Origin of the sequence: uncultured Pontibacter sp. (assembly GCF_947502515.1) — a bacterium.
GTDB lineage: Bacteria > Bacteroidota > Bacteroidia > Cytophagales > Hymenobacteraceae > Pontibacter.
Genome location: NZ_CANNAI010000004.1, coordinates 57,672 through 115,342, shown reverse-complemented (window position 1 = coordinate 115,342; position 57,671 = coordinate 57,672). Strand labels below are relative to the sequence as shown.

Genomic DNA, 57,671 nt, shown 5'->3' with positions numbered 1-57,671 from the left:
AGGGTATCGGTCTGGGCGCTTGCATAGGCCGTGATGAGTGTGGCAATGGCTAAAAGGAAAATCCTCTTCATAGTTGGTTGGAATTAAGTTATACGATATAGAAGAGAGACCCCAAAACGGCCCAGAGGGCTGCAAGGAAAGTTAAATTCCACAAAAAAAGAGGCTGACCATATTAGTGGCCAGCCTCTTAATCAGGTTGCTAACTTATAAATTATAAGTGAATTACTTCGTCGTAAGCAGCTGCGGCAGCTTCCATCACGGCTTCGCTCATGGTTGGGTGCGGGTGTACCGACTTGATGATCTCATGGCCGGTTGTTTCCAGTTTACGGGCTACCACTACCTCAGCGATCATCTCGGTTACGTTGGCGCCGATCATATGGGCACCCAGGAACTCACCGTATTTCGCATCAAAGATCACTTTCACGAAACCATCTTTTGCACCGGCAGCGCTTGCTTTGCCAGAGGCTGAGAACGGGAACTTGCCTACTTTGATGTCCAGGCCCTGCTCACGGGCAGCTTTCTCCGTCAGACCAACTGAAGCGATCTCAGGAGAGCAGTATGTACAGCCCGGGATGTTACCGTAGTTCAATGGCTCCGGGTCGTGACCTGTGATGGCCTCCACGCAGATAATACCTTCGGCAGACGCCACGTGCGCCAGCGCAGGGCCCGGCACGATGTCACCGATCGCATAGATACCGTCCACATTGGTTTTGTAGTACTCGTCCACGATCACGCGGCCTTTGTCTACTTTTATACCCAGCTCCTCGATGCCGATGTTCTCCAGGTTGGTCTGTATACCTACTGCCGAAAGCACAACCTCCGCTTCCAGTGTCTGCTCGCCTTTGGCCGTTTTCACTTTTACTTTGCACAGGTCGCCGCTTGTATCCACTGACTCCACAGAAGAATCGGTCATGATGTCGATGCCCGACTTGCGGAAAGACTTGGAAAGCTGACGCGATACTTCTTCGTCCTCAACAGGTACGATGTTCGGCAGATACTCTACAATGGTTACTTTCGTACCCATCGCATTGTAGAAGTAAGCGAACTCCACGCCAATAGCGCCGGAACCTACTACTACCATGCTCTCCGGCTTCTTGTCAAGGGCCATCGCCTGACGGTAGCCGATGATCTTCTTGCCGTCGATTGGCAGGTTAGGCAGTTCGCGTGAACGGGCACCTGTTGCCAGAATGATGTGGTCGGCCTCTACGGTGTCTTTTTTGCCGTCAGCGTCGGTTACCTCGATCTTGCCTTTGGCTACTACTTTACCAGTACCCATGATGGCGTCGATCTTGTTTTTGCGGAACAGGAACTGAATGCCTTTGCTCATGCCGTCAGCTACACCACGGCTACGCTTGATCACGGCGTTGAAGTCTACAGACGCCTCACCGATGGTAATGCCGTAGTCAGATGCGTGGTTGATGTACTCGAACACGTTTGCGCTCTTAAGCAATGCTTTGGTCGGGATACAGCCCCAGTTCAGGCAGATGCCGCCCAGCGACTCACGCTCGATCACACCTACTTTCAAACCCAGTTGCGACGCACGGATAGCCGCCACATAACCGCCTGGGCCACTACCCAGCACTACCAAATCGTATTTTGATGCCATAGTTTCTCTTTTTAAATGCTGAGCAAAATTAAGCGATAATCCCAACTTCACAAAACCACTTCTGTTACAGAAGTATCTGCCTCTCAATTAGCACTCTGCAAAGACTTCGCTCGCACTATATTAAGAATTGCTACAAAAAACAGCCGACCTGTTCCGTATTGGGCTGAACTATTGTATTTTGCACCCCATAACATGAGGTAAGCCCTACTGCATGAAAACAATTTTACTGCTCATTATACCTGTACTTTTCGCATTACCTGCTTTTTCGCAGAAGGCCGCCACGCAGCCTGCCCCACAAAAAACGGCGCTGCAGCACTTTAATGCGGGTAACCAAAAATTTAAGTCGGGTAAGTACACCGAAGCCATCAAAGAATACAGCGAAGTGCTGAAGCAGGAGCCCGAGCACATCGTCACGATGACCAACCGGGGCATTGCCCGCGACCGCATACTGGACTACCGCGGCGCTATTGCTGACTTTGACAAAGCCCTGGCGCTGGATCCCACGCATGTGGAAGCCTGGGTAAGTCGTGGCCTCTCGAAGTATAACCTGCAGGACTACAAAGGAGCACTCGTCGATTTCAACACAGCTGTTTCGATTGATCAGCTGCAAGCCCGCACCTACAACAACCGGGGTCTGGTGCGCTACGCCCTCAAAGACTACCGCAGCGCCATCATCGACTATGGCCGTGCCATCACCCTACAACCTGACTACGCCGAAGCCTACTACAATCGCGGCGCCCCCAGGTATACCAACGGCGACAAAAGCGGCGCCTGCGAAGACTGGGTTAAAGCCGAGCAACTTGGCCTGAAAGAAGCGGCGCAGTACCTGCGGGATTATTGTGAGCAAAATTCTACTGCCACTTCAAAATCAGCGAAGTAATCAAGACTCTTTTTAAGGCATAATTTAAGTTCTGGTTCTCCTCTCTCACATCCTGCGATTGGCAGTTATTTACCGACTTCTGACACAGGTCTAGCAGCTGTAAAAGGTACAGCTTTATGGCGCGAGCGTCCACGCTCGTGTCTACTATGGTGGGGCCTCTGGCCGCCTGAGGTAGGTGTAGGTATAGCTAATTTACTGTTGCATAGTAAGCCTTAGCCAGGCGGACTACTGTTTCGCCTGTGCGGCGGGCACTCACTTTTTGTCTTGACACAAAAATCGAGGCCCCCCTACCCCCAGTAAGCAAGAAGGTCAAGACTCCCCAAACTCGCTGAACGCTCAAACAGTGGGTAGTCATTTGGGCGCACCTGGCACTGCTACTTGTTTCATAGCTGGCGTGCGAGTTAGTCTTACTATACCTGTCAGCGGTTCTAACTGTTCATGACAACTTTTTCATAAACAAAAAAAGGGACGCTTTGCAGCGTCCCTTTTCTGTTCACATATAATAAACGTTATACCTCGTCTTCTTCCTGGTTTTTATTTGACTGTTCAGCAGCCAGCAAATCCTGCTGCTGACCTTTGAGCTCGATCGCCATCAGTTTGCCTTCCAGCTCAGACTTCACTTCTTCAAAGGCAGTTCGGTACTTCTTCTCGATTGGATGGGCGGACGGCAGCTGCACTTTCAGGGCGTCTACCTGCCTGCCATTTTTCCAGAAGCGGTAGCACAGGTGCGGACCCGTTGCCAGGCCAGTGCTGCCCACATAGCCGATCGTCTGACCTTGGCTAACACGGCTTCCGCGTTTGATGCCTTTCGCAAACTTTGACATGTGCAGGTACTGGGTGGTATAGGTATTGTTGTGCTTGATCTTCACGTAGTAGCCGTTGCCGCGGGTATAGGCGGCCTCTAGCACTACCCCATCACCTACTGTTCGGATCGGTGTACCACGTGGCGCGGCAAAGTCAGTACCGAGATGTGGCTTATAGCGTTTCTGTACCGGGTGGAAGCGGTTCATGGTAAAGCGGGAACTGATGCGGCTATACTCGAGCGGCTCTCTCAGGAAAGCTTTCTTGAGGCTCTTGCCATCCTGGTCGTAGTATCCGGCTTTCTGACCTTCCTGCTCAAACGCGATGGCGTACAGTGGCTTGCCTTCGTGCTCAAAATAGGCGGCCTTGATCTTGCCGAATCCGATCACGTTACCGTTTACCTGCTTTTCATCATAGATCAGCTTAAAGTGGTCGCCGGGCTGCAAACGGCTCAGGTTGAGACGCCATGCATAGATATCGGCGAAGTGGTTCACCAGTTGAGGTGAGCCCCCGGCAGCCAGAATTGACTCAAACAGGGAGTGTTCTATAAAACCGGCAATCGCACGTTCCACTACCTCAACTTCACGCTTCTCCAGGCGAACGTCCAACTCACCGTTCAGGTCGTAGATCACATACTCCACCTCGTTTGGTTCATAGATAAAATAACGGGCCGTCTGAGCGGAGTCCTGGGCGTGCAGGATGATGTAGTTGCGCTTGGCATTGATGCGGCGCACGTCAAATACTTCTTTTGATTTGCGGGCCAGCTGGTCGATGGTGACAGGTGAGATGTTGAAGCTGGCCAGGATCTGGGAAAGGTTTTCGCCTCTTTCCACAATGCCTTCCATTATTTCGAGTGTGTCGGTGGGGATGCCAAAGATGACCGGGGCTGGTCTTTTGACTGTGACTTCCGGTTCGGGCTCCGGTTCGTCTAATTTTTCTTCTGGCGAAAAATTGAAATTTTTAAAGCTGATTGTTTGCGCTGCCGTGATAAACACGAACAGCGACACCGCGATCAGGATGGCTAGTCCGACACTACGTTTGAACATTACAAGGTACCTTTGGTTGGAAGAATGGCACGAAAATATGGTTTAACCGATAGAAATAAAAATATTTTAGAACACAATATTCAGATTATAAATAGGTTGCCTCCTATATTTAGAAAGGAGGTATAGCATAGAACACTTTTCAGGGCACCACATGCAATTGTACATTTTCGCACCCGAAGCAATTTAACCGGCTAACAGTCAGAAAATTGAGACTAATTAAAACTGGAGAATGCGGCGGCTCTTCTGAATAAAAAAATCTTTTATAACTTTGACCCCTATGAAAGCACTAGAAGGAAAAGTAGCCCTTGTAACCGGGGCATCAAAAGGTATAGGTCGCGCCATCGCCGAGAAGCTGGTAGAGATGGGCGCACAGGTAGCATTCACCTACCTCTCAAGCGTTGAAAAAGGCCAGGCCCTGGAGCAGGAACTCACTGCTAATGGCGGCAAGGCCAAGGGTTTCCGTTCTGACGCCTCTGATATGGCGCAGGCCGAGAAGCTGATCGAGGATGTGGTAGCCGAGTTTGGCAAGATCGATATCCTGGTGAACAACGCCGGCATCACCCGTGACGGTCTGCTGATGCGCATGACCGAAGAGCAATGGGATGCAGTGATCAATACCAACCTGAAATCTGTGTTTGCATTAACAAAAGGTGCCACCAAGCACATGATGCGCGCCAAAAGCGGCTCGATCATCAACATCACGTCGGTGGTAGGTATAAAAGGAAACGCCGGACAGGCCAACTACTCTGCTTCTAAAGCGGGTATCATCGGCTTCACGAAGTCTGTGGCGCTGGAGCTTGGCTCGCGTAATATCCGCTGCAACGCAGTAGCACCAGGCTTCATCGAAACAGAAATGACAGGCGAGCTTGACCAGAAAGTGGTTGACGAGTGGAGAAAGGCAATTCCGTTGAAGCGCGGCGGTTCGCCAGAGGACGTGGCCAATGCCGTAGCCTTCCTGGCATCCGACCAGTCATCTTACATTTCCGGGCAGGTGCTGCAGGTAGACGGTGGTATGCTGACCTAAGTTTGAGAGTTTAGGAGTTTGAGGGTTTGAGAGTAAGAAAGATGAGTGTGACCTTTCGGGTTGCTCTTCATAGAAACTCTTTAATCTTATCACAAAACTTTTAACTATATAAAGACCAATGCTAAAGCGATTACGTTAGTAGCATTGGTCTTTTTCTTTTATCTTTAATTCTGAAATTATTTGATTCTATAGAATAAGTACGTCTAAAACTCCTAAACTCTTTAACGCCTAAACTTACTTGGATTCCTTCCGCCTCATAACGACCTATTCACCCTGGCTGATCCTGGCCTGCCTGGCTGTTGGTGCGCTTTACGCCTGGCTGCTGTATAGCAAGCGAACACCCTGGACTAAGGGTATAAACTATACCTTGGCGGCGGTGCGCTTTGTGGTGGTGAGTTTTCTATGCTTTCTGCTGCTCGGTCCGCTGGTGCGCTACGTCAGCAATAGCACGCAGGCACCCACTATTGTGTTTGCAGTAGATAATTCGCAGTCGGTGGCGCTGTTCTCAGACTCAGTGCAGTTACAGCAGGCGCAACAAGGTTTGCAGGAATTGCGCGACAAACTGCAGGAGCAAGGTATACAGACTGAGGTGCGTGTGCTGGGTGAATCCGATGCGCCGCAGAACCTGGGGGAGCTGCAGTACGAGTCAGAGACCACCAACCTGAGTCAGCTGCTTACGAATGTGCAACGTGATTTCGAGCAGCAGAATCTGGCTGGCGTCGTGTTGCTTTCGGATGGCATCGTGAACCAGGGCACCTCCCCTACCTATGCTAATTACAACTATACCATATACCCGGTAGCTGTAGGCGATACTGTGCCTAAGAAAGACATCGTAATGGCTTCGTTGCGTTACAACAAGGTAAATTACAGCGGCAACCGCTTCCCGTTGGAGGCTGAGTTGCAGCAGCAGGGCTTCGATGGAACTACTGTGACGGTACAGCTGAAGGAAAACAAGAAAGTGATCGACCGCAAGACGCTTACCCTGAAGGCTGGTCAGCCATTACAGCAAGTACCTTTTCAGGTCATGGCCAGCGGGTTGGGCAAGCGTCAGTATGAAGTGGAAGTACTGCCGCAGCAAGGCGAGTTCACAGAACTCAACAACTCCCGCAGTGCATACATTGATGTGGTGAAAGGCAAGATCAAAGTGCTGGTAGCCGCCGCTTCTCCGCACCCGGATATCAAAGCGCTTCGAGCTGCCATTGAATCGAACGAGAATTATGAAACGGAGCTGTTTATACCTGGTCTGACTACGCTCAAGCAGCAGGACTATGATGTGGCGGTGCTGCACCAGTTGCCTGGGCGAACAGCTGGTGGTGAGGCAGCGCTTAACCTGGTGCGCCAGAAGAATCTGCCGGCCCTTTACATCCTCGGCCCGCAGAGTGATATCGGTAATTTCAACCGCCTCAATGTGGGCATCCGCATCAACACACCGGGCCAGTCCGACGAAGTGACCAGCGTGATCAACCCGAGCTTCAGCACCTTTAAAGTGGCCGAGGAGGCCACGGAGCGTCTGCAGCAGTACCCGCCTGCCACGGTGCCTTACGGTGACTATCAACTCACGCCAAACACGGAAACCGTGCTCTACCAGCAAGTGGGCCGTGTGCGCACGAACAAGCCGCTGCTCACCGTGCAGACCGTGGGCGACAAACGAAATGCAGCGCTTTTGGCATCCGGTACCTGGCAGTGGCGGCTCACCGAAACAGCGAACCACGAGAACGCTGCTGTGTATGACAAGCTGATCACCAACCTGGTGCAGCTTCTGACGGCTCCCCGCAACAAGAAGCGCCTCAACGTATACCCGCAACTGAACGAGTACAGCAATTCCGACGAAATCCGGTTTGCGGCCGAGGCCTATAACGAAGCGCTGGAGCCGATCTATGGCCAGAACATTACCCTTAAAATACAGGACACGGAAGGAGCTGAGAAATCCTTTGAATTTGCCAATGGCGAGAACCAGTCTGGCGTGAATATTGGCACTTTACCGGGCGGTCGCTATACCTATACAGCTTCAGCCCGCATCAACGGCTCACTGCAGCAGGACAAGGGCGAGTTTGTGGTGGAAGAGCAGCAGCTGGAGGCCTTGCATGCCGTAGCCGACCATAACCTGCTGTACCAGTTAGGCGTCAATACCGGCTCTAAGCTTTATTACCCGGCGCAGTTGCAGCAACTCGAGCAGGACATCCTGCAGGCCGAGCACAAAGACCTGATCTACAGCTCTGAATCGCTCAACGACCTGGTTGACCTGAAATGGCTGTTCTTTGTGGTTCTCGCATTAGTCTGTGCAGAGTGGTTTGTGCGCAAGTACAATGGGAGTTATTAGATTTTGATAGCGTATTATGACCAATTCAGACTTCCCACATCCCGTTGTTTTGGAGACAGAGCGCCTATACCTGAGCGCACTGACGCCTGCTATCTACCAGCACCTCTTTACAGTCAGCAGCGATGAGGAGATCACCGCATATCTTGGCTTGAAGAATGCCGCTGAGCTGGCTGAAGAAAAAGACAAGTTCAGCAAAGGGCTCACCACCTATTTCCATAGCTTCAGGAACTTCAAAATTATGGACAAGCTGACCGCTACCGTGCTGGGCCGCTGTGGCTATCATACCTGGATCATGAGTCACCGCCGGGCAGAGGTAGGTTATGTACTGTTCGACGACAGCTATAAGCAAAAAGGCTACATGACCGAAGCGCTGGGTCCCGTTATCGCCTATGGTTTTGAGGAAATGGGCCTGCGCCGCATCGAAGCGATGGCCGCCGACTACAACACCCCCTCCATCAAGCTGCTCAAGCGGTTTGGGATGCAATTGGAAGGTGTGATCCGGGAGCATTATGTGGTCAATGGCATCAACGAAGATTCGGTGCTCTACTCCATCATCCGCCCCGACTATGACCGGCTCAAGCCTCTTTGGAACCTGCAGTACAAAATTCATCAGCCTGAGAAGGTATGAATGGTTGCTAGTGCATGATTCCCGGTGCATAATTGTCCAGATGACAACCAAATGCCGTCAAATTAAGGTTTATTTGTCATTTCGATCGAGGTAAGGGCACCTCTATTTAGGAAAAATCTAAAACAGTCCGTTGCCCTGCAATAATCCAGATCTCTCAATGCTTTCGAGATGACAGTATAAGCTAAACTTTTTACATTTTTAACTCAAAGGACTCTCTAAACCTCAACTCTTAAACTCCTAAACTCCCTTGAAATACATCATCCTAAACAAGCCTTACGAAGTGCTCACCCAGTTTACGGACGAGGGAGGTCGTGCCACGCTTAAAGACTTTGTGCCTGTACCTAACATTTACCCGGTTGGCCGCCTCGACTACGACAGTGAAGGACTGGTGCTGCTGACCGATGACAAAACCCTGCAGCATCGCCTCTCCGACCCAAAGTTCAAGATCGAGAAAACCTACTGGGTGCAGGTGGATGGTATACCTACTGAAGAGGCACTGGAGGAATTGCGACGCGGCGTAATGATCAAAAATACACGGACTGCCCCGGCCAAAGCCAGTCTGCTCGAGGAGGAACCACAGGTATGGGAGCGCTCCAAACCGATCCGCTTCCGCAAAGACATCCCGACGAGTTGGGTAGAAATCAAAATATCGCAGGGCATGAACCGACAGGTACGTCGCATGACGGCCGCTGTGGGTTTCCCAACGCTGCGCCTGATCCGTCCGGCCATTGGTCCGCTGAGTCTGGGAGAGTTGCAGCCCGGCGAGTACCGTGAACTGACAGGTGAAGAAGTAGACAAATTGAAAAGCCTGATAGCGGGCAGCAGCTTCGGGACCAGTAGCAAACCTAAGCGACCAGCCGGCACCAAAAAAAGTACAGGCGGCAGGCACTACGACAGCCGAAACAACTCCAGCCGCAAAAAGCGTATCGATCGATAAGCTATTTTTTGACGATATCCTGTATGATTTTCACGGCATGTTCGCGGGAGTTCTCAATGAACCACACATGCGTTTCCATGCCGCCGCATACCACACCCGCCAGGTATAGCCCAGGCAGATTCGTTTCCATCGTCTCCGGATTGTGGAAAGGGTGCCGATAAAAGTCGTCGGATAGTTTTACCCCAACCTTCTCCAGGAAAGCAAAGTTGGGCTGGTAGCCAGTCATGGCCATTACGAAATCGTTGGGGATCGTCACCTTGCCTTCCGGCGTCTGTATGTCCACTTCCTGCTCTCGGATCTCGGTCAGGCTGGAGTTGAAATAGGCCTTGATACTGCCCTCCGCGATCCGGTTTTCCAGATCCGGTTTGGTCCAGTACTTAATGCGACCAAGTTCCCCATCGCGTATCACCATTGTGACATCGGCCCCCTTCCGCCAGGTTTCCAGGGCCACGTCAGCAGAGGAGTTGTTGGCACCCACCACCACAATCTTCTGTTTATAATAATAATGCGGATCGTAGTAATAGTGCTTCACTTTAGGCAAATCCTCGCCAGGTATAGCCAGCATGTTGGGGATGTCGTAAAAGCCGGTCGCCAGGATAACATACCGCGACTGGTAGCTGCCCTTGCTGGTGTTTGTCAGGTATAGCTCTCCTTCGCGGCTTATACCTGTCACCTCTTCAAACAAGCGGATGTTCAAGTCCCCAATATCTGCTACCCGTCGGTAGTACTCCAGTGCTTCGCTACGGTTGGGTTTGGGGTGAATCGAGGGAAAGGGGAAACCGCCTATCTCCAGCCGGTCGGCGGTGGAGAAGAAGGTCATGTTGAGCGGATAGTTGAAAAGCGAATTGGTGATGGTGCCTTTCTCGATGATCTGGTAAGAAAGTCCGGCCTTCTTCGCTTCCAGTCCGCAGGCCAGTCCGATGGGACCACCGCCCACTATCAGTATATCTAGGGTATTGTTCAATGTGCTATCTCTCATGTACAGGCAACAGCCCGTAGTGCTATAGGTTTATGTGAAGCTAATACGGGATTTAGCCAAAAACAAGTAACAGCCAGTTTGCCATCAACACGAAAATAAGTTGCGCTATACCTGGTGATCCTTTTTGTTCCAAAATCCGGTACAATTCCTTAGCTTTAGAAACTCAAATAATCTACTCTAAACTATACCTACATCTACACAATGCAAAAGCGTATACTTTCTGTAGCGCTGCTGGTGGCCCTGAGCGGGGGCGCTGTGCAGGCTCAGAAGAAAGCACCAAAGCAGCCGGCCTCCACACCCGCCAAAGAAAGGCTGCAGGGGTTTGAAAAGCGACAGCAGCTGGAACAGAACTCCCTTGTTAAAAACCTGGCCTTCCGCAATGTGGGCCCTACCGTGCAAAGCGGCCGCATCACCGACCTGGATGTGAACCCAAAAGATCCGACCAATTTCTACGCAGCTTATGCCTCGGGCGGACTTTGGAGAACCATGAACAACGGCATCTCCTTTGAGCCAATTTTCGACAACGAAGCAGTGATGACCATTGGCGACATTGCCGTGGACTGGAACAACAACGAAACCATCTGGATCGGTACCGGCGAGAGTAACTCCAGCCGCTCGTCCTACTCGGGTGTGGGTGTGTACAAGAGCACCGACGGCGGCAAAACCTGGCAGCATATGGGTCTGGATGACACGCATCACATTGGCCGCATCGTGCTTCACCCTACTGACCCGAACACGCTTTGGGTAGCAGCAGTGGGCCACCTGTACTCGCCTAACAAAGACCGTGGCGTGTACAAAACAACGGACGGCGGCAAGACCTGGAAAAAGACACTTTACATCGACGAAAACACAGGAGCCATTGACCTGGTGATCGACCCGAAAAACCCGAACAACGTGTATGCGGCCATGTGGCACCGCGAGCGCCGCGCCTGGGACTTTGTGGAAGGTGGCAAGACCTCCGGCATTCATAAGTCAACGGACGGTGGCAATACCTGGACCCGTGTGAGCACCGAAGGCAGTGGCTTCCCGACATCCGCGGGCGTAGGCCGTATCGGTCTCGACATCCACCCGGGCAACCCGAACATCATCTACGCTTTCCTGGACAACCAGGAACTGCGGCAGGTAGAAAAGAAGGAGCCAAAAGCAGGTGAACTGCAGAAGGACCAGTTCAAAGGTATGACAACAGAGGCTTTCCTGGCCCTGAACGACAAGGACCTGAACAGCTTCCTGGACAACAACCGCTTCCCGGCCAAGTACACTGCCAAAACGGTGAAGGCCGACGTGAAGAGTGGTAAAATCAAGCCGGCTGCCTTAGCCGCCTACCTGGAAGACCCATTGGCGGTAACCACAGAAGCTCCGGTGAAAGGTGCTGAGCTATACCGCTCCGACGACGCTGGCAAGACCTGGAAGAAGACGCACGAGAAGCCTATCGACGACATGTACTCGAGCTACGGTTACTACTTCGGTGTGGTACGTGTAGCGCCGCACAATCCAGACAAGGTATACCTGCTCGGTGTGCCGCTTTTGACCTCAGACGACGGAGGCAAAACCTTCCGCAACATTGAGGGCGACAACGTACACTCCGATCATCAGGCCCTGTGGGTGAGCCCTGACAAACCGGGCTACGTGATCAACGGCAACGACGGTGGCCTGAACATCACCTATGACGACGGCAAAACCTGGGCGATTGCCAACTCTCCTTCGGTAGGACAGTTCTATGCGGTGGCTGTGGACATGGAGAAGCCTTACAATGTGTATGGCGGCTTGCAGGACAACGGCACCTGGTACGGTCCGAGCAACTACAAAGCCAGCTCCGCCTGGACCCAGAACGGCCGCTATCCGTACCAGCGCCTCGGCGGTGGTGACGGCATGATGGTGCAGGTGGATTTCCGTGACAACAACACGGTATACCTGGGTTCGCAGTACGGCAACTACGCCCGTGTAGACAAGCGCACGGGTCAGCGTGTATCCGTAAAGCCAACGCATGAACTGGGCGAAACGCCTTTGCGCTTCAACTGGGAAAGCCCGATCCACCTGAGCCGTCACAACCAGGACATCCTGTACTTTGGCTCCAACAAATTCCACCGCTCCATGAAAAAGGGCGATGAGATGCAAACCCTTTCCGGGGACCTGACCAACGGTGGTCTGAAAGGTGACGTTGGTTTCGGTACCCTGACTTCCATTGACGAGTCTCCGCTGAAGTTCGGCTTACTCTATACTGGCTCTGACGATGGTGCGATCCATGTCTCCAAAGACGGTGGCTATAACTGGGAGAATATCTCGAAGAAACTGCCACAAAACATGTGGGTATCGACTGTAGTAGCCTCTAACCATGCTGAGAACCGCGTGTATACCTCCCTCAACGGTTACCGTTGGGATGACTTCACGCCATACCTGTACGTGTCGGAAGACAATGGCAAGAAGTGGGAGCGCCTGGGCACTAACCTGCCAGCAGAGGCCATCAACGTGGTAAAGGAAGATCCGAAGAACCCGGACCTGCTTTACGTAGGCACCGACCATGGTCTGTACATTTCCCTTGACCGTGGCAAGACCTTCATGCAGATGCGCAACGGCATGCCAGCCGTGGCCGTGCACGACGTGGTGGTGCACCCACGTGACAATGATCTGATTGTGGGTACGCACGGCCGCTCGATCTACATCGCCAATGTGGAGCACCTGCAGCAACTAACGCCGGAGATCCAGAACCAGAAGCTGCACCTGTTCGCCTTCCAGCCAACCAACTACAACCCGCGCTGGGGACAGTCTTGGGGTGCCTGGGGTGAGCCAGCAGAATCTTCGCTTGAAATTCCATTCTACACGGCACAGGCTGGTACGACTACTATCCGCATCAAGACTGATAAAGGACAGGTGCTGAAAGAAATGAAGGACGAGAACGAGCGTGGTCTGAACTACGTGAGCTACAACTTCTCGGTAGACGAAGCCAATGCCAAAGCCTACGAAACCGCCCTGAACGGCAGCAAGAAGGATGGCGAAGAAGCCGTGAAAGTAGAAGCCGCTAACAACAAAGTAATCTACCTGCAGCCGGGCAAGTACATAGTAGAAGTTGAGACCGCTGATGGTGGCAAGGCAACTTCTGAGTTTACACTCAAAGCACAGGAAAGAAGAGCAAGAAGTTAATTTTAGCCTCTTCTATACCTATTGCAAAGGCAGCCCCGGTGGGGCTGCCTTTGTCTTTTTCTACCTATAGTTCTAAGTCCAAATTTAAACCAGCACTTATACTGGCACATATATTGCTATAAAAAATTATACAATATTTCATATATTGAATACAAATCCTGTTGCATTCTTTTCATCTCTAACGCTTACCTAAAATTCCAGCTTATGAAAACCAAACCTCTACTCTTCGCACTTTTTTTCATCTCCTCCTTCACCGCAATGGCCCAGAACAAATGGACTCCCAAAGTTGGCTATGGTACCGTGTATGCTGGCAACGGCGACATTCCCGGTCACTGGTTCATAGGTGGTATGCAGACGCAGATCTCAAACCGCTCAGGCTTTGAGATACTGGCAACTGGCACTTACATTGAGCAGACCCGTCGCTGGGGCCAGGGGTATGAGACCTTTCAAAAGTCGAATGGCGTAGCGCTTGAAGGGTTGTATAACCTGTTCATCAATGCTGGCCCTGTCCAGATCTACCCTGCTGCAGGCCCGGTGCTCAGGTATGCCAGCGAACGGGAGTTGTACGGGCTTTCCATTCAGTACAATGGGCAGGGTGGCATCACAGACTTCGAGCCCGAAATGCGCTCTAGAAATGGTTTGCAGGCAGGCTATGCGTTGGCGCTGAACCTGGATGTAAAGGCAACACAGCATCTTACTTTCGGATTGAGAGGCTCCGTGCAAAGCTTCCACACCGGTCAACGACTGGCGGCTGTAGGTATTACGCTAAAGAATGCGAGGTGGTAGTGCTACAGCGCTTACTTAAATAGTAGCCCGCACCGACAGCACAAAGTTTCTGCCCGGCGCTGCTATACCTGCGGAGTAAGGTCGGTAGCGCTGGTCGGCGATGTTCTCTATACCTGCGCTTAGCGACAGGTGCCGGCTCAGTTGATAAAGCGTCTTCAGGTTGAATGTAGTCCAGGCGGGGCTGTACGGGTTACCGTTTTTGTCAGTGGCGTACAGATAGGCTTTGTCCTGCTCTTCTGGTGCCAGTTGGCTATACCTGATCGCTCCGTTATACACGGCGTATAGATCAGCCTTGAACCGGTTACGGCTATAGGTCAGATGGGTCGTGCCGAAAGCTGGTGCGGCATGGCGCAAGGGAGCTTCTTGGCCATTGTCCAGTTCCTCGCGCCCGTGCTGTATACTATACCTGGAGGTGAGGCCAAAACCAGCCGGGAACTTCAGTTCTATACCTGCCTGTACACCCCATACCCTGGCATGGGCGGCATTCTGGATCGCCTGCACCTGGCTCAGTTCTCCCTCGTATTCGATGCTGCTCTGCCCGTTTAAGGTATAGTCTCGTCGCACCAGCGCATCCTGCAGATAGGTATAGAAAGCAGTCGCATCCAGTTTCAGCATCTCCCCGAATGTTTTAGCAAATCCCAGGTCCGCATTGTAGGCGTACTCCGGTTTCAGGTCCGGGTTCGGCACTACGACCAGCCCCGGCGCGGAATCGAAGATCTTGCCGATGTCGTCCACGTTTGGTGATCTAAAACCAGTTGAAAAATTAGTGCTTAGCTGCCAGCTTGGCTGCGGGCTATACACTACACCGGCACTTCCAGTCACAGCACCAGTATTGATGTCGGCGGAAGCGAAAGGGAGATCATAGAAGCGGTTGTCGAAAGCTGCATTGAGCAGGATGTGGTTATACCTGGCCCCTGACAGTACCGTGAGCTTCTCCCCTACTTTGAATCGATAAGTCAGGAAAGCGGCGTAGGAGCTCCAGTCTGCCCCGTCCGGATACCTGGACGGTCCAGGTACCGAACTGCCCGTGCTGGTATTCTCGTCGGTGCCGGTGGAGTTCACTTTATTATAGATCGCCTCCAGACCATAAAACAGATGGTGCCGCTGGCCTAGTGCCTTCTCAAAGTCAAGATTGGCGGAGTAGGCATTAACTTTTTCGAAGCGGTTATAACGGACCGGCTTGCCGAAGTCGCGGTTATGGCGGCTCTCCTCAAAAAGCTGATGCGCCAAGCCAATGTTCACTTGATCAAACAGCATGTTGCTGGCCTGGTGCGTTGCCTGCAGGTGCTGCATGGCCCATACCTGCGGACCATAGTACCATTCCGCCGAGCGCAGTCTGCCATTTCGGTATAGGGTCAGGCGGTCGTAGCGGGGCACATCAGAGGTGGAGGAATAGTGGAAACCGTACTGCAAGTCCCAGTTATTGCTGGGCCTATACCTGATCTTCTGCATCAGGTTCAGCTGGTCGTAACCCGTGTATACCTGACGCTCTGGGTCAGGATTAGTAATTACTTCATCCTGTCCATTTTGGCTGCGCACATACTCTTTCCGCAGGTAACCATCCGGCCCATTTGATCCCATTGTCAGGTCGCCGTAATCGCTGAAGGTTGCGCTGGTCAGGAAAGCCCATTTTTTCAGGCCGTAACTCAGATCGAGGTGACCGGTTTGCTCGTGGTTGGCCGAAGACCATCGTACGGCAGCGCTGCCTTTGATCAAAGGTGATGCGTCTGTCGAAAACTTCGGTGACAAGGTATAGAAGTTCATTACGCCGCCAATAGCATCGCTGCCGTACATGACGGAGCCCGGTCCGAACATCACTTCTGTTTTTTCTGTGGCGAAAGGATCAAGGGAAATAACATTCTGCAGATTGCCGCTCCGGAAAATGGCCGTGTTCATGCGCACACCGTCCACCGCAAGCAGTACCCGGTTGGTAGCAAATCCGCGGATCATAGGGCTTCCGCCTCCACCCTGACTTTTCTGGATAAACACCTCCCCTGCCTGCCCCAGCATGTCGGCGGCAGTCTGAGGTTGCTGCAGCAGCATATCTTTGGATTTGATGGTACTGACCCGCTGCGGCACTTCCTTAGCAGCCTGCTGCCATCGGGTAGCCGAAACCACCACGGTGCGCAGGGAAATGTTGTTTTCGCGCAGGTATAGCTGAAAGCCTTGCCGCTCCAGTTGCCCGAACGATAAGATTTTCTGATCATAGCCCACCAAGCGGACCACCAGACTATCGAGTCCTTTGAACTGCCTGATGTCTACCTGCCCTTTACTGTCAGTAAAGCTGATCTGGTCGAAACGTTTGCCGGAGAGCTGCACCATCTCCAGGGGCTGCTGCGTGACCTGGTCTTTCACAGTCAGTACTTGCCCGAACGTGGAGGTGCTGAGCAAGCATAGCCATCCCATCAAATGCAGCAGCTTTTTCATGCAGTCTACTAGCCCTTGATCTTTCTGATCTGTTTTGGATAAAACCACAGGAAGAACCCTGTGATAGAGAGGAACAGCAATCCGAAGCCCAGCACGTTCATAGAAATCAACTTAAAGAAATCGCTGATGATGGAGCCGTCGTGTACTTTTTCGATCCAGTCAGAATGGCGGCGTGCCACGGAAAGCACTTTGCCGGTGCTGGCATCCAGCTGCACTTCCCAGCTTCCTTCCTGGAAAATGGTTTTGACGATGCCTTTGTCGAGGCGGGCCTCAATCCGGTCGATAGGGTTATTGCTGATCGCCGCTGCCGAGTCCAGGCTGGCGAGCGAACGTGCTGACAGTTCAGCTAACGGCAGCCACTGTTGTAGGTCTGTGCTGGTTCCTTTTTGAGTAGGCGGCTGCAGCAGGTCCACGTCTTTTTTCCAGCCCAGCAGTATACCTGTTATACTGCTTATCAGGATAAACACGCCTAGAATCAGCCCCAGGTAACGGTGATACACCCGGAAATTACGCAGCCGTTCGGCAAGCGTTTTTACTTTCTGTTTTACAAGGGTGGCAGTACTGGTACTCACGTAGATAGATCAGAATAGGTATGAAAGCCCAATATCCAACAATTGCGGCAGATAAACAATGTGGCGACACCAGTCTTTAAAGTTTGGATACTAATTGCAACCATTCCCCGTTTTAGAGACTCTTACGGTTGAAAAACTATACTATTATGATTAAACTTTTCTATCCACTCCTGGCCCTGGCGCTCTTTACGCAATGCCAACAGGACGAGTCCTATGAAACCACGGAGTTCAAAAAAGGTACCGACGACCTGAAGTTCGGTCAGGAGGCGCTCCTGCAGCAGTACGGGCAAATCACGCTGTACGGCGAGGAGGTGCCGCGTCGCCTGATCGTATCCCTGAAAAGCATAGAAGATTCCCGCTGTCCGATTGATGTTAATTGTGTGACAGCAGGCAATGCTAGTGTTTTGCTACGAGCCTCCAACAGTCATGGCGTGAATGAAAACATCACACTCTGCATTGGAGACTGCGGTACGGAGGCAGCCAGAGAAACCCATACCGTAGAAGCTGCAGTTGGCGATGTCAGTTACAAATTCACTCTAAAAGATGTGAAGCCATACCCTGGCCAGGCACACGAAGGCGAAGTGCAAAAGGCACAATTGGTGGTGGAGAAGCAATAGATCCTTCAGCTATACCTGACTCCGTCGCCTATACCTGTCATTTGAGAATAGCGCATCCTGCTTTTCAACAACATCAGTTTGCAACACGAACAAAATAGAAAGCCCTGCCAGGAATGGCAGGGCTTTCGTTATTTAAAGGTATAGGCTATACCTTACAAAGATCCAGTTGCCGGAGCCGCTTCTGCTTTCTTCACCGAGATCGCATCCACGCCTTTCTCTTTCACCAGTCTGTTCAGCGCAGGCACATCCTGTGTTTGTACCTGCTTAAACAAATTCAGCTGCTCATCGATCTGGGCCGTGATTTCCTTTTTGAAAGCATAGGCCTGATCAGTCGGTCGGAAGTCGCCGGTACTCACCTGTCCCACCAGGTTCGCCAGTTTGTTGTTCAGGCGGATCGGGAAGTTGAGCGGGTCCTGGCCGCTGCGGTTCTTGGTTTGGTAGAGCGCCTCTTCAATGGCGGTAATCTTCTTGTCGATGGCCGTGGCAGACTCTACGACATCCTTGTAGTTCTCCTGCCCTTTCAGGTTTCCTTTGAGCGTGTTGAGCTGTGCCCGCATGGTACGGATGTCTTTGATCGCATCATGGGTTTCGGTCAGCTTGTCACGTACCTCGGTCAGGAAGGTGAACTGTGCCGCCCTGTCTTCCGGCGTGGCTTTGGTGCGCGGGTCAGGCAAGATGGTAAAAGCCGTTTCCTGACTCTCCTTGTTAACCGTCAGCTTTGCTTTGTAGTTTCCAGGTATAGCCTTCGGCCCTTGCAGACCGCCACCCCACAGGATGATGCCGTCGAAACGGCTGGCCTCCGGGTAACGCATGTCCCACACGAAGCGATTCATACCTTCCTTCACGGCCAACTGGTCCTTTTTCTCTTTCGCATTGCTGGCGTAGCTGCGAATCAGCTTACCGTTTTGATCCATGATCTCTAACTGCACCACCGTGGCGGAATCTGGTTTAGTTGGCAGGTAATAGTGTACCATCACACCGCCCGGGTGGTTCTCACCCGCTGTTTTGGAAAGGCCACGACTGCCACCATCCATTTTGTAAGTATCCAGCGGCTTGTACAAGTGGAACTTACTCTTGGCTATACCTTCGTTTAGCTGGTGCAGTGGCGTTAAATCGTCAATAATCCAGAAGCTTCGGCCCTGCGTAGCGGCAATCAGGTTGTCGTTTTTGATGGCCAGGTCCGTGATCGGCACAATCGGCAGATTCAGCTGGAACGGCTGCCAGCTCTGTCCATCGTTGAACGACACATACATGCCATACTCAGTACCGGCATACAGCAAGCCGTCACGCTTCGGATCGGCGCGCACTACACGGGTGAAGTGGTGCCCAGGTATACCTGTGGTGATTTTTGTCCAGGTCTTGCCATAGTCGGTTGTCTTGTACAGGTATGGGCTGAAGTCGCCGGACTTGTACATAGTAGCGGCCACATAAGCGGCACCTTTTTGAGTCGGGTGCGCCTCAATGCTGTTGATCTGAATCCATTCCGGCATGCCTTTCGGCTGCACTTTAGTCCAGCTCTTGCCATTGTCACGCGTCACGTGGATCAGGCCGTCATCCGAACCAGTCCAGATCACGCCCGGCTCTGCCGGTGACTCGTTAATGGCGAAGATGGTGCCGTAGTACTCCACGCTGGTATTGTCTTTGGTGATCGGTCCACCAGACGGTCCTAATTTGGTTGAGTCATTGCGCGTCAGGTCCGGGCTGATTGTTTCCCAGGACTGCCCTTCGTTATAAGTTACATGCACGTGGTTGGAGGTGGTGTAGAGTTTCTTCGGGTCGTTGGGCGAGAACATGATCGGGAAATTCCACTGGAAGCGGTACTTCATGCCTTCGGCGCCATGCCCCATCGGATTGTCCGGCCACACGTTGATTACCCTTTCCTGTCCGTTGCTGTGATCCACGCGCGATAGAAAGCCACCGTAGTTGCCACCGTACACGATCTCCGGATTCTCCGGATTCACGGCCAGATGTGCACTCTCCGAACCGGCTGTTTCTTCCCAATCATCTTCCGTAATACCCCAACCAGTAGAGCGGTGACTGATGCGCACAGTAGAGTTATCCTGCTGCGCACCATAAATGCGGTACGGAAAATGGTTGTCGGTTACAACGCGGTAAAACTGGCCGGTCGGCTGGTTGTTCATCGTGCTCCAGTTCATGCCGCCGTCCGAGGTTACCTGCGCCCCACCGTCGTCGGCGATCACCATGCGCGACGGATTCTCAGGCGCGATCCACAAATCATGGTGGTCAGCGTGACCGGCATAGGCGGAGGTAAAGGTTCTGCCGCCGTCCTTGCTGCGGTGATAAGCCACGTTCAGCACGTATACCACGTCCTCGTCTTTTGGGTCGGCATATACGCGGGTATAATACCAGGCCCGCTGACGCAGGTTGCGGTCGTCGTTCATCTTCTTCCAGGTCAGGCCACTGTCGTCGGAGCGGAACAGGCCGCCTTCATCAGCTTCCACCATCGCAAACACACGGTTAGAGTTAACCGGTGATACTGTCACGCCAATGATGCCCAGTGTACCTTTTGGCAGACCTTCGTTCTTCGAAATATCTTTCCAGGTGTCACCGCCATCGGTACTTTTCCAGATGCCTGAACCCGGTCCGCCGGAAGACAGACTATACGGGGTGCGGCGCACGTTCCAGGTGGTGGCGTAAAGGTGGCGCGGGTTGTTCGGGTCAATGATCAAATCTACCGCACCAGCATCTTTGTTGGCAAACAAGGTCTTCTTCCAAGTTTTGCCACCGTCCGTGCTTTTGAACACGCCCCGTTCTTCGTGCGACTTGTACAGGTCACCCATCACAGCCACATATACAATATCCGGATTTGTCGGGTGAATGCGAATGCGGCCGATGTGCTTCGAATCCTTCAGGCCGATCTGCTCCCAGGTCTTGCCGGCGTCTACGGAGCGCCACATCCCATGCCCCGATGACACGTTACCGCGCACCGTCTTCTCTCCCTCTCCCACATAGATCACATTCGGGTCAGCTTCGCTTACCGCCACGGCACCGATGGACCCACCGAAGAAGCCGTCGGAAATGTTCTCCCAGGTAGAGCCGCCATCGGTGGTGCGCCATACGCCGCCACCCACGGTGCCCATGTAGTAAAGGTTTGGTTTACCGGGCACGCCTGTCACGGTAGCGGAACGTCCGCCCCGGAAAGGGCCGATGGAGCGCCAGGTCATGCCATTATATAGCTTGGCTTCGTAAGGGGCAGCTGCTTCTTTTTGTTTGCTTGTGCGTGGCTTCTGTTTCTGGGCCACCGCCTCCGGCGACGACATGGTCAGTGCCAGCAGCAGACAAGCCGTTGTGCCAGTTCTAAGAAAGGTGCTTTTCATGTAAAGGTGAGCGAAAAGGTTTTGGATCAGTTTGTTTGAACTTCTGATTTATAAAAGTTTAGCTAAAAAAGCAAACGGACTCGCTGTAGCAACCTGCTTCCTCACCCAATACCCTCACCTTAAACTTGATGCTGCTTTTTCTCTCCATAAGCGAAATCCGGCACCCTGTTCAGGCACAGCCATGTTTCAGATCTCTCCATTCTTTCAGGATGACAATTGATGAACACCCAAGGATCGGTGGCCCAAAGCAGCACCGTATGATTAGCCCCAGACGAGTGCTTTATTTTAGAACCTACAGCAAAGTAACACAGTACCAATACTGCAGTAATTATGTCGCACACGAGCGGGGCACCTGGTGCATGGTCAGACAAACAAGGTATAGCATACCTCATCCTGTGACAGAATGACAGGCAAAACAGCTATATATCGCCTTGGCACATCCCTTGTAATAGTGCTACCAACAGTAAAAAGAAATTGTAATCGAATCATTATAAAACTATAGAATGGGAAAGATAATTGGTATTGACTTAGGTACAACCAACTCCTGCGTTGCCGTAATGGAAGGTAACGAGCCGGTGGTTATTCCTAACAGCGAAGGCCGCAGAACTACTCCGTCTATCGTCGCGTTTCTGGACGGCGGTAAAGGCGAGCGTAAGGTAGGTGACCCTGCCAAACGTCAGGCAATCACAAACCCACAGAACACGATCGCTTCGATCAAGCGCTTCATGGGCCACAGCTACAATGAAGTAAGCGAAGAGTCCAAGCAGGTGTCTTACAAAGTGATCCAGGGTGGCAACAACACCGTGCGTGTAGAGATTGGCGACCGCCAGTACACACCTCAAGAGATCTCGGCGATGGTGCTTCAGAAAATGAAGGCTACTGCAGAAGACTACCTGGGCACGACGGTAACAGAGGCGGTTATCACCGTTCCTGCCTACTTTAACGATGCACAGCGTCAGGCAACGAAAGAAGCCGGCCAGATCGCAGGCCTTGAAGTAAAGCGTATCATCAACGAGCCTACAGCGGCTGCACTTGCTTACGGCCTCGACAAAAAGCACAAAGACCAGAAGATCGCAGTATTCGACTTAGGTGGTGGTACATTTGATATCTCTATCCTGGAGCTGGGTGACGGCGTGTTCGAAGTACTTTCGACTAACGGTGACACACACCTTGGTGGAGACGACTTTGACCAGGTGATCATCAACTGGCTGGCAGACGAGTTTAAGAACGACGAAGGTCTGGACCTGCGCAAAGACCCAATGGCCTTGCAGCGTTTGAAAGAAGCCGCTGAGAAAGCAAAGATTGAGCTTTCTTCTTCTAACGAAACAGAGATCAACCTGCCATACATTATGCCTGTTGACGGTGTGCCAAAGCACTTGGTACGCAAGCTGACTCGCGCTAAGTTCGAGCAGCTGTCTGACGACCTGATCCGTCGCTCTATGGAGCCTTGCAAGAAAGCTCTTCAGGACGCTGGTCTGTCAACTTCTGACATCGACGAAGTGATTCTGGTAGGTGGATCAACTCGTATCCCTAAGGTACAGGAAGAAGTAGAGAAGTTCTTCGGCAAGAAGCCTTCTAAAGGTGTTAACCCGGATGAAGTAGTAGCCATCGGCGCTGCGATCCAGGGTGGTGTACTGACTGGTGAAGTAAAAGACGTACTTCTGCTGGACGTAACCCCGCTTTCACTGGGTATCGAAACCATGGGTGGTGTAATGACCAAACTGATTGAGTCTAACACGACTATCCCTACGAAGAAGTCCGAGACTTTCTCAACTGCTTCAGATAACCAGCCATCGGTAGAGATTCACGTACTGCAGGGTGAGCGCCCAATGGCGAAAGACAACCGTACGATCGGTCGCTTCCACCTGGATGGTATTCCACCAGCACCACGTGGCGTTCCGCAAATCGAAGTAATTTTCGATATCGATGCCAACGGTATCCTGCATGTAACTGCTAAGGACAAAGCGACTGGCAAAGAGCAGAAGATCCGCATTGAGGCTTCTTCTGGTCTGAGCGAGCAGGAAATCGAGAAAATGCGTCAGGAAGCAGAAGCCAACGCCGAAGCTGACAAGAAGGCGAAAGAAGAGATTGAGAAGCTGAACGCAGCTGACTCTATGATCTTCCAGACCGAGAAGCAGCTGAAAGAGTATGGCGACAAGCTGTCGGAAGGCAACAAGTCTAACATCGAGAGTGCACTGGGTCAGCTCAGAACAGCACACGGTGCGAAGGACATCGCCGGAATTGACGCAGCGATCGAAAGCCTGAACAACGCATGGCAGGCAGCCTCTCAGGAGATGTACGCAGCCGGTGCCGGACAGGAAGGCGCAGCTGGTGCAGCCGGAAACGGCCAGCAGGCTGGCGGTCCGCAGGGCGCTGCTACTGACGACGGCGGTGTAACCGACGTGGACTACGAAGAAGTAGACGGTAAGAAATAAGCATTAACTCAAAATAGTGGAATCCCCTGTCGAGTTTCTCGGCAGGGGATTTTTTTGTTAGTAGCCTGTTGAAGATCAGTAGAATACCCGGTGTTTCCCTTAAAATATTTCCTCTGCTGATTTCCAAAAAACATTTATTTATTTCTATATTTCATGGTAAATCTTTGAGCCATGAAAACAACAAACCTCCTCTTGCTGCTGATGCTAGTAGCCAGCAGTGCCTTTGCCCAATTCCAAACAGGCAACAAGCTTGTCGGCCTACATGCAGGTGCGGGCTTTTCAAAACCCGACGAGTTTAGCCGTGTCACTTCTTTGGAAGCTTCCTCCTCCATGGGCTATTTCCTGAAAGACAAACTGGTAGTCGGCCTTAGTTATGGCTACAAGTATGCTGCAAATCGGGAGGAAAGAACATCTGCTCCCAGTAGCTCCAGTATGTTTTATTTCTATGACAACAAAACCATAACCCACGCTTATAACATAGGTCCTATGGCCCGCTACTACATTAGCCTGGGCAACAAGTTTGCCCTGTTTGCTGAGGGCACTGCTGGCCTTGCGTTTATCAGCGAGAGATCGGAGCTACATTACTCAGGCACGGGACAGTTCGGTGACCCCATGACGCCCTCATCTGGTTCACAATCCTCCTCAACATCTCGCTTAAGGGAGGCTTCGCTTTATGGCACCTTATCACCTGGTCTTGTCTTTTTCCCAAACGAAAGAATAGGTATAGAATTGAAGCTTAACGCGGTGGATTATCTATACGGCTTAGACAGAGGCAGTCAGTTAAAGAACTCCTTTAGCCTGAGTAAAACCAACCTGGGTATAGGATTTTACTTTTAGCACACCCTTACCCCCGCAACTCCAAAACAAACTTTATGAAACAGCTATACCTTGTATTTTTTCTGTGCCTTTGCTTGACACATGCCTTCGCCCAGCAAGATTTCAGACCTGGCTATATTGTCCGTAGTGGCGATACCCTGCAGGGCTATGTTGACTACCGGGGCGCTATCCGTAGTTCAAAAATAGCAAGCTTCAAAACCAGTCCTGATGCCAACGTACATACCTACAGTCCGGACGAGATTCAGGCCTATGGCTTTACCAATGAAAAAAAGGCATTCGAATCCTGGCTGGTGCCTACTCCGGAGCGTACAGGTTTTGAGCGCTTCTTTTTACACATCCTCATTAAAGGCAAAGCCAGCGTGTACACCATGCGGGACGAAAGAGACCGCGACCGTTTCTACTTCTCCAAAGACAATGGCGAACTGGTAGAACTTGGACAAACCTCTTACACGCGCAAAGACCAAACCAGCGGCAAACGGTACAAAGTACTTGACCAGGCTTTTCAGGGTGTATTGGGATCTGCATTTGTGGAGTGCCCCACTATTACTGAGAAGCGACTGTCCTCGGTGCAACTTAAGGCCAACTCGCTTCTCAAAATCACAGAGGAATATAACGATTGCATAGGTGCTGACATTCACCACATACAGCCGCCGTCTAAAATTCAGGTGACGATGATGCCGGTGATCAGCTATAGCGTGTCCTCTCTGAAACCTACGGGCTATCATCTTTATGTAGATGGCACTTATGAAAGCACCGGTCTGGGTATAGGCGGTGGCCTGGCCTTCAATGTCAGAAACCCGGCGCTCAGTGAGAAGCTTTCGCTGCAGTTAGAACTCCTGTATGCACCTTACCGCTTCAAGGGCGAGATCAATAATGTGAGCTACTTTGGAAGAACCACTGACTATGACCTGACGTTTGATCTGGACTATCTGAAGTTACCGGCCCAGCTACGCTATACCTTGCCTACGGGCAAAATACGCCCCTTCGTGAACCTGGGAGTATCTTATTCGCAGGTCATCCGTTCTAAACGCGTAGAAAAATCGCACAGCACTTTTCACTCCTCCAGCTCTGTTCAGGAACGGGAAGCACTGGTCGGCATTTTCAGAAAAGGCAACTTTGGCTTGCTTGGAGGAGTAGGTGTATCCTATCATGTCAGTGAGCATAAGGCCCTGTTTGTAGAGACGCGTTATGAAACAGCCGAGGGCTTCTCTCACCTCGGGGAGTTACGCTTACCTATTCACAGCCTGAGCGTGATGACCGGGTTTACCTTCTAACCGGCAGCCTGGTTTTGCGAGTTTATCAAACTTAAAACAGCTTAGAATGAAGCACTTTTACCTGACCCTCATCACTTGTTTATTTTTTGCCCAGGCCTTTGCCCAAACAGATTTCCGTCCTGGTTATATAGTTCAGCATGGCGACACGCTTCGGGGTTACGTCGACTACCGGGGAGCGGTACGCAGCTCCAAAACAACTACATTCAGACCAGCGCCTGACGCCAATGAGCAGGCCTTCTCCCCTGACCAGTTGGAAGGCTACGGCTTTGACAGAGAGCAGAAGATCTACGAGTCGAAAAGAGTACCAGCCACAGAAGCTATGGCTGAGCAGCTTCTGTTTTTGCAAGCACTTGTGAAAGGCAAAGTCAGCATCTATACCTACCGGGATGGGAACGACCGCGACCACTTCTATCTTTCAAAAGAAGGAGCCAACCTGGTAGAATTGGTAGAGCAGGTATATACCCGTACTGACCCAAAATCCGGTAAGAAATACCGCGTAGTGGACAGACCCTACCTTGGCGTCATAGCATCTGCTTTTTCAGACTGCCCGGCTCTTACAGACAAACGCCTGGAGAATGTTATGCTCAGGCACAGTTCGCTTGCGAAGGTGGGCATAGAGTACAACCGGTGCGTCGGCAGTACACAGTTCACACATGAACCTAAAAAAGCCTCGATAACCCTTGTACCAGTGCTTGCACTTTCTTTTCCGTCGCTTCATGTGTCAGGGAGCCATTATTATGCGAGAGGGGACTTCCGCAGCACGGGACTTGGATTAGGGGGAGGCATTGCCATGCAGATAGCCAATCCGTCCATGAGTGAAAAGCTCTCCCTGATCGTGGAATTGCTCTATGCACCTTATCGCTTCGAAGGCAAAGTGGAGGGTACATACAATACAGGCCGCACGACTTCCTATGATCTGCTTTTTGATCTGAACTACCTTAAACTCCCTTTGCAACTCCGCTATACCTTCCCCAAAGGAAAAATAAGGCCATTTGCCAATATAGGGCCCTCTTACTCTTATGCAGTTGATTCAAAGAGGGTAGAAAGCAAGTATAGCTCGTTCCACTCTACCAGTTATTCCGAGGAGAAAGAAGCGCTGCCCGGAAGCGAATTTAAGAGTCATATGTTTGGTGCAGTGGCCGGAGTAGGTATACTGTATCCGGTTAGGACCAAGACCTTGTTTCTAGAGACACGCTACGAGGCGACCGAGGGAATCTCCATGCTGCTAAGTCTGCCCAGCAGTATCAAAACCTTCAGCCTGATGGCAGGATATAAATTTTAGATTGGGGACTAGCAAAAGAGACGCTGCTTTAACCGGCAGCTATACCCTGGAATAAACAAGAAAGGCCCGCAGTTTCAAAACTGCGGGCCTTTCTTCTGATGATTAGACCTATACCTGCATTAGTCCAGGTCACGGTCGCCGCGGCGGAGTTCCTCCACCGAGCGCATCACCTTGTCTTTCAGGTTTACCTTGTATTTTTCCAGTTTGTCAGCTACTGCGGCATTGGAAGTACCAATGATTTGCGCAGCCAGTATACCTGCGTTCAGGGCACCATCGAGCGCTACCGTCGCCACCGGCACGCCACCCGGCATTTGGAGGATAGACAGCACCGAGTCCCAGCCGTCAATAGAGTTGCTCGACTTCACGGGCACCCCGATTACCGGCAGCGTGGTGATAGAGGCGACCATACCTGGCAGGTGGGCTGCGCCACCGGCACCGGCGATGATTACCTTCAGGCCTTTTTTGCGGGCCTGCTCAGCGTACTCAAACATGCGGTGCGGGGTGCGGTGCGCTGACACGATCGTGATCTCAAAAGGCACGCCCAGATTCTCGAGGATCTCAGCTGCTGCTTCCATTACTTTCATGTCAGACTGGCTGCCCATGATAATGCCTACCAGCGGCTGCGTATTTGTTTCATTAGCCATATTATGCGATTACTTTGATGATGTTACGGATTGATTCAGCCCGCTGCTGCGCTTCCTGCAGGTCGGTACCCAGCACGGTAATATGTCCCATTTTGCGTGCGGCGCGGGTATACTTCTTGCCATAGAGGTGAATGTACACGCCCGGTACAGCCAGCGCTTCCTGCAGACCTTCGTATTTAGCCTCGCCGTCATAGCCCGGCTCACCCAACAGGTTTAGCATCACAGCGGCACTCTGTATGTCGGTGCTGCCCAGCGGCAGGTTGAGGATGGCACGCAGGTGCTGCTCGTATTGGGAGGTATAGTTGGCTTTGATGGTATGGTGCCCGCTGTTGTGCGGACGAGGTGCGACTTCGTTCACCAGTATCTGCCCGTCCTTGGTCAGGAACATCTCCACAGCCAGTATACCGACCATGTCAAACGACTCAATCACGCGGGTAGCGATTTCAATGGCCAGGCGCTGCAGCTTGTAGGGCACATTGGCAGGTGCAAAAAGTGAGTCTACCAGGTTGTGCTCTGGATGAAAACTCAACTCCACCACCGGGAAGGCCGTTACCTGCCCATCAGCATTACGAGCTACGATCACGGAGATTTCTTTTTCGAAGTCTACCAGTTTCTCCAGCACCGACGGCTCTGTGAAGCCCTTGCCCAGATCGGCATCGCTCTGCAGTCGGGTTACGCCACGGCCATCGTAGCCTTCGCGGCGCAGCTTCTGAAAAGCAGGCAGAAAGTCAGTATGGACTTTTAGTTCTTCGGCATCTTTCAGGATTCTGAAATCAGCAGTAGGTATAGCGTGCTGCTTGTAGAATTCTTTCTGCAGGCCTTTGTCCTGTATGGTGCGCACGGTGCGTGCATCCGGGTATACCTTCACGCCTTCCTGCTCCAGCTTCTCCAATGCGTCGGCATTCACGTGCTCAATCTCGATAGTGACAATATCGCAGTTCTTGCCGAACTCATACACCGTGTCGAAGTCGCGGAAACTGCCCACGAAAAACTCGTGGCACACGTCTTTGCAGGGTGCGTTTTCGTCCGGGTCGAGCACCAGGGTATAGAGGTTGAAATCGAGTCCGGCCTGAATGAGCATGCGGCCCAGCTGTCCACCGCCCAGTATCCCGAGCTTTACTTCTCCTTTCATAGTATCGTTGCTTAGGGTGTTGACTACCCAAAATTAAGGATTAAGTTTTAATCGCCTTGCCTTCTACTGCATTTCTATACCTGGAGAACGCTGTTCTTTGGTTTTATATTGATTAAAAACTATATTGGAGGTTCTACGTTTATCGCTCCCATGGAAATTATTCTTGCCACGCTTTCTGCTCTCTTCTCCGTTGTGAACCCGTTCGGAGCCATGCCGGTCTTCCTGACGCTTACTCAAAATGACACCCCTGCCCAACGTAACCAACAGGCGCTCAAGGCTTGTCTGTACATGGTCGGTATACTGGCCGTGTTTTTCCTGGCAGGGCAGTACGTACTCAATTTCTTCGGCATTCGCATCCACGACCTGCGCATTGCGGGTGGTTTGATGATCATGCGGGCCGGTTTTGAGTTGCTCACGCCGGGAGGCAGCAACAAAAAAGTGTCCCCGGATGTGGTAGAAGAGGCGCAGCACAAAGAAGATATTTCCTTCACACCGCTGGCTATGCCCATGCTTTCCGGTCCGGGTGCCATTGCGGTGAGTATCGGTCTGTTCACGACTTCCCTTTCCTTCTGGGATATGACCCTGATTCTGGTCGGCATCATTTTGCTGGCTGTGATCTCTTATGTCATTCTGCGCTTCTCAACGCAGCTTACCCGCTTCATGGGCAAGGCAGGTTTATCGGCACTCTCCCGCATCATGGGCTTTATCGTGCTGTCTATTGGCGTTAACTTCATCGTGTCTGCTATTTATGCGCTGTTTTTGTCCTAGATCAGAATTTACAGGAGTATAAGATTGACAGGATTTCGAAGCTACGACGTCATCCTTCATTGAACTTTAGTCATTGTTCCACAAGAAAAAGAGTTCTTCACACTTAACAATCATACAATACGACGGTAACGCAGGCGTAATTTCACCATACTAGCTTTGCATCAGAAAACAACCTGACCAAGCCATGGAAATGATGCTGGCCACTTTTTCGGCCTTATTTAGTGTGGTGAACCCCTTTGGGGCCATGCCCGTTTTTTTGACCCTCACGCAAGACGACACCCCCTCTAACCGCAACCAGCAGGCGCTGCGGGCCTGCATCTACATGGCACTCATTCTGGGAGTGTTTTTTCTGGCGGGACAGTATGTGCTCAACTTCTTCGGTATCCGGCTGCACGACATCCGCATTGCAGGCGGCCTGATGATCATGAAGGCAGGTTTTGAATTACTCTCCAGCAAAGCGCACCGTGGCAAAAAAGTATCGAAAGGCGTGCTGAAAGAGAGTATGCAGAAAGAAGACATTTCCTTTGCGCCATTGGCCATGCCGATGCTGTCGGGCCCGGGAGCCATTGCCGTAAGCATCAGCCTATACTCCGATGCCCTTCTAATAACTGATTTGGGCCTAGTCGTAACAGCTATTGTCGCCTTGGCGGTAGTGGCCTACCTGATTCTTATTTTCTCGCATCAGTTGCTGCAATTTATGGGAAAAGCAGGGCTGTCCGCACTGTCGCGTATTATGGGCTTCCTGGTACTCTCAATCGGGGTAAACTTTATTGTGACAGGTATAAAAGCCTTGTTCTTCACATAGGTACGACTACGCAGCTATTTTAAATACACCAACCAAAAATCCCCAACCCCATCACCTCGCACAGAGTACACCAACTTTATATGACATTTGCCCTGCCGCATGATGATAACAATCATCTTCCGACAGTCAGCATTTTTAACGTATCTTTGTGCCATGCAATTGAAGAATGACCTGCTTATAAGAGCCGCCAAAGGAGAAACCGTAGAACGTACTCCGGTGTGGCTGATGCGCCAGGCTGGCCGCATCCTACCCGAATACAGAGCCGTACGTGAGAGCCTGAGTGGATTCAAAGAACTGGTGGAAACACCGGATCTGGCCGCTGAAGTGACCATCCAACCCGTGGATATTCTCGACGTGGATGCGGCCATCATTTTCTCTGACATCCTGGTGGTGCCGGAAGCGATGGGCTGTACCTACGAAATGGTGGAGAAGCGCGGACCATGGTTCCCGAAAACCATCCGTACCGAAGCTGACCTGGCCCGCCTCCGTGTAGCCGACCCGCATGAGCACCTGGGTTATGTGCTGGAAGCCATCAAGGTGACCAAAAGGGCTCTGAACGGACGTGTGCCGCTTATCGGTTTTGCCGGTGCGCCGTGGACTATTCTGGCTTACATGGTAGAGGGTAGCGGCTCCAAGACATTCTCGCATGCACGCGGCCTGCTGTATACCAACCCGAAGTTGGCACACCAGATGCTGCGCATGATCACCGATACCACTATTGCATACCTGAAAGCACAGGTAGAAGCCGGAGCGAACCTGATACAAGTGTTCGACTCCTGGGCAGGTATACTCACCCCAGCGCACTACCGTGAGTTCTCTTTGCCATATATCAACGAGATCTGCAACGCTATCAACGAGGTGCCGGTAACGGTATTCGCCAAAGGTGCTTTCTTTGCCCTGGAGGACTTCAGCAAACTGAACTGCGAAACCATCGGCCTCGACTGGAACATGGACATCAAAACTTCCAGAGCGCAGGTTGGTCCGAACAAGACCCTGCAGGGTAACATGGATCCATGCTTGCTATACAGCTCCTTCGAGACAATTGAGCGCGAAACCATTAACATGCTGAAGGAATTCGGCCCGCAGCGCCACATAGCCAACCTAGGCCATGGCGTATACCCAGATACCGATCCGGAAAAAGTGAAGTGCTTTATCCAGACAGTGAAGGCGTATAGCGGTAGTATGAGAAGTTAGAAAGTCTGGGAGTTTAGGAGTTGGAGATTAGCTATAAAGCGTTCAAACTGTCAGCCCCGACCTCATCAGAGTATTATAAATAAAGAAGGCCCGCCAAATCTGGCGGGCCTTCTTTATTTATAATTTAGGTTGGTTGTAAACAAAAGGTTATGAATTAGATTCCTGGATTTCCTCAAATTCCTCAGCTCTTAAAATCCCAAAACCTCTAACTCTCAAACTCTTTTACCCGACTGGAACATGCGTCTCCGGATACTTATAGGCAGTAGTGGTGGCGCGGGTACTCAGAGCAAGAGCCAAGGTCAGCGTACCTACCCTGCCCATGAACATCGACAAAATGATAATGCCTTTGCCTGTGTCAGAAAGGCCAGCGGTTATACCTGTGCTTAAGCCTACGGTAGCAAAGGCCGATACCTGCTCAAAGGCGAGTCTGAAAATATCAAATTGAGAGTCCGTAATGGTTAGGATGAACAGGAAAAAGATGTTGATCATAGCGGCAAACGTAAAAACCGAAAAGGCCTTGTAAGATACCAGATGCGGTATAGTACGGTTGCCGATTTCCACGTTTCGCTTGCCGCGAATGGTAGCCCACACCGACAGCAGAATAATCGCAAAAGTGGTTGTTTTGATACCACCTCCAGTAGACCCCGGCGATGCGCCAATAAACATCAGGAAGATAAACATCAGCAGAGTAGGCACAGTGAGTGCCGAGATATCAAGGGTATTGAAGCCAGCAGTACGGGTAGTCACAGCCTGGAAAAATGATGCGATCACGGCTTCCACAAAACTGAGCTGCGCCAGTGTGTTGTAGTACTCCAGCAGGAAAAAGCCCACTGTGCCCATAGCGATCAGGACGGCAGAGGTGAAAATGGTGATTCGGGAAAGCAAGCGCCAGTTTCGCCAGGGCCTTTCCATTCGTGCACGCATGGATTGTGGCGACAGCACATCGAGGATGGTTGGAAAGCCGATGCCCCCGAAAATAATTAAGCCCGCCACGGTCAGGTGCATCACATAGGAAAACCGTACAGGTTCCGTGTACAAGCCCTCGGGGAAAAGCGACAGTCCGGCATTACAAAAGGCCGACACGGCATGAAAAACCGAGAAGAAAATCTTGCTGCCTAAGCTCTCGAACTGTACTTCCTGTCCCCATGTCATAAAGATGATCACAGCCCCGATAGCCTCGATGGAGAAAGTCATTACCACCAGTTTGCGCAGCAGGTTTTTAGTGGAGAACAGTGATTCGCTTTCCATGATCTCGTACATGGCCACGTGCTGTTTTATACCTACGCCCTGTCGCATCAGTGTGGCAAAGAAGGTAGCGAAAGTCAGAATACCCAGACCGCCCAACTGCACGAGCATGAGCAGCACCACCTGCCCCGAAAAAGTAAAGTAAGTTCCCGGATCCACTACCGCCAGACCTGTCACGCAGGAAGCACTGGCTGCCATGAAGAGGGCGTCGATGAAGCGCATACTGCCTGGTGTGGTAATCATGTTAGGCATCATCAGCAGGCCTGCGCCAATTAGTATTAAAAACAGGAAACTGAGCAGAAATGTGATTGTCGGCTTAAACTGAAGTGTTTTGAGGTGCACGCGGGTTTCCAGCAACTCAATGATCAGCAGCAGCAGCATAAACAGCGACACGACCACCCGGTACACTTCCACCGAAAGTGGTATGTCAATGCTTTCGAAGAAGGTGTAGATCGCTGATTCCTCCAGTCCGTAGGTGCTCACCTCGTTAATCAGGATAATAGCCATTAGTAGGCCTTCGAACCAGGTGCGCCTCAGGAACTTCTTCCGCTCGAAGGTATAGAGGATGCGCAGCAGGTATATGATTACGAATATTGACAGGATGGCATCAATCGCATTAAAGAGCAGCTGTATCGTCGCTGGTTTCTGTGCAATGCCATGCGCATAAATAAGCAAGCCAACCGAAATAAGGGTAAGCAGGTAGGTGGTGCGGCGCATCAGGGCGTAAGCTCTGAGCTTACTCCCATAAAGCAACCTGTTTAGCTCTTCTGTGCGCATTTAATGAAGTTGAAGCCTCAAAGCTAACACAAGCTTAACCAATAGCCAAATGTGTATCCGGGTACTTATAAGCAGTAGAAGTAGCCCGTGTGCTGATAGCTAGCGCCAGCGTAAGCGTTCCTACTCTCCCGATGTACATGGACAGGATGATCACTGTTTTTCCTACATCCGAAAGGCCAGCCGTTATACCTGTACTCAGCCCCACTGTGGCAAAGGCAGACACCTGTTCGAATGCCAGTCGCAGTATATCGAACTGGGCATCAGATATAGACAGAATGATCAGGAACAGAATATTGAAGCCAACGGCAAAGGTAAACACAGCAAAAGCCTTGTAAGACACTGAGTGCGGAATGGTTCGTTTTCCGATTTCGATGTTTCGCTTGCCCACGATGGTCGTCCAGACCGACAGGATGATAACCGTGAAAGTAGTCGTTTTTATACCACCGCCCATCGAGCCCGGCGAGGCACCGATAAACATCAGCATCATCATAATCAGTAAGGCCGGGACCGAAATGGCCGAGGTATCCACGGTGTTGAACCCGGAGGAACGGGTGGTCATGGATTGAAAAAAGGAAGTAATAAGCGCCTCGACGAAACTAAGGTGTGAGAGCGTGTTAAAGTACTCTAACAGAAAAAAGGTGACCGTACCGAAAGCAAGCAAGGCAGCCGATGAGTACACTGTCACGCGCGTCATCATTTTCCAGTTGCGCCATGGCGCCGCCATGCGGGCACGCATCGCTTTGGGCGAAAGAATATCCAGAATAGTTGGAAAACCAATACCTCCCAATATCACGAGTGTGGCGATGGTCAGATGCAGCACATAAGCTTTTTGCAAAGGGTTGCTATACATCCCCTCCGGGAACAGTGAGAAGCCGGCATTGCAAAAGCCAGACACGGCATGGAACACAGAGAAGAAGATCTTACTCCCAAGTCCTACAAATTCTACTTCATTACCCCAGGTTGCAAAGATGATCACAGTTCCGATGGCCTCTATGGACAGCGTCATGATGATCAGTTTGCGAAGCAAGCCCTTTGTGAAAGAGATAGATTCACTTTCCATGATCTCAAACATGGCCACGTGCTGTTTGATACCTATACCTTGCCGCATCAGGGTGGCAAAGAAGGTAGCAAATGTCATCACACCCAAACCGCCCAGCTGCACCAGCAATAGCAGAATAACCTGACCCGAAAAAGTGAAATAAGTACCCGGGTCTACCACCGTCAGGCCGGTGATACAGGAAGCGCTCGTCGCCATAAAGAGCGCATCAACAAAGCGCATACCGTCTGGGTCATTGGTCATTTTGGGCAACATGAACATGGCTGTGCCCAATGCGATGAGCGTCAGAAAGCTCATCAGGAATGTCACAGCCGGCTTTACCTGCAGGGTTTTGAGGTGCACTCTTGTTTCGAGCAACTCAATCACCAATAGCAAAAGCATGTAAAGCGAAACCAGCACACGGTAGATCTCCACCGAGAGCGGCATGCCTATGCCTTCAAAAATATTGTAGATAACAGGGAAATCGAACAGGTAAGTACCCACATGGTTGACCAGAATGATGGCCATCAGGACACCCTCAAACCATGTTCGCCGCAGAAACTTGACCCGCTCAAATCCATAGAGGATGCGCAGCAGGTATATCACGACAAAGACTCCAAGGATGGCGTCGATGGCATAGAAAATGAGCTGAATGGTTTCAGGGTTGGTGACAACACCGTGGGCATACAGCAGCAAGCCTATCGCTACGATGGTGAGCGTATAGGTAGTGCGGCGCATCAGCATGTATGCCCGCAGTTTGCTGCCGTATAGTAGCCTGTTAAGCTGTTCGGTGTTCATGTGATTCGTACAGCCTGTTCTCTTTTGCTTCTTCGAACAAGCGGTTTCTGTCGACAGGCACTACCCCTACCTGTTCGCATACCAGTCCGCCGCCCAGGTTGCTTAGGCCGGCCATAAATGGCAGCGAAGTGCGCAGCGCCATACATAGCGCCGCAATACTGATCACCGTATCGCCGGCCCCCGACACATCCGAGATAGAACGGCGATGGGCAGGTATATAAGTTTTCTCCTCGCCATCGGCCACAAACACGCCGCGCTCCGAAAGCGTAACGAGCACTTGCCTGGTCGAAAGTCGTTCCTGTAACTGGGCCACTGCCTCTTCAAAAGCATGCAGGTTCTCGTCGGCGAAGTCTACTTTCAGACCTTCTTTGAGCTCTTTCAGGTTTGGTTTGAACAGCGTACAGCCTTTGTAACTCAGGAAGTTTTTCTTCTTCGGATCCACCACGCTCGGTATACCGCGCTCGTTGGCCAGTTGGATGAAACGGGCAATGTTATTTTCAGAGAATACGCCTTTGTCATAGTCCTCAAACACCACCACATCGGCCCGGTCGAGCAGTTTCAGGTAGTGCTCCTCTAGGTGCCGCTCTTCGTAGTCGGCCAGGTTATGCTCTATCTCAGCATCCACACGCAGCAGTTGCTGTGCACCGGCAATGATACGATGCTTGATGGTGGTTATCCGCTCCGGGCTCTGCACGATGCCTTCGATGGACAGGTTGCGCTCTTCCATCAGGCGCAGGAAATCGCCGCCGTCCGGGTCGTCACCGATGACAGAGCAAAGCAGTGGCGTCGCGCCCATGGCCTGTACGTTCAGAGCCACGTTAGCGGCTCCGCCCAGTCGTTTCTCGCGTTTCACCACGTTCACGATCGGCACAGGTGCTTCCGGCGAAATGCGTGTCGACTTGCCCCACAGGTATGAGTCAATCATCACGTCGCCCACGATGAGCACAGTCAGCCTATCGAAGGCACTGAAAATATCTTCTAAATTGGTATGCTGGTTCATTACTGCAATTTGGCGAGGCTCTCCTTAATGCGACGGAGCGCCTCAATTAGTTTATCGTCGGATGTAGCGTAAGAGAAACGGATACACTGCGGTGCCCCAAAGGCCTCACCACTCACAAGCGCTACATGCGCATCAGTGAGCAAGTATAGGCTCAGGTCGAGCGCACTGCTGATGATGTTGCCATTGCAGCTCTTTCCGAAATAGTAGCTCACATCCGGGAAAATATAAAATGCGCCGGTTGGCACGTTGGTCTTGAAGCCGGGTATATCCTGCATGATGTCCAGCACGAGATCACGACGGCGACGGTACGCATCACGCATTTCCAAAGCTGATTCGTTTCCGCCCAGTAGTGCCGCATGAGCCGCCTTTTGGGCGATAGAGCAAGTACCGGATGTGATCTGGCTTTGCATTTTCTCGCAGGCAGTGGCAATGTCTTTGTGCGCGGCGATATAGCCCACACGCCAACCCGTCATGGCATAGCCTTTCGAAAAGCCGTTCACAGTGATCACGCGGTCTTTGATGAAGTCAAAGCTGGCCATGCTGGCGTGCTTGCCGCCGAAATTGATATACTCGTAGATCTCGTCAGCGATAACGTATACCTGCGGGTGCTTCTCCAGCACCTTGGCAATCGCCAGTAGTTCCTCCTCGTCAAACACCGAACCAGTCGGGTTGCAAGGTGAAGAGTACATGACCAGCTTAGTATTGGAGGTGATGGCGTTCTCGAGTTGCTCCGGCGTCACCTTGAAGTCATTCTCCAAACGACCCTGCAACGGCACAGGCGTACCTTCGGCCAGTTTCACAATCTCTTCATAGGATACCCAGTAAGGCGAAAAGATGATCACCTCGTCCCCCGGATTCACCAGGCACATCACCGCATTGGCAATGGACTGCTTGGCACCGGTCGACACCACAATGTTCTCCGGACCATAGTCCAGGTTGTTGTCACGCTTAAACTTGTCGGCAATTGCCTGACGCAAGGCCGGGAAGCCCGGTACCGGGGTATAGAAGGTAAACCCCTCGTCGATCGCCTCTTTCGCCGCATCTTTGATGTATTGCGGCGTTTGGAAGTCCGGCTCTCCGAAGCTTAGGTTAATGATATCATGACCTTGTGCGGCAAGTTCACGGCCTTTTTTAGCCATCGCGATGGTCTGCGACTCCGACAGGGCCATGATTCTGTCTGAAAGTATGTTGAATGCTGTGTTCTGCATGCTTATTCTGAATTAAGCTCCAAAGTTAATATAATGCAAGAGAAAACCAGTGATAAGGGGGTGGGATTATAGGGAGGGTTCTAAGGTATGGCGCGACCGTCCTCGCTCGTGTCTACGATGGTGGGGCCTCTGGCCCAGGAACAACTGCCTATCAGACCTATATCTCACCAAAAACAAAAAGGACATGCTGTCCGCATGTCCTTTTCCAGCTATTACAAGCCGCGAGTTTTAGTTCTTGCCGTAAGACGTACGCTCTACAATGCTGCGTCCCAGGGTAATTTCATCAGTATACTCCAACTCGCCCCCTACCGGCACACCACGGGCGATTGTAGTAATGCGCACATTGTGGTCACGAAGTTTGCGGGTCAGGTAAAAAGCAGTCGTGTCGCCTTCCATGGTCGGGCTGATAGCCAGCAGAATCTCTTTTACTTCAGAGTTCGGCAGGCGCTCGAGCAGCGAGTCGATGTGCAGGTCCGATGGGCCCACGCCTTCAATAGGCGAGATCACACCACCCAGCACATGGTACAGGCCCTTGAACTGTGACGTGTTCTCGATCGCGATCACATCCCGGATGTCGCTCACGACACACAATAGGCTGCGGTCTCGCAACGGATTCAGGCAAATACCGCACACCTCTGTGTCGGATATGTTGTGGCATTCCTTGCAATGCTTCACCTCGGTGCGCATTTTCACGAGCGCCTCAGCCAGCAGAAAGGTTTCCTCAGATTCCTCTTTGAGCATGTGCAGCGCCAATCGCAGGGCAGTCTTGCGCCCTACGCCCGGGAGCTTCGCCAACTCCTCAACGGCGTTTTCAATCAATTTAGACGGAAATTCCATTCAACCTCCCGCTACTCTATGTTGGCCGAAAGGTCTTTGTCGTGAAGGGCGGTGCACATACCTGCCAGCTCTTCGTAAGACCCTACCTTAACGGTGCACTTGCCTTTGTAATGGATCAGCAGCGTGCATTGCTCCGCCTGCTCCGCCGAATGGCCGCATACCTTGATCAACGTAGCAATCACGTGGTCAAATGTGTTCACGTCGTCGTTATACACAATCAGGTTGCGCAAATCAGTGCTCTCTTCGAGCAAGGCTACTTCGTCCTGATGTAAAATTTCTGTCTCAATACTCATAGTGCAAAATTACGAATTTTTACGGAGCTACGGAAGCAGAAGCAACTATAAAACAGCACTTCCCGTCCAGCTCCGACTATCCAAAAAAGGTATAGGTTAAAACAATCCGGAGTCGGGCATAATTCCTGTGGAGGCGGATATTATTCTGTCTGAATCTTTATAGGGGCCCTTCCCCAATAATTTTTAGGATTAAAAAGAATTTACAGATTAGGCCTTCTCAACTACTCTTCCCCTCGCTCGCGTCCCGCGAGTGTGAGATATCCAGTGGCGTCCCGTCACTTGTGCCAACAATTACAGAATTAAGCGGCCAGAGTCCGCTAAATAACTCACACTCGCGGGACGCGAGCGAGGGGATTTGAAACAGGACAAATGCCCTTTTTCTATAGTCATCATAAACAAGGTATAGCCAAATTGTTTTCCCTTCACCCCATCTTGAACAGCAATTCAATTTTACCTAGTTTTACAGGTATAGCCGTCGCGGTTGCAACTATAGCAAAGCCTTACCGTTCTGGCTTATTCATATTCTGTCTGAAAATCTATGCCTACCGTCTCCACTGGTTTTAAAAAAGCTGTTAAGCAGCTGAGCGACAAAGAAAAGGAAGCGATTATTCTAAAAGCCGCCAGACGTGACGGGGAGCTTTATGACTTGTTGGCAATTGAGCTGGGCGAACTCACGCCGGAAGAAGCCTACGAACAGACCGTTGAGAAAATCCACGAGTTGATGATTGGTACTACCGGTCGTTACCTCGGCCGTGCCCTGACTAAGTCGCTGCGCAAGTCAGCTAAGGAAATCGCCCGTTTCAAGCGTATCACCAAAGACGTGAAGTTAGAAACCGACCTGCACCTATACCTGCTGCGCCTGATCTTTGACAATTTCACGGGCCAGTTCGACAGTTACTACAAAGCCTTCTATACCGCTACCGCCCGCCTTCTGCAGCGTACGATCCAGCTTATCCGCAAGAACCTGCACGAAGACTACCATCTCGAATACAAAGACGAGCTCGACAGCTTTCTCGAACAGATACACAGCCGCAATAAGCCACTGAGCTTTGACTTGCCGAAGAGTTTTGAGGTGGAGTAGGTATAGGGGGCAATTTATATGTAAGGTAGGTCTTGACCCAATGCCGTCAACTTAAGGAATATGGGAAAGCTGATTCGGAAATATTTATTCGAATTTAAACTGCTGCGAGTCTCCAGACCCGCGTATGCTGACACACGGATGTTTACATCCTAAAATAATCTGTTGAGAATGTCCTTGTACCCGTTCCTACCACCTTTCAACCAAGATTTTTCCATTTTGACAGTTATAGCATATTACAAGCTATACCTCTGTAGCCAGCAAGACACTCACAGGTCTGGGAGACACTGTGAGGTCGGAAGGCCCCAACATTCCCAATCCCCCTCACCCAGTTTAAACCTTTTCTGATTTCTCCCCTCAAATCATTAAATTTGAGAATCTAAACTAATCTAATCGACTTACACCCTGTCATGAAGAAGCATACCTATCTGAGTATGTTCCTGGCGGCGGCGCTTGCCTTACCTTTAGGCACAGCCACGGCGCAGGACAAAAAAGACAATAAGTGGAACGTGGAAGAAGCCCGCGGTCCTCAAAAAGAAATCACGGTAACAACCGACGAAGGCACCTGGATGAGCGTGGACGTGAGTCCGGACGGCAAGGAGATCGTGTTCGACATGCTCGGCGATATCTACATTATGCCAATGTCTGGTGGTAAGGCTAAGTTGCTCCGCAGCGGCCGTGCCTACGAGGTGCAGCCGCGTTTCAGCCCCGATGGCAAGTTCATCTCTTTCACATCCGACGCAGGTGGTGGCGATAACATCTGGGTGATGAAGCGCGATGGTTCTGACGCCAAACAGATCACCAAAGAAAATTTCCGCTTGCTGAACAACGCCGTTTGGACGCCAGACGGTGAGTACCTGATCGCACGCAAGCACTTTACGGCCTCCCGTTCGCTGGGCGCCGGCGAAATGTGGATGTACCACCGCTCAGGCGGTAGCGGCGTGCAGCTGACCAAGCGCAAAAACGACCAGCAAGACGCTGGTGAGCCAGTGGTATCGCCGGATGGCAAATATGTGTACTTCTCTGAAGACATGAGCGGCGGCACTACCTTTGAGTACAACAAAGATCCGAACGGCCAGATTTATGTGATCCGTCGCGTAGACCGTAACACAGGTGAGATCGAGAACGTGGTGACCGGAAACGGCGGCTCGGTTCGTCCGGTGATCTCCCGCGACGGCAAGCAGCTGGCTTTTGTGCGCCGGGTGCGTACCAAATCTGTGCTCTTCATTCACGACCTGAAAACAGGTGAGCAGTGGCCGATCTACGACCAACTGAGCAACGACCAGCAGGAAGCGTGGGCAATCTTCGGGGTATATCCGAACTTCGCGTGGACGCCTGATAACAAGAGCCTGGTATTCTGGGCAGGTGGCAAGATCAACAAGATTGACGTAGCCAGCCAAAAGGTAACCAACATTCCTTTCGAAGCAACTGCTACGCACCACATCGCCGAAGCTGTGCGCCACGACTTCAGCAAAGAAGGTGTTTCACCGGCGCAGTTCACTGCTAAGGCCATCCGCCACGCAGTGACTTCTCCTGACGGTAAGCTGTTGGTGTTCAATGCAGCAGGCCACATTTACAAAAAAGAACTGCCAAACGGCAAGCCGGAGCGCATCACCAACAGCAAGGATTTCGAATTCTACCCGACTTTCTCGCCTGATGGCAAGACGCTCGTGTTCTCTACCTGGGACGATGAAAACCTGGGTGCACTGGTGAAAGTGGACATCCGCAAGAAGAACGCGAAGCCAGTTAAGCTGACTGCTGAGAAAGGCTTCTACACTAACGCCTCTTTCTCACCGAACGGTAAACTGATCGTGTACAGCAAAGACGGTGGCAACAATCACATGGGCTATGCACACGGCAATGAACGTGGTACCTACTACATGACTGCAGAAGGCAAAAATCCGACACTGATCATGAAAAATGGATTCAACCCGCTGTTCAACGCTACGTCTGACCGCATTTTCTTTACAGCTGGTGGAGGTGGTAAGTATACCTTCAAGAGCGTGGACCTGAACGGAAAAGAGGAGCGTACGCACTATACCTCTACCTACACTGACCAGTTCTACCCAAGCCCCGACAATAAGTGGCTGGCGTTTGTGGAGCTGTTCAACGGCTACGTGGTGCCTTTCTCGGCTAACGGAGCAGGTATGGAGCTGAGCGCGGAGACCAAGGCATTGCCAGTGGCCCGCTTCACCAAAGACGCAGGCACGAGTGTGCACTGGTCAGGCGACAGCAAGAAAGTAAACTGGGTACTGGGTGACGAGTACTTCTCGAACGACCTGAAAGACCGCTTTGCTTTCCTGGAGGGTGCCCCTGAGAAACTGCCTGCCATCGACACGACAGGTATAAAAATTGGGCTGGAGTTCAAGACAGATGCTCCGCAAGGCAAAGTGGCCTTCACCAATGCCCGTATCATCACCATGAAGGGCGATGAAGTGATTGAAGGCGGTACGATTGTAGTAGACGGCAACCGCATTGTGTCGGTTGGCAAAGGTATAGCTGTGCCGAAAGACGCCAAAGTGATCGACGCCAGTGGCAAGACCATCATGCCAGGTATAGTAGATGTACACGCACACCTCGGTACGTTCCGTAACGGCATGAGCCCGAAACAGCAGTGGTCGTACCTGGCCAACCTAGCTTACGGTGTTACGACCACGCACGACCCTTCTTCTACTACTGAGATGGTATTTAGCCAATCAGAAGCCGTAAAAGCCGGCCACATGGTAGGTCCGCGCATTTACTCAACAGGCACCATTCTTTACGGAGCTGATGGTAACTTCAAAGCCGTAGTGAACAGCCTCGATGATGCCCGTTCGCACTTGCGTCGCATTCAGGCTGCCGGTGGTTTCTCGGTAAAGAGCTACAACCAGCCACGCCGTGAGCAGCGCCAGCAGATTATTCAGGCGGCCCGCGAACTCGACATGACCGTGGTACCGGAAGGCGGCTCAACCTTCTTCCACAACATGAGCATGATCCTCGACGGCCACTCAGGTATAGAGCACAACATCCCGATCGCGCCACTTTACAAAGACGTGGTAGAAGTATGGAAAGCTTCGAACACGGGCTATACCCCTACCCTGATCGTGAACTACGGCGCGACCAGCGGCGAGTACTACTGGTACCAAAATACCAAGGTATGGGAGAAGGAAAGACTCCTGAAATTCACGCCACGCTCTGTGATCGACGGTCGCTCACGCTTTGTGGTGCAGGTGCCAGACGAAGAATACCGCAACGGTTACTTCAAAACATCCGAAGCCTGCAAGGCCCTGACCGATGCTGGTGTGAAAGTAAACCTTGGTGCACACGGACAGCTGCAAGGCCTTGGTGCTCACTGGGAACTGTGGATGCTGCAACAAGGTGGCATGACCAACATGGAAGCCTTACGCGCCGCTACCCTAAACGGTGCCGAGTATTTAGGTATGGGCAAAGAGATTGGTTCACTGGAAACCGGCAAACTGGCCGACCTGATCGTGCTGGACCAGAACCCGCTGGAAAACATCCAGAACTCAGAGCACGTGCGCTACACGATGGTGAACGGCCGTCTGTTTGATGCCGCTACCATGACCGAAGTAGGCAACTACGACCGCAAGCCCGGTAAATTCTGGTGGGAAAACAACAAGTACGCGGCCGCTTTCGACTGGCATGAAGGTACTGACACCCGCACAGAAGGTATAGCCGGCGAGCACTGCACTTGCCGTCACTAAGATCCAAAGGTATATCCTGATAAAGAACGAGCCGACTCAACTGAGTCGGCTCGTTTTGTTTGTGCAAGGTATAGGTATGGCGCGAGTGTCCACGCTCGTGTCTACTATGGTGGGGCCTCTGGCCCCTTTGGATAGCATCCATGTTTTCTCTATACATCAGCTAAACCAAACAACATCAACTACTTGCAAATCCAAATTAAACTATTAATTTAGTTCACAACTAAACTGCAGCCAGATGTCGTTACACCTGTACAGCCTTCTCTTTTTCATACTCACAGCCTGCGGTTCCAAAGCAGAGCAAGTGACAGATGAAATTCCGGAGAGTATAGTCGAAACCGAAGTATTAGTAAACCCTAAAGGCAAGACAGTAGCAGAGAGGTTCTTACCTCCAAAAGGATTCACCAGAGCCACGCCAGCAGAAAACAGCTTTAGCGCTTATCTCCAAAACTTCAGCCTCAAACCCCATGGCGCACAGGTACATTATTACAACGGGGCGGTTAAACCTAACGACAATATCTATGATGCGGTGCTCGACATTGATGTAGGCAAGCGAGATCTGCAACAATGCGCTGATGCGGTGATGCGTTTGCGGGCAGAATACTTGTTCGAACAGAAACGCTATGATGCCATTCACTTCAACTTCACAAGCGGTTTCCGGGCTGACTATAGCAAGTGGCGGCAAGGGTATCGGGTACAGGTGAAGGGAAATGATTGCACTTGGATCAAAAAAGCAGCTGCATCAACTTCCTATACCTCTTTCAAAGATTACCTGCAGGTAGTCTTTACCTATGCCGGCACCATATCGCTCGAGAAAGAAATGAAAGCCGTTTCGATGGATGATCTACAGATCGGAGATGTATTCATCAAAGGAGGAAGTCCCGGTCATGCTGTGATCGTGGTGGATATGGTTACTAATGACAAAACCGGAGAAAAGCTTTTCCTGTTAGCGCAAAGCTATATGCCGGCGCAGGAGATACAGATCCTGAAGAATCCCATGAATCCAGGTATTAGTCCGTGGTACAGCACCAACTTCAGCGGCCCGCTTTTCACTCCCGAGTGGACCTTCCAGCGAAGCCATTTGAAGCGATTCTAGAATTTTAATAATAGAATAAAAAAGGGGCCAGAGGCCCCAACATAGTAGACACGAGCGTAGACGCTCGCGCCATACTACTCCTTCACCGCTGCCAGCACCCGCTTGATCAACTCATCCGGATTGCCATTATGCCAGCGCCACACGATGACAATGTCATGCTCCGGGTCAACCCAAATGGTATTCTGCCCGGCACCTAAAGCAGCATAGCTGGTAGTTGGCGCACTCGGCCAGGCTTTGCCTTCGGTGTTCAACCACCACAGGTAGCCGTAGTCTGGACCTACAGGTCCGCGTTGAGTGGTTGCTTCTTTCACCCATTCTTCCGACACGATCTGCTTGTCCTTCCAGCGGCCGTTGCGCAGGAACAGGTAGCCAAAGCGGGCTTCGTCGCGGGCGCTGATCCAGAGGCCACCTCCCCAACGGGTACCACCGCTTACTGATGGCATGCGCTTACCGTCTATCTCTACATAGGAATTGCGGTAAGGCACATACTGCCACGTGTTAGAGGCGTCAATCGGGTCCATCACTTCGTCTTTAAATACTTCTGGCAGCGGCTTCTTCCACAAACGAAGCAAGGACAGGGCGAAACGATTGATGCGCACGTCGTTGTATTCGTAGAAAGTACCTGGTTCCTGCAGCTCACGTGGTTTGCGTTCGCCTCGGCCATATTCCTCCTTGCCCACAAAGTCATGCTTTTTGCCCCACAGTTCGCCTTCCCATTCGCTCGTCTGGCGTGCATGACGCTCCCAGGTTACCTTCCGGTTCTGCTCTGAGTCATAGCCGCCATCCTGCACATAATTCGCCACGGGATCTTTGATGTCTTTGATCATACCCCGGTCAATCGTGATGCCCAGTATGGTGGAGAGCACACTTTTGGCGACGCTGTAAGTAGGGTCTACCCGATCGGTCTCACCCCACTCTGCCACGATGTAGCCGTTTTTCAGGATGATGCCGTTGGTGCTGGCCCGATCATCAGGTATAGGCCCGAGCATTTTGCCGAAGATCTCCTCTTGTGTAGAAAAGTCCTTGGGCATTTGGGTAGTTTCCTGTTGTTTGGCCCACTCTACAGCTTCCTGCAATGCAGCAGCGTCCATACCTACCTGCTCTGGTTGTTTCTTTTCCCAGTTATCGCCTTTGCCAGGGTAGTATGCTTTCGCTTCGGTGGTTTGTGTTTGAGCAGTTGCTGCAGGTTGCTGTGGTGGCTGCTGACAGGCAGAAAAAACCAGGCTCAAGGCCAATGCCAGGTATAGAAAATTACTTTTTATCATAGTGACTGATGCGTTTCAGATTTGCTCGCTAAAACTACAAAATATATCATAGCAGATTAAGGTATGCCCAAATAGAAAGGAGCTGGTGGCAAAATTGCCACCAGCTCCTTTCCTTTCAGATATAGCTGTTTTGAAGATCATGAAAATACACTGCTATACCTACCAGCTTGTGCCGCCCCCCCGTTTGTTGCCCCCGAGCAGACCTCCAAGCAAGCCTCCCAGTCCCCCGGAACCCATGCTGCCGTAGCGGTTGCGACCGTTAAGGCCTCCCAGCACGGAGGCCATGGAACCTAAGCCGCTGTTCGAGCGTCGACCGCCCCCCATCAGCCCGCCCCGGCCCATCATCATGCCACCAAGCAGTCCTCCCAGCAGGCCGCCGCCCATGCCACCCATCATTCCACCGCGGCGTCTGCCGCCACCCATCATGCGGGCCAGAACAAGCGGCGCTGCTATGCCTAGTATACCTTGTACCATTTGTGGGGAGATACCAACGTTCTTAAACATATCACCAAAACCGTTCTTGTTCATAAATGCCTGAGAACTCGGATCCTCCCCGTGCTGCTGGGCCTCATCGGCCTTGTTCACAAATTGTTCCAGCACACTGTACTGCTTTTGGTCTACGCCCAGGTAATCGGCCATCTCCTGTATCCGCTTCTCTTCCTCCTGGGTATATTCGCCATCAGCTTTGGCAAAGCTGATGATATCAGTGATGAAAGAGAAGCGCAGTTCGCTCTTTTTGAGCACATCGAGCACCCGCTGCACGCTGATCTGTGAAGGATTTTTAGCAATTGAGATCACCTCCTCCTCCACGTTTTCCGGCATCTCGGCTGCCTCACTCAGCACCCTCAAAAATTCCAGTTCTTCTTCAGAGGCGTGTCCATCTGCGGAAGCAACAGAAGCAAGCGCAGCCAGGTAGGCGCCCTTTTCTTCCATCGTATAATCTTTCAACAAAGTGGTTTGTTCCTGTTCCATAGCTATTCGTTTGTCATACTGACATTTAAACGACAGGCCCTGCCAGAAGTTAAGCAACACAAACGTGTTGCCGGAATTATTCTCTCACCCGGTCCAGTGTGTCGCTCAGGTGTTGTGCTTCTTCAGCCGACAGGCTCTTAAAGGTGTCTTCTTCGAGCTGCTTCATCAGTGGGTCTAGCTTATCGAGCAGTTCCATCCCTTTGTCTGTGATGGCGATCTCCACCTTGCGTCTGTTTTGCTCGCAAAGCTCACGGGTAACCAGCCCCTTCAGACGCAGCTTTTCAACCAGGCGGGTGGCATTGCTCATGCGGTTCAGCATTCGCTCCTGTATGGCAAAGAGGTTGATCGGCTTGCCCTGCTGCCCCCGGAGGATGCGCAGGACATTGTACTGCTGCGAAGAAATGTCATAGGGCTTGAGCAGACTGTCGACCCGTGCCATCATCCACTCACCCGTGAACATCAGATTCAGAGAAGCTCTCTGATAAGGGCTTCTGAAGTTTGGCATCTTTAATTCATGTTCTAACTTCATATCGAAAATATCTAAGATAGGATGCAATAACGCTTGCAATAATTGTATATACAACGTTTTCAGACAATTAGTTATCAGCTCTTGTAAAGCACTTTTTCATAATTTCACTTTGTCATCATTTTTTTATGCTTAACCATCATTTAAAATATAATATACATTTTTGAATTGCTATATTGCAATGCAAAATCTTATGCCGCTACAACCTGCTATGGAACAGAAACGCCTCCCTTATCAAGCTGCAACGAACGAAAACCTGTTTGGATCATCTCCGCAGGTACTGGCCGCCATGCAACAGGCCATCACCAGCATACATGGCTACCCAACCCCCGATGCAGCCGACCTGCGACATGCGCTGGCTAAGAAACTGGGCGTACAGGCAGATGAAATCACAGTAGGCAGCGGCTCGGCGGAGTTGATTTCGCTGCTCGTGCGCCGCTTTTGCGGTCACGACAAAGATGGAGAAGTGCTGACTTTCACACCCTCCTACCCACTGTATTGCCAGGAAGCCCGCACACTGCGCATCCCCTGCACCGAAATCCCACTTACAAGTGCTTTCCGGATTGACATGCAGGCTTTTATGCGTCAGCTGCGCCCCTCTACACGGCTCTGTTTCATCTGCAACCCCAACAACCCAACCGGCACTTATCTCACATCCGCTGAGTTAGAGGAGGTACTCGACCGGATCCCTGCACATGTTACTGTTGTGGTAGATGAGGCTTACATAGAATATGTTACAGCTCCTGACTGTGCCGAGGCCGTGTCGATGCTCTCCCGCTATCCAAACCTGGTGGTGTTACGCACCTTCTCCAAGGCCTACGGACTAGCCTCCGTCCGCATCGGGTACATGGTCGCGCAGCGGCACCTGATTGAGCAGGTGCAAGAAGTAAAACAACCTTACAATGTAAACCAGCTGGCACAGGTTGCCGCACTGGCCGCTTTGGACGACGAAAACTTCCTGCACATGACCCTGGAGGCCACACAGGCCGGCAAAACCAAGTTGGAGCAGGCACTGCAAAAGATAGGCGTACAGTTCTGGCCATCACAGGGAAATTTTCTGCTGCTGGATGCCGGTGGTTACAGTGCCGATGACATACACAGCTACCTGCTTGCCAACAACATCCAGGTGCGTCGCGCTGACCACCATACCCTGCGCCTGACTATCGGGCCTGACGAACATCAGTTATACCTCCTGCAAATGCTACAAGAATTACTACATCCTTCCCGCGTATACGCCACACAACCGCTATTGGCACAGGTGCTCGACCTGGGCTACCAGGTTCAGGACCAGCCTGAAGAGGCCGTAGTTAATGCACACGACTTATTGAACAGAGCTGCTGAGCAGACAGGTGCAGAAGGCCGCATTGCGCAGGCATTTGCACGGGCCCTGGCATTGCGTTGTCAGCAAAGCACAACGAAAGCGTCAGGCAACCTATATGCCTCCAACTTTGGGGAAATGGACATGATCGCGGCCTTCAATGTGCTGGTAACAGCTACGCCGCTGGTTACATTCGGACACCGTTTTGCCAATCACGCTATACTTTCAGCCATTGCCGGTAAGTCATCGGTATACCTGCTCGACTTAGGTATAGGCAGCGGTTTGCAGTGGTTCCACCTGATGGAACAGCTGGCAGCTCTGCCGGGCGAGCGCCCTGCTTTGCACCTCACAGGCATCGACATACCGGACCACAGCAACCCGGATCCGGCCTATAAGCTGCAGGCCACAGGTGCACGTCTGGCTGCGCACGCCGAGCGGCTCGGCCTGGACTTCAGCTATACCTATGTGGCTACCCGCCTCGAGGACTTTGATCTGCAGTCGCTTGAGTTTGACGCTTCGCATACCCTGATCGTGAACGCGGCACTCACCCTGCACCACCTCGCCGATGAACTGGTGGCTATACCTGACCAACGTGATCGCGTACTGCAACAGATACGTGCATTGCGTCCGCAGTTGCTCACCCTGACAGAGCCTGACTCAGAGCATAACCGCCTTGACTTCCTTCCACGCCTGCGTGAGTCGCTGCGTCACTACCATACTGTGTTTGATGTGCTGGATACGCTGTTACCGGCCGATATGCCGGAGCGTCGTGTGATTGAGCAGGAGTTTTTTGGCAGGGAGATCCTCAATGTGGTAGCTTTTGAAGGAAATGACCGCGTAGAGCGCCACGAACGACTGGATGCCTGGCAGCACCGCCTGACACGCATTGGGTTTAAACCGGCTCCACTTCAGGTAACAGCAGCCCAAATTCGCCAGGAACTCGACCTGCACCCACAGTTCAGCCTCGCCCCGCACACGGCAGGCTATACTTTGCATTGGAAAGGCACCAACATCATTGCAGCTACTGCCTGGCAGGCAGATCAGTAAGCTTTAAGCACCCAGCTTTCGGAGAGCGAGCAGGCAGAGGGCAATAGAACCGGCCACGTTGATCTTTCCGCTCATGATCATCTGCTCCACCTCCTGCAAAGGTACCTTCAGGACCTCGATGTGCTCGCTCTCGTCGAGGTCCTGAGCAGCTACTTCGCGAACGTTGCGGGCGATGTAATAGTAAATTTTATTCGTGTCTTTGGTCGGGTTGTCAATCACCTGCAGCACCGGTTCCATATCGTCGGTGGTATAGCCGGTTTCTTCCAGCAGCTCCCGTTTGGCCGCCTCCAGGGGGGTCGTTTCATGCGCATCGATCACGCCACCGGGCAGTTCAATAAAGATATCGGAAGCAGCATGCTTATACTGCCGCACAAACAGCACGTGCCCATCTTCGGTCAACGGGAAAGTCAGCACCACATCCGGCCGTACACTCACAAAGTAGTCGTCCATCACATGCCCGTTGGGCAGCTCCACGTGGTCGCGGCGCAGGGTATACCATTTGTGTTCAAATACCACCTGCGACTTCAGTGTCTTCCAGCGTTCTATTCCTTTTTTTGTCATCTTCATGTAATCGTTAGTGCAGTCAGGCGTGGCTGCGCCCTGCACAAAAAAGAGCCATACCCGCTTGCCAGCAAATCGGGTATGGCTTCCTATTAATTAAATTCAAATCTGTATCAGCCGATCGTTTCCAGCTTTGGCTCATTCGAAGTGTTCAGGGACATCAATTCTCCCACATACGTTTCCAGTTCATGGGCACGGTGGGCGGCTGTGTGGTGTGCCATCACTTTGCGGCGGGCTCTTGTTCCAATGGCTTTGCGCTCCGAGGTACAGATCTCGCGGAGGTAGCGTAGTGTTTCGGAGGCACTCTTGGTAATCAGTATCTCCGATTCAGGCTCAAACAGCGACTCCATACCTTCCCAATAGTCCGAAATAACAGGTGTGCAGCAGGCAGCCGCCTCAAAGAGACGCATGCTTGGGGTAAAACCAAACCTGCTGGCTCCGGAGCGGGCTAAGCTTAACGCAAAGCGCTGGCTGTTAAAAAAATCGCGGTGCTCAACCGGGGTCAGGTGATGCAGCATGTTAATGTTACCGGGCCAGCCCATGTCTTCAGGATACTTCGTACCAGCTACCGCAAAGCGTCCCTCTGGCCACTGCGCGGCCGCATCCACCATCAGTTTTTGCAGGACCGACTGTCTGTCTTCTGTATAAGCACCCAGGTAGCCCAGATCCCACTTGATCTCGCGGTACTCGTGATGGTATAGCTCCGGGTTAACGGAGAAGTAGAGCGGACGGGCCATACTGGCACCGTACTTTTGCTCAAACAGCTCCAATGCAGGACCTCCTGTGCAGGATAGGTATAGGTCAAAGGCAGGAATAAGGCTCGCACTCAGGTAAGACGGGCCCTGACCTTCCAGTTCTGTGAGGGTAGCAGGTGCATCCAGATCGTAAAAAGCCTTTATGCCCTTTGCCGTTTCGATTATCCACTTCCCGATCACTGTGCCTTCAGACAGACTCGAACCCATGATCACCAAATCAGCTTCACGCACTTGCTCCGTGTACTGCTTCAGTTGTTCTAACGTAGCGTAGGTGCCTAACTGGCAGAAGTCTGGCGCACCCAGATCAGCCGCGGCTTGTCGCTGAGGCAGTTTTCTCTCCAGAAACAACACATGGTGCGCATTGGCGTGGAGGGCCCGTACCAGGTTACGGTAAGTGGTGGCATGGCCATTGCCCCAGGAAGTTGTAATGGAAAGGCCAAGTATAACGATGTTCATCTCGTTGTTTGACAATTTTTGGTAAAGATAAGCTAGTTTTTCATTTTGAAACCGAAACCGGTGCCTGAATCAGCTGCCCGTACAGATAACTGTAATCCTGGGCCATCTGATCGGCGGTGTATCCATGCGAACGCTTCACGGCCCGGCAAGCCATTATATTGCGGCAGAACTCATCATCTATCAGGTTTTCGATCGCGTCACGCAATTCATCTGCACTGTTTGGGTCTACGTAGCGGGCGGCATTACCCCATACCTCAGCCATGCTCTCAGTTTTGCCCACCACCAGGGCACAGCCTGACATGGCCGCTTCCAGCACGGTAAGTCCAAAAGGTTCATACTTGGCAGGCAATGCGTAGATCGACGCTCTGGATAGCCAATCAGACACTTCTTTGTTTGTGAGCTGCCCCAGGAAGTACACGTTTTCCAGCTCCATGGCTTCTCCTGTCTCCGGATGCTTGCCTTCACCTGCTATGTAAACCGGCCACTGCAGGTCTGAGGCAATGTGTGCCAGCATAGAGATATTCTTGGCCTCGTCCCATACCCTGCCCAGGCTGAAAACGAAAGGCTCCTTACGCCCAAACTGAAAATACTGCTGTCCGCGACCGTTGTACACCACAGTGCTTTGCTTAAACGGACCATAGAGTTCTTCGGCCTGGTGCATCATGGCCTGAGTCGGGGCTACCACCACATCGGCTGCCTGAAGGCCTTTTCGCACCATTTCGCTGTATTTGTTCCAGCTTTTGGGAGCCTCCTCCTGCTTCACGGCACGCCACCATGACAGCACGCAGGAGTGGATGACCGCCAGCACGGGCTTGCCCCAGTCCAGGCTGCCGAAGCTCAAGTGGTTGAGGTGGATCACATCCGGCTGCACCTGATCACGCAGCTCCAAAAGCCACTGACCCGCCTTCGCCACATCCTCCCAGGGATCATCCATCCACTCCAGCTTATACTCACTTTCATAAACCGTGAGATTGGCAATACTTTCAGCTTCAGCGCGCTGCTCTTCACTCATAGGATTTCCCATGGTGGCCAGGGCTACATTTGTACCGTGGCTTGCTACGGCTCTTGTTAGCTCCAATGCATAGGTCCATACGCTGCCAACCGTATCGGCAGTCATGAGGATCATCGATGGGTAATGGGGTGTTTTCATTATCTTTTCTGGTGTAGATATGTTTTACATCATTTTTTGGTTCGGGCCAATATTCATCTCCGCTAGGTTGCAACATGGCACTTAGAGACAGGTGTATGCCTATTAATTAATAGCCAGCCAGGTATAGATGAAGGCCAAAGGCTGGCCGGAAGATGTTTTTGAAAAATTGTACTTCCGCTGGGTGGTCCATGTCATGTGTTCCAGCAGTTGCTATCAGTGCCTTCTATTACGCGTGCAAGACAAATTCCGTTAATGCGATTTCAGGTTTTTTACATTTTTTTATCATGCCTATACCTTGCGATCTCTGCACCTGAAATGATGGATATAAGTTGAGTTGCAGCCTGGGGCCACAGGCATCGTGGAATTCTCTCTTGCGTATACACTGCTTAAACCAACCAGGCATGTCTTGACAGCACCATCAATCAGTACTCAGACCAGAAAGCGCATCTTCCTGATCCGTCATGCGCGGCCTATGGTTTCGAAGAAGGGCTACTTTAACAAGGCCGGCGCACGCAATTATATCAGTGACTACGATGCAGCGGAAGTGGAGCAGTTTGTCCTGGAACACGAGGCTATACCTTACCAGGAGATCCGGCGGGTGTACTGCAGCACCCTGGTGAGGTCGCAGCTCACTGCACGGCAGATATTTGGTGATGAGGTAGAATTGATCGTGCGACATGAGTTCCGGGAGTTTGAGCGTCGTATATTTTCGCTCCCTCTTTTGCGACTCCCGATCAGGCTCTGGCTGGTGAGCGCCAGGCTGCTTTGGATGATGGGTATGAACAGCAAGGGAATAGAGACGTTCAGGCAGGCAAAACAGCGGGCACGTGAGGCAGCCACCTTTCTGGCACAGGAAGCTGAGCACAAGCAGCATGTGATCCTGGTGGCGCATGGCCTGCTCAACAATTTTATACGCCGGTACCTGCAGGACCTGGGCTGGAAGTCAGCCATTCACGAGTGCAGCGGATTTCTGAGCGTGGCGGTGCTGGAGAAAAATTAACCGATTCATAAGCAGGGTTTTGGGCACAGAACACCATCTTAACCCAAGTTCGAACATGAATTCTTCTGATTTCTAAGACTTTAGATATTTATTATAAACAAACTAGAATCTGTCCAACATTTTAAAGGAATGTGTTTATTATTTTTTTATATTTGCTAAATTAGTTAAGTCGGTTTTTTTGATTTTTCTTAACCAATTGGCAAGACTAATGTTAATTCCTAAATCAATTTTTTATCTAATTTAACTACTATGAAGAAGAGTATACTCTTGAGCTTCTTTTTAGTCCTGACACTGGTAGGCAGTGTCTGGGCTCAGACTCAAACTGTATCCGGTAGAGTAACAGCAGCCAATGATGGCTCTGCGCTCCCAGGTGTTACCGTGTTGGAGCGGGGCACTACAAATGGTGTTACGACCGGAATCAATGGTGAGTACACCTTAACGGTACAGCCAAACGCAACCCTGGTGTTCAGCTTCATCGGTATGCAGCGTCAGGAAGTGCCAGTGAATGGTCGCTCCACAGTTGACGTGCAGCTTGCTGCTGATGAACGTCAACTAAGCGAAGTAGTGGTAGTGGGTTATGGTACGCAGGAGCGTCGTGAGGTAACAGGCGCTACAGCCAAAGTGAAGTCGGAAGACATCCAGAACCTGCCGGTTGTTGGTGTTGACCAGGCACTGCAGGGACGTGCTGCCGGTGTGCAGATCTCTCAGAACTCTGGTACACCAGGTGGCGGTATCACAGTGCGGGTGCGTGGTGCTACTTCAATCTCTGCCAGCAACCAGCCTCTTTATGTAGTGGATGGTGTTCCGCTAACAACAGGTGACTTCTCTCAGTTAGGCTTTGGTGGTCAGTCTACCAACGCAGTAACAGACATCAACCCGAACGATATCGAGTCAATCGACATTTTGAAAGATGCCTCTGCCGCAGCCATCTACGGTTCGCGTGCTGCCAACGGTGTGGTACTGATTACAACCAAGCGTGGTTCTGCCCGTCAGACGCAGGTTAACTTCAATATGTACACTGGTACTCAGAATTACTGGAAAAAGCCTAAGCTTTTGAATGCACAGCAGTATGTAGATATCATGATGGAAGCTGAGGCTAATGATGGTTTTATTGCTCCTGGTCAGTATACGCCAGAAGAGTTTGCAGATTACTATTATGGTGGCTTTGACTTTCCAATAGCTGACACTGACTGGGTAGATGAAATTTCACGCTCGGCCGGCATCTCAAATTATGAGATCTCTTTGAGTGGAGGAGATCCAAAGACACGCTATTATGTGTCTGGTAACTACTTCGATCAGAAGGGTGTTGTAATCGGTAGCCGCTATCAGCGTTACTCTACCCGACTGAACCTGGACCACCAGGCAAATGATAAGTTCTCACTGGGCACCAGCATTCAGCTAAGCCGCTCAGACAGTGATCGTATCATCAGCGACAACTCCATCACCAGCCCCTTTGCCAATGCGCTGGCTGCGTCTCCGCTCTGGCCGGTTTTCACTGATGTAGAAACAAGAACTTACTCTTACCCTAACTTCTACTATACTAACCCGGTAGCGGAAGGTCTTGAAAATGATAACGAAACCCGTAACCTTCGTGCTGTTGGTAACGCGTTTGCGAAATACTCAATCATTCCGGGCCTCGACCTGCAAGTGAAAGGTGGTATAGATGTGCTGAACGTGGAAGAACGTCGTTACAGCGCCGCTAACTTCCCTGGTTCTACTTTTGAGGCGCAGGATGGTCAAGCCATTAATGCCACTACTACTGCTACCAAACGCTTGTTGGAGGCTACATTGGCTTATAACAAAACTTTCAACGAGGTACACAGCCTGTCTTCTGTGATCGGTGCCAGCAACGAGGACAACCAGATCCGCAGCGCCAGTGTAACAGGTGAGGGCTTTGCAAGTGAGCGTTTCCGTTACGTATCGAGTGCTGCTCGTGTGAACGCTGGTACAAACTCTGAAATCGAGTCTTCACTTGTTTCTTTCTTCGGCCGTGTGAACTACTCCTTCAGAGACAGATACCTGTTGGGCGTTAACTTCCGTGCTGACGGATCTTCCCGTTTTGGTGCGAACAACCGCTATGGTTACTTCCCGTCTGTTTCAGCGGGCTGGAGACTGATTGAGGAAAACTTCATGTCAGGTCTTGACTACATGAGTGAACTGAAGCTGCGTGCTTCTTACGGTGTAACCGGTAACCAGGAGATCGGTGACTTCAGATACCTGCCGCTTTACACAGGCGGTAGCAACTACCTTGACCTTTCTGGTCTGGCCCAGTCTCAGCTGGCCAACCCGGACCTGAAGTGGGAAACAACCAGACAGTTTAACGTAGGTACTGACATTGGCTTCCTGAATGGCCGTGTTAACCTGGCACTGGACTATTATATCAAGAAGACAGACGACCTGCTTTTTGCCCGTCCTATTCCAACACAGAGTGGTTTCTCTAGTGTGCAGTTCAACGTAGGTTCTACTGAAAACAAAGGTTTTGAAATTGCCCTGAACACAGTAAACATCTCTAACCCAGGCAATGGCTTCAACTGGACTACTGATTTCAATATTGCCCGCAACCGCAACAAGGTAACGTCGCTTTACGAAGGCCAGGACATCTTCTACGGCTTCGGCGGTAACTCGCTTGTACTGCGTGAAGGTCAGCCAATAGGTACGTTCTACGGTCTGATCTCTGATGGCATCTTCAGCAGAACAGAAGATGTCCCAGAGTCCAGAGCAGTTGATAGAAACGGCAATGGTATTATAGATACACAGGCTGGTGACGTAAACTTCCGTGATATCAACGGAGATGGCATTATCACTGACGATGACTTCACCGTAATTGGCAACGCACAGCCAGACTTTATCGGTGGTCTGACAAACACCTTCCGCTACAAAGGCTTTGACCTGAATGTGTTCTTCCAGTTCTCTTACGGCAACGAAATCGCGATGCCATCGCGTCAGTACCAGATGCACCTTGGTGTGTATGACGACAACATGGTGGAGGATGTACTGGGCAGATGGCGCCAGGAAGGTGACGTGACAGACGTGCCTCGTGCTACTTATTTTGATGACAACTACAATGGCAGAAGCAACACTTCACGCTTTATCTATGATGGTTCTTACCTGCGCCTCAAGAACATGGTATTGGGCTATACCCTGCCTACTTCTGTTAGCGAGCGCCTGAGAATGAGATCACTGCGTGTATATGCTCAGGCTCAGAACCTGCTTACTTTCACAGATTACCCTGGTTTCGACCCGGAAGTGAACTTTGCAGGCACCAGCAATACAACATTGGGTGTAGACTTCTACACAGTGCCTCAGAGCCGCACCATCACATTTGGTGTTAATGTTGGATTTTAATCATTAAACCGATTATCAAGATGAAAAAATATTCATACATATTGGCCGCAGCACTTGGTTTGAGTGTGATGACCGGCTGCGAGGAAAGACTGGAAGTGGCCCCGACCACACAGGTGGAGGCTGATGTTGCCGTAACAGATTTCAATTCATTGGACAAGGCTGCCCTTGGTGCTTACAGCGCTATGCAGTCCGAGGACTATTACGGTTACCGTTACGCCTTCTACAATGAGGTATACTCTGATAACATGGAGTTCATCGGTACATTTACCACTGACCTCGAGGCAACCAGACGCACCTTTACGGCTTCCAACTTACAGATTGACAACACCTGGGGTACGATCTATGCAGTGATCAACCGTGCTAACACCGTTATCGCTCAGGCAGATAATTTGTTTTCAGCCGGTACTATCACAGCTGAGCAGCGTGATGCCATTCAGGGTGAGATGTACTTTGTAAGAGCGCTTGCATACTTTGATCTGGTGAAGGTGTTTGGGGGAGTACCACTTGAGTTGAATGCAACTACTGGCTTGCCAGACATTCAGTTCCTGCCACGCGCATCTGAGCAGGAGGTATATAACTCCATCATCAGTGACCTGACCAATGCAGAGAACATGCTGGGCACTGAGGAAAGATCAGACCCTCGCCGTGCTTCAGGACTTGCGGCAACTGCCCTGCTAGCCCGTGTGCAACTGCAGGTTGGCAACTATGGTGAGGCACAGACCAAAGCCAACCAGGTT

Annotated in this window: 43 protein-coding genes (2 of these 43 cut by a window edge); 22 read left to right on the top strand and 21 right to left on the bottom strand. The window is 51.5% G+C overall.

The window, feature by feature from the left end; genetic code table 11:
• Positions 1 to 71, bottom strand: partial view of a hypothetical protein gene (locus Q1A54_RS11740; RefSeq protein ID WP_299988174.1) — the start only. It extends 682 nt beyond the left edge of the window; the window shows 71 of its 753 coding nt (coding positions 1-71); it begins with the start codon at positions 69 to 71; the stop codon falls past the left edge of the window.
• 140 nt (positions 72 to 211) lie between these two features.
• Positions 212 to 1,606, bottom strand: coding sequence for a dihydrolipoyl dehydrogenase (gene lpdA / locus Q1A54_RS11735; RefSeq protein WP_299988171.1), 1,395 nt, complete (start codon positions 1,604 to 1,606; stop codon positions 212 to 214).
• 211 nt (positions 1,607 to 1,817) lie between these two features.
• On the opposite strand from lpdA, the gene Q1A54_RS11730 reads away from it, so the two are divergent.
• Complete coding sequence (locus Q1A54_RS11730; RefSeq protein ID WP_299988168.1) at positions 1,818 to 2,486, top strand: tetratricopeptide repeat protein; 669 nt, start codon at positions 1,818 to 1,820, stop codon at positions 2,484 to 2,486.
• A 509-nt stretch (positions 2,487 to 2,995) separates the two neighbouring features.
• Here Q1A54_RS11730 and Q1A54_RS11725 read toward each other — a convergent pair.
• Positions 2,996 to 4,333: a peptidoglycan DD-metalloendopeptidase family protein gene (locus tag Q1A54_RS11725; protein WP_299988165.1), complete on the bottom strand. Its 1,338-nt coding sequence runs from the start codon at positions 4,331 to 4,333 to the stop codon at positions 2,996 to 2,998.
• A 277-nt stretch (positions 4,334 to 4,610) separates the two neighbouring features.
• On the opposite strand from Q1A54_RS11725, the gene fabG reads away from it, so the two are divergent.
• From fabG to Q1A54_RS11705, 4 genes are all read left to right on the top strand, one after another.
• A complete protein-coding gene (fabG, locus tag Q1A54_RS11720; protein ID WP_007652979.1) occupies positions 4,611 to 5,357 on the top strand; it encodes a 3-oxoacyl-[acyl-carrier-protein] reductase in 747 nt (248 codons plus the stop codon).
• Between the two features lie 238 nt (positions 5,358 to 5,595).
• The gene (locus Q1A54_RS11715; RefSeq protein ID WP_299988162.1) at positions 5,596 to 7,677 is read left to right on the top strand and encodes a VWA domain-containing protein; all 2,082 of its coding nucleotides are present in this window, start codon (positions 5,596 to 5,598) and stop codon (positions 7,675 to 7,677) included.
• A 16-nt stretch (positions 7,678 to 7,693) separates the two neighbouring features.
• The gene (locus Q1A54_RS11710) at positions 7,694 to 8,305 is read left to right on the top strand and encodes a GNAT family protein (RefSeq protein WP_299988159.1); all 612 of its coding nucleotides are present in this window, start codon (positions 7,694 to 7,696) and stop codon (positions 8,303 to 8,305) included.
• A gap of 247 nt (positions 8,306 to 8,552) precedes the next feature.
• On the top strand, positions 8,553 to 9,242 hold the full coding sequence (locus tag Q1A54_RS11705; protein ID WP_299988155.1) for a pseudouridine synthase: 690 nt from the start codon (positions 8,553 to 8,555) through the stop codon (positions 9,240 to 9,242).
• A 1-nt stretch (position 9,243) separates the two neighbouring features.
• Here Q1A54_RS11705 and Q1A54_RS11700 read toward each other — a convergent pair whose 3' ends face one another.
• Complete coding sequence (locus Q1A54_RS11700; protein ID WP_299988153.1) at positions 9,244 to 10,221, bottom strand: YpdA family putative bacillithiol disulfide reductase; 978 nt, start codon at positions 10,219 to 10,221, stop codon at positions 9,244 to 9,246.
• Positions 10,222 to 10,422: 201 nt separating this feature from the next.
• On the opposite strand from Q1A54_RS11700, the gene Q1A54_RS11695 reads away from it, so the two are divergent.
• Together Q1A54_RS11695 and Q1A54_RS11690 are read left to right on the top strand one after the other, a co-directional pair.
• Positions 10,423 to 13,359 (top strand): glycosyl hydrolase, encoded by a 2,937-nt coding sequence (locus Q1A54_RS11695; RefSeq protein ID WP_299988150.1) that lies wholly within the window; start codon positions 10,423 to 10,425, stop codon positions 13,357 to 13,359.
• A gap of 204 nt (positions 13,360 to 13,563) precedes the next feature.
• Positions 13,564 to 14,145 (top strand): hypothetical protein, encoded by a 582-nt coding sequence (locus tag Q1A54_RS11690; protein WP_299988147.1) that lies wholly within the window; start codon positions 13,564 to 13,566, stop codon positions 14,143 to 14,145.
• A 15-nt stretch (positions 14,146 to 14,160) separates the two neighbouring features.
• Here the strand turns inward: Q1A54_RS11690 and Q1A54_RS11685 are convergent, their stop codons facing one another.
• Positions 14,161 to 16,572, bottom strand: coding sequence for a TonB-dependent receptor (locus Q1A54_RS11685; protein ID WP_299988144.1), 2,412 nt, complete (start codon positions 16,570 to 16,572; stop codon positions 14,161 to 14,163).
• Positions 16,573 to 16,580: 8 nt separating this feature from the next.
• A complete protein-coding gene (locus tag Q1A54_RS11680) occupies positions 16,581 to 17,144 on the bottom strand; it encodes a PepSY-associated TM helix domain-containing protein (protein WP_299988141.1) in 564 nt (187 codons plus the stop codon).
• 146 nt (positions 17,145 to 17,290) lie between these two features.
• Here Q1A54_RS11680 and Q1A54_RS11675 point away from each other — a divergent pair, with 146 nt between their 5' ends.
• Positions 17,291 to 17,761, top strand: a complete 471-nt coding sequence (locus Q1A54_RS11675; RefSeq protein ID WP_299988138.1) for a hypothetical protein — start codon at positions 17,291 to 17,293, stop codon at positions 17,759 to 17,761.
• A 152-nt stretch (positions 17,762 to 17,913) separates the two neighbouring features.
• Here Q1A54_RS11675 and Q1A54_RS11670 read toward each other — a convergent pair whose 3' ends face one another.
• Positions 17,914 to 21,099, bottom strand: coding sequence for a glycosyl hydrolase (locus Q1A54_RS11670; protein WP_299988135.1), 3,186 nt, complete (start codon positions 21,097 to 21,099; stop codon positions 17,914 to 17,916).
• Between the two features lie 503 nt (positions 21,100 to 21,602).
• Here Q1A54_RS11670 and dnaK point away from each other — a divergent pair.
• From dnaK to Q1A54_RS11650, 4 genes are all read left to right on the top strand, one after another.
• On the top strand, positions 21,603 to 23,534 hold the full coding sequence (dnaK, locus tag Q1A54_RS11665; RefSeq protein ID WP_196115104.1) for a molecular chaperone DnaK: 1,932 nt from the start codon (positions 21,603 to 21,605) through the stop codon (positions 23,532 to 23,534).
• A 171-nt stretch (positions 23,535 to 23,705) separates the two neighbouring features.
• A complete protein-coding gene (locus tag Q1A54_RS11660; RefSeq protein ID WP_299988130.1) occupies positions 23,706 to 24,371 on the top strand; it encodes a hypothetical protein in 666 nt (221 codons plus the stop codon).
• A gap of 35 nt (positions 24,372 to 24,406) precedes the next feature.
• Complete coding sequence (locus Q1A54_RS11655; RefSeq protein ID WP_299988127.1) at positions 24,407 to 25,645, top strand: outer membrane beta-barrel protein; 1,239 nt, start codon at positions 24,407 to 24,409, stop codon at positions 25,643 to 25,645.
• A gap of 46 nt (positions 25,646 to 25,691) precedes the next feature.
• A complete protein-coding gene (locus Q1A54_RS11650; RefSeq protein WP_299988124.1) occupies positions 25,692 to 26,927 on the top strand; it encodes a porin family protein in 1,236 nt (411 codons plus the stop codon).
• A gap of 119 nt (positions 26,928 to 27,046) precedes the next feature.
• Here the strand turns inward: Q1A54_RS11650 and purE are convergent, their stop codons facing one another.
• Positions 27,047 to 27,571, bottom strand: a complete 525-nt coding sequence (gene purE, locus Q1A54_RS11645; RefSeq protein WP_299988121.1) for a 5-(carboxyamino)imidazole ribonucleotide mutase — start codon at positions 27,569 to 27,571, stop codon at positions 27,047 to 27,049.
• Position 27,572: 1 nt separating this feature from the next.
• On the bottom strand, positions 27,573 to 28,703 hold the full coding sequence (locus Q1A54_RS11640; RefSeq protein ID WP_299988119.1) for a 5-(carboxyamino)imidazole ribonucleotide synthase: 1,131 nt from the start codon (positions 28,701 to 28,703) through the stop codon (positions 27,573 to 27,575).
• Positions 28,704 to 28,853: 150 nt separating this feature from the next.
• Here Q1A54_RS11640 and Q1A54_RS11635 point away from each other — a divergent pair, with 150 nt between their 5' ends.
• From Q1A54_RS11635 to hemE, 3 genes are all read left to right on the top strand, one after another.
• Complete coding sequence (locus Q1A54_RS11635) at positions 28,854 to 29,471, top strand: MarC family NAAT transporter (protein ID WP_040575002.1); 618 nt, start codon at positions 28,854 to 28,856, stop codon at positions 29,469 to 29,471.
• A gap of 184 nt (positions 29,472 to 29,655) precedes the next feature.
• A complete protein-coding gene (locus Q1A54_RS11630; RefSeq protein WP_299988113.1) occupies positions 29,656 to 30,276 on the top strand; it encodes a MarC family NAAT transporter in 621 nt (206 codons plus the stop codon).
• A gap of 153 nt (positions 30,277 to 30,429) precedes the next feature.
• Positions 30,430 to 31,470: a uroporphyrinogen decarboxylase gene (gene hemE, locus Q1A54_RS11625; RefSeq protein WP_299988110.1), complete on the top strand. Its 1,041-nt coding sequence runs from the start codon at positions 30,430 to 30,432 to the stop codon at positions 31,468 to 31,470.
• Between the two features lie 222 nt (positions 31,471 to 31,692).
• Here the strand turns inward: hemE and Q1A54_RS11620 are convergent, their stop codons facing one another.
• The 6 genes from Q1A54_RS11620 to Q1A54_RS11595 all read right to left on the bottom strand — a co-directional run bounded on the left by Q1A54_RS11620 (position 31,693) and on the right by Q1A54_RS11595 (position 38,664).
• Positions 31,693 to 33,492 (bottom strand): potassium transporter TrkG, encoded by a 1,800-nt coding sequence (locus tag Q1A54_RS11620; RefSeq protein WP_299988106.1) that lies wholly within the window; start codon positions 33,490 to 33,492, stop codon positions 31,693 to 31,695.
• A gap of 34 nt (positions 33,493 to 33,526) precedes the next feature.
• Positions 33,527 to 35,326, bottom strand: a complete 1,800-nt coding sequence (locus tag Q1A54_RS11615; protein WP_196115080.1) for a potassium transporter TrkG — start codon at positions 35,324 to 35,326, stop codon at positions 33,527 to 33,529.
• Positions 35,307 to 36,326 (bottom strand): bifunctional heptose 7-phosphate kinase/heptose 1-phosphate adenyltransferase, encoded by a 1,020-nt coding sequence (locus Q1A54_RS11610; RefSeq protein WP_299988102.1) that lies wholly within the window; start codon positions 36,324 to 36,326, stop codon positions 35,307 to 35,309. The genes Q1A54_RS11615 and Q1A54_RS11610 overlap by 20 nt, the downstream gene beginning before the upstream one ends.
• Entirely contained in the window at positions 36,326 to 37,534 is a 1,209-nt protein-coding gene (locus Q1A54_RS11605) for a pyridoxal phosphate-dependent aminotransferase (RefSeq protein WP_299988099.1), read from the bottom strand. The genes Q1A54_RS11610 and Q1A54_RS11605 overlap by 1 nt, the downstream gene beginning before the upstream one ends.
• 228 nt (positions 37,535 to 37,762) lie before the next feature.
• On the bottom strand, positions 37,763 to 38,371 hold the full coding sequence (recR, locus tag Q1A54_RS11600; protein ID WP_101445725.1) for a recombination mediator RecR: 609 nt from the start codon (positions 38,369 to 38,371) through the stop codon (positions 37,763 to 37,765).
• An 11-nt stretch (positions 38,372 to 38,382) separates the two neighbouring features.
• Positions 38,383 to 38,664, bottom strand: coding sequence for an ATP-dependent Clp protease adaptor ClpS (locus tag Q1A54_RS11595; protein WP_299988090.1), 282 nt, complete (start codon positions 38,662 to 38,664; stop codon positions 38,383 to 38,385).
• A 538-nt stretch (positions 38,665 to 39,202) separates the two neighbouring features.
• Between Q1A54_RS11595 and Q1A54_RS11590 the strand changes: the two genes are divergently transcribed.
• The 3 genes from Q1A54_RS11590 to Q1A54_RS11580 all read left to right on the top strand — a co-directional run bounded on the left by Q1A54_RS11590 (position 39,203) and on the right by Q1A54_RS11580 (position 44,539).
• Positions 39,203 to 39,745, top strand: coding sequence for a hypothetical protein (locus tag Q1A54_RS11590; RefSeq protein WP_299988087.1), 543 nt, complete (start codon positions 39,203 to 39,205; stop codon positions 39,743 to 39,745).
• A 407-nt stretch (positions 39,746 to 40,152) separates the two neighbouring features.
• A complete protein-coding gene (locus Q1A54_RS11585) occupies positions 40,153 to 43,446 on the top strand; it encodes an amidohydrolase family protein (RefSeq protein WP_299988084.1) in 3,294 nt (1,097 codons plus the stop codon).
• A 235-nt stretch (positions 43,447 to 43,681) separates the two neighbouring features.
• Positions 43,682 to 44,539 (top strand): DUF4846 domain-containing protein, encoded by an 858-nt coding sequence (locus Q1A54_RS11580; protein WP_299988081.1) that lies wholly within the window; start codon positions 43,682 to 43,684, stop codon positions 44,537 to 44,539.
• A gap of 74 nt (positions 44,540 to 44,613) precedes the next feature.
• Here Q1A54_RS11580 and Q1A54_RS11575 read toward each other — a convergent pair whose 3' ends face one another.
• The 3 genes from Q1A54_RS11575 to Q1A54_RS11565 all read right to left on the bottom strand — a co-directional run bounded on the left by Q1A54_RS11575 (position 44,614) and on the right by Q1A54_RS11565 (position 47,305).
• Positions 44,614 to 45,804, bottom strand: coding sequence for a serine hydrolase (locus tag Q1A54_RS11575; RefSeq protein WP_299988078.1), 1,191 nt, complete (start codon positions 45,802 to 45,804; stop codon positions 44,614 to 44,616).
• A 159-nt stretch (positions 45,805 to 45,963) separates the two neighbouring features.
• Complete coding sequence (locus Q1A54_RS11570) at positions 45,964 to 46,776, bottom strand: TerB family tellurite resistance protein (RefSeq protein ID WP_299988075.1); 813 nt, start codon at positions 46,774 to 46,776, stop codon at positions 45,964 to 45,966.
• Positions 46,777 to 46,852: 76 nt separating this feature from the next.
• Entirely contained in the window at positions 46,853 to 47,305 is a 453-nt protein-coding gene (locus Q1A54_RS11565) for a MarR family transcriptional regulator (protein WP_196115069.1), read from the bottom strand.
• Between the two features lie 208 nt (positions 47,306 to 47,513).
• Here Q1A54_RS11565 and hisC point away from each other — a divergent pair, with 208 nt between their 5' ends.
• Complete coding sequence (gene hisC, locus Q1A54_RS11560; protein WP_299988072.1) at positions 47,514 to 49,667, top strand: histidinol-phosphate transaminase; 2,154 nt, start codon at positions 47,514 to 47,516, stop codon at positions 49,665 to 49,667.
• 3 nt (positions 49,668 to 49,670) lie between these two features.
• On the opposite strand, the gene Q1A54_RS11555 is transcribed toward hisC, so the two are convergent.
• The 3 genes from Q1A54_RS11555 to Q1A54_RS11545 form a co-directional block, all read right to left on the bottom strand.
• Positions 49,671 to 50,234: an NUDIX hydrolase gene (locus tag Q1A54_RS11555; protein WP_299988070.1), complete on the bottom strand. Its 564-nt coding sequence runs from the start codon at positions 50,232 to 50,234 to the stop codon at positions 49,671 to 49,673.
• Between the two features lie 107 nt (positions 50,235 to 50,341).
• The gene (locus tag Q1A54_RS11550) at positions 50,342 to 51,439 is read right to left on the bottom strand and encodes a glycosyltransferase (protein ID WP_299988066.1); all 1,098 of its coding nucleotides are present in this window, start codon (positions 51,437 to 51,439) and stop codon (positions 50,342 to 50,344) included.
• A 40-nt stretch (positions 51,440 to 51,479) separates the two neighbouring features.
• Positions 51,480 to 52,589: a glycosyltransferase gene (locus tag Q1A54_RS11545; RefSeq protein WP_299988064.1), complete on the bottom strand. Its 1,110-nt coding sequence runs from the start codon at positions 52,587 to 52,589 to the stop codon at positions 51,480 to 51,482.
• A 406-nt stretch (positions 52,590 to 52,995) separates the two neighbouring features.
• Between Q1A54_RS11545 and Q1A54_RS11540 the strand changes: the two genes are divergently transcribed.
• From Q1A54_RS11540 to Q1A54_RS11530, 3 genes are all read left to right on the top strand, one after another.
• Complete coding sequence (locus Q1A54_RS11540) at positions 52,996 to 53,589, top strand: histidine phosphatase family protein (protein ID WP_299988061.1); 594 nt, start codon at positions 52,996 to 52,998, stop codon at positions 53,587 to 53,589.
• Positions 53,590 to 53,838: 249 nt separating this feature from the next.
• The gene (locus tag Q1A54_RS11535) at positions 53,839 to 56,934 is read left to right on the top strand and encodes a TonB-dependent receptor (protein ID WP_299988058.1); all 3,096 of its coding nucleotides are present in this window, start codon (positions 53,839 to 53,841) and stop codon (positions 56,932 to 56,934) included.
• Between the two features lie 20 nt (positions 56,935 to 56,954).
• Positions 56,955 to 57,671: the 5' portion of a RagB/SusD family nutrient uptake outer membrane protein gene (locus tag Q1A54_RS11530; RefSeq protein ID WP_299988055.1), read on the top strand. It continues 651 nt past the right edge of the window; 717 of the gene's 1,368 nt are visible here — the first part of the coding sequence; its start codon is at positions 56,955 to 56,957; its stop codon lies beyond the right edge, outside the window.

What these genes read in the sequence shown, in the direction of transcription:
- Q1A54_RS11550 (WP_299988066.1), bottom strand. Translation starts at nt 51,439, where the DNA reads ATGAACATCGTTATACTTGGCCTTTCCATTACAACTTCCTGGGGCAAT.
- Q1A54_RS11565 (WP_196115069.1), bottom strand. Translation starts at nt 47,305, where the DNA reads ATGAAGTTAGAACATGAATTAAAGATGCCAAACTTCAGAAGCCCTTAT.
- Q1A54_RS11700 (WP_299988153.1), bottom strand. Translation starts at nt 10,221, where the DNA reads ATGAGAGATAGCACATTGAACAATACCCTAGATATACTGATAGTGGGC.
- Q1A54_RS11620 (WP_299988106.1), bottom strand. Translation starts at nt 33,492, where the DNA reads ATGCGCACAGAAGAGCTAAACAGGTTGCTTTATGGGAGTAAGCTCAGA.
- Q1A54_RS11615 (WP_196115080.1), bottom strand. Translation starts at nt 35,326, where the DNA reads ATGAACACCGAACAGCTTAACAGGCTACTATACGGCAGCAAACTGCGG.
- Q1A54_RS11630 (WP_299988113.1), top strand. Translation starts at nt 29,656, where the DNA reads ATGGAAATGATGCTGGCCACTTTTTCGGCCTTATTTAGTGTGGTGAAC.
- recR (WP_101445725.1), bottom strand. Translation starts at nt 38,371, where the DNA reads ATGGAATTTCCGTCTAAATTGATTGAAAACGCCGTTGAGGAGTTGGCG.
- Q1A54_RS11555 (WP_299988070.1), bottom strand. Translation starts at nt 50,234, where the DNA reads ATGAAGATGACAAAAAAAGGAATAGAACGCTGGAAGACACTGAAGTCG.
- Q1A54_RS11640 (WP_299988119.1), bottom strand. Translation starts at nt 28,703, where the DNA reads ATGAAAGGAGAAGTAAAGCTCGGGATACTGGGCGGTGGACAGCTGGGC.
- Q1A54_RS11575 (WP_299988078.1), bottom strand. Translation starts at nt 45,804, where the DNA reads ATGATAAAAAGTAATTTTCTATACCTGGCATTGGCCTTGAGCCTGGTT.
- Q1A54_RS11545 (WP_299988064.1), bottom strand. Translation starts at nt 52,589, where the DNA reads ATGAAAACACCCCATTACCCATCGATGATCCTCATGACTGCCGATACG.
- Q1A54_RS11675 (WP_299988138.1), top strand. Translation starts at nt 17,291, where the DNA reads ATGATTAAACTTTTCTATCCACTCCTGGCCCTGGCGCTCTTTACGCAA.
- Q1A54_RS11670 (WP_299988135.1), bottom strand. Translation starts at nt 21,099, where the DNA reads ATGAAAAGCACCTTTCTTAGAACTGGCACAACGGCTTGTCTGCTGCTG.
- hisC (WP_299988072.1), top strand. Translation starts at nt 47,514, where the DNA reads ATGGAACAGAAACGCCTCCCTTATCAAGCTGCAACGAACGAAAACCTG.
- Q1A54_RS11595 (WP_299988090.1), bottom strand. Translation starts at nt 38,664, where the DNA reads ATGAGTATTGAGACAGAAATTTTACATCAGGACGAAGTAGCCTTGCTC.
- lpdA (WP_299988171.1), bottom strand. Translation starts at nt 1,606, where the DNA reads ATGGCATCAAAATACGATTTGGTAGTGCTGGGTAGTGGCCCAGGCGGT.
- hemE (WP_299988110.1), top strand. Translation starts at nt 30,430, where the DNA reads ATGCAATTGAAGAATGACCTGCTTATAAGAGCCGCCAAAGGAGAAACC.
- Q1A54_RS11655 (WP_299988127.1), top strand. Translation starts at nt 24,407, where the DNA reads ATGAAACAGCTATACCTTGTATTTTTTCTGTGCCTTTGCTTGACACAT.
- Q1A54_RS11585 (WP_299988084.1), top strand. Translation starts at nt 40,153, where the DNA reads ATGAAGAAGCATACCTATCTGAGTATGTTCCTGGCGGCGGCGCTTGCC.
- Q1A54_RS11590 (WP_299988087.1), top strand. Translation starts at nt 39,203, where the DNA reads ATGCCTACCGTCTCCACTGGTTTTAAAAAAGCTGTTAAGCAGCTGAGC.
- Q1A54_RS11610 (WP_299988102.1), bottom strand. Translation starts at nt 36,326, where the DNA reads ATGAACCAGCATACCAATTTAGAAGATATTTTCAGTGCCTTCGATAGG.
- Q1A54_RS11685 (WP_299988144.1), bottom strand. Translation starts at nt 16,572, where the DNA reads ATGAAAAAGCTGCTGCATTTGATGGGATGGCTATGCTTGCTCAGCACC.
- Q1A54_RS11580 (WP_299988081.1), top strand. Translation starts at nt 43,682, where the DNA reads ATGTCGTTACACCTGTACAGCCTTCTCTTTTTCATACTCACAGCCTGC.
- Q1A54_RS11535 (WP_299988058.1), top strand. Translation starts at nt 53,839, where the DNA reads ATGAAGAAGAGTATACTCTTGAGCTTCTTTTTAGTCCTGACACTGGTA.
- dnaK (WP_196115104.1), top strand. Translation starts at nt 21,603, where the DNA reads ATGGGAAAGATAATTGGTATTGACTTAGGTACAACCAACTCCTGCGTT.
- Q1A54_RS11695 (WP_299988150.1), top strand. Translation starts at nt 10,423, where the DNA reads ATGCAAAAGCGTATACTTTCTGTAGCGCTGCTGGTGGCCCTGAGCGGG.
- Q1A54_RS11690 (WP_299988147.1), top strand. Translation starts at nt 13,564, where the DNA reads ATGAAAACCAAACCTCTACTCTTCGCACTTTTTTTCATCTCCTCCTTC.
- Q1A54_RS11660 (WP_299988130.1), top strand. Translation starts at nt 23,706, where the DNA reads ATGAAAACAACAAACCTCCTCTTGCTGCTGATGCTAGTAGCCAGCAGT.
- Q1A54_RS11650 (WP_299988124.1), top strand. Translation starts at nt 25,692, where the DNA reads ATGAAGCACTTTTACCTGACCCTCATCACTTGTTTATTTTTTGCCCAG.
- Q1A54_RS11570 (WP_299988075.1), bottom strand. Translation starts at nt 46,776, where the DNA reads ATGGAACAGGAACAAACCACTTTGTTGAAAGATTATACGATGGAAGAA.
- purE (WP_299988121.1), bottom strand. Translation starts at nt 27,571, where the DNA reads ATGGCTAATGAAACAAATACGCAGCCGCTGGTAGGCATTATCATGGGC.
- Q1A54_RS11710 (WP_299988159.1), top strand. Translation starts at nt 7,694, where the DNA reads ATGACCAATTCAGACTTCCCACATCCCGTTGTTTTGGAGACAGAGCGC.
- Q1A54_RS11725 (WP_299988165.1), bottom strand. Translation starts at nt 4,333, where the DNA reads ATGTTCAAACGTAGTGTCGGACTAGCCATCCTGATCGCGGTGTCGCTG.
- fabG (WP_007652979.1), top strand. Translation starts at nt 4,611, where the DNA reads ATGAAAGCACTAGAAGGAAAAGTAGCCCTTGTAACCGGGGCATCAAAA.
- Q1A54_RS11730 (WP_299988168.1), top strand. Translation starts at nt 1,818, where the DNA reads ATGAAAACAATTTTACTGCTCATTATACCTGTACTTTTCGCATTACCT.
- Q1A54_RS11635 (WP_040575002.1), top strand. Translation starts at nt 28,854, where the DNA reads ATGGAAATTATTCTTGCCACGCTTTCTGCTCTCTTCTCCGTTGTGAAC.
- Q1A54_RS11605 (WP_299988099.1), bottom strand. Translation starts at nt 37,534, where the DNA reads ATGCAGAACACAGCATTCAACATACTTTCAGACAGAATCATGGCCCTG.